Raw genomic sequence first — 57,671 nt, 5'->3', positions numbered from 1 at the left:
ACCAGAAGTATCGTCATCATAAGTAAATGAATTACCCGAAACTGTGGGGTTTGAAATTAAGCCTAATGAATTAAAAGAACCGGTAAGTGTCCATTCTGAATTAGGCCAATTTGCAGCTTGGTTTAATGTTTGAGAAATCCCAAATGAAATTCCCGCAAAAAACATTAAAACAAAAAAGTTAACTGTAATTTTTTTCATAAAATAAAAAATATTTAATTTGTGTTGAATGAATCCTTAAACTTATTAAATTTCCTTCGCTGAAAAAACCAACAGCGCATTTAGTCGTTAATTGTAGGAAAAAAGCCGCTAAACCGTAGATTGAAAAAAAATTAAACATGCTTTTTTAATGACTAACCAGCTTTCAATAGCGTATAATTGGTTGCCGTAAAATAAGCTTGTCGACTACTCTAGGTATTATAATAAATCCAGTGTTGATTTTCGTTTTGGTGTTTCTTGCATCTTAAGTTAAAACCGTAATATTATAAATCCAACGTATCATGAGCAAATTCAAGAGGGCCAGAAATAAAGAAGCATACTTGAACATAATAATGTAAATTTGTGTTTAAAAGGTTTTACAAAAATGTTTATTAAGGAAATTACAAGTACCCAAAACCCGTATATTAAAGAATTGGTCCTTTTAAAAGATAAATCTAGAGCGCGCAAAAAGTCGGGATTGTTTTTAATTGAAGGTACTCGTGAGATTGATTTAGCCCTAAAAGGTGGCTATGATTTGGATACCATTTTATTTTATGCCGAATTATTTTCGGAAGAACAATTACATAAACTAGCAACTGCTGCAATTAAGCGTATAGAAATTTCCAAAGATGTGTATCAAAAATTAGCGCATCGCGATACAACGGAAGGTATTTTGGCTATTGCGAAACCAAAATTACACGCATTAGATTCGGTTATATTACGTACTGAAAACCCCTTAATTTTAATTGCCGAAGCACCCGAAAAACCAGGGAATATTGGTGCCTTATTGCGCACTGCCGACGCGGCAAATGTAGACTTGGTTATTATTGCCAACCCAAAAACAGATTTATACAATCCCAATATTATTCGCTCAAGCGTTGGCTGCGTGTTTACCAACCAAATTGCTACAGGAACGACCACTCAAATTATTCAGTTTTTAAAAGACAAACAAATTCCCATTTACTGCGCAGCCCTACAAGCCTCCGTTGCTTATTACACTCAAGATTATACCAAACCAACCGCTTTGGTTGTTGGTACGGAAGCTACGGGATTAAGTCAGGAATGGCGTGATGCGGCTACGCAAAATATTATAATTCCTATGCAAGGCGAAATAGATTCCATGAACGTATCTGTTGCAGCTGGAATTCTTATTTTTGAAGCGAAACGCCAGCGAAATTTTTTATAACATGCCAATTGTCAGCTTGAGCGCAGTTGAAGACCATAAATTAAATAAATATGTTTTCTGATAACGTTTACATTATTAAATGCTCGGATGATAGCTATTACACTGGGTTTACCAATAATTTGGACAGGCGTATAAATGAGCATATTCACGGAATAAATCAATCTTGTTATACGTTCAAAAGAAGATCTTTAGAAATTCAATTTCAGGAAACGTTCATAGATGTTCTTCAAGCCAAATATTAAAAAAAAATCAAAAGATGGACACACGCCAAAAAAGAAGCATTAATAAATGGTGATTTTGATAAACTTCAAATTCTTTCTGAATGCAGAAATGCCACGCATTATAAATATAATGGTGTTTAAAAACCCCCGAATAAATTGATAGAATACTTTACAGTAATAAACAGGAATCTAGTATTTAGTCTCTATTTTTGCAACTCATTAAAATCACAAAAAAAATCAAACACGAAAATGTTAAAGAACACCTTTGGGATTTAGCTTTTTAAAAATTGGAATTTACCTCTTATGACCGCAACCACCTTATTCTATTTCATAATAGCTATTATTATAATCGATTTTGTAGTCGATAAAATCCTAGATGCCTTAAATGCCAAAAAATACAACGACCCCATTCCTAATGCGTTAAGCGATGTTTACAACGCCGAGGATTACAAAAAATCGCAAGCCTATAAACAGGCCAATTACAAATTTGAGATGTTAAGTTCTACCTTTTCAATTGTTGTAACGCTCGCATTTTTAATTTTTGATGGCTTTGAGTTTATCGATAACCTAGCAAGAGGCTATTCCGAAAATCCGATTATAACCGCCCTTTTGTTTTTTGGTATTATTGTAATTGGAAGCGACATTTTAACCACACCTTTCGCCTACTACCAAACGTTTGTTATTGAAGAAAAATTTGGATTTAATAAAACCACTAAAAGTACTTTTTTACTAGACAAACTGAAAGGGTGGCTTATGCTAATTATTTTAGGAGGTGGTATTTTAGCACTCATTATTTGGTTTTATGAAACAGCGGGGCCTAACTTTTGGTTATATGCCTGGGGCCTAGTAACTGTTTTTACCATTTTTTTAAATATGTTTTACGCCAAACTAATCGTGCCGTTATTTAATAAGCAAACACCGCTAGAAGCTGGTGAACTTCGCGATAAAATTTCGGCTTATGCTAAAACAGTTGGGTTTACTTTAGATAAAATTTTTGTTATTGATGGCTCCAAGCGCAGCACTAAAGCTAATGCATACTTTTCTGGGTTTGGAAGTGAGAAGCGCGTAACCCTTTACGATACGCTTATTACCGATTTAAACGACGATGAAATTGTAGCTGTTTTAGCCCACGAAGTCGGTCATTACAAAAAGAAACATATTATCTTCAATTTGGTAACATCTATTTTGCTTACCGGTATAACCCTTTTTATTTTATCGGTGTTTATATCCAATCCGTTGCTTTCTTTAGCTTTAGGTGTATCGGAACCCAGTTTTCATGCGGGTTTAATTGCTTTTGGCTTGCTTTACAGTCCTATTTCAGAAATTACAGGCTTGCTTATGAATTGGTTTTCACGAAAATTTGAATATCAAGCAGATAATTATGCGAAAACAACCTTTAAAGCCACGCCGTTAATTACCGCGCTTAAAAAATTATCTAAAAATAATTTAAGCAACTTAACACCACATAAAGCCTACGTTTTTGTGCATTATTCGCATCCTACATTACTACAACGCATTACAAATTTAAAAACTTAAGCCGTTTTATTTTGTCGGTTAGCTTTTGGAGGCATCGTGCCAAAAACCCGATCCCAAAAGGTATTGGAAACGCCAAATGCCTTATTGGGGTATTGATAGTGGTGAAGACTATGGTGCAACCACAATTTCTTGAATTTTTTAGGTGGTCGTTTTATGTGCATGGCTCTGTGCACGAAAGAATACAATAAATAACCTACAAAAAAACCTGGAAAAAAACCGAACACTAAATTGGTAATACCTGCCAACCAAAACATAAAATAAAAAAAGGCAAATAATAAACTAGCTAAAATGAGCCCAGGAACTGGGGGCATTAGTAAACGCTGTTCGTCTTTAGGAAAATGATGATGCGCCCCATGCATAATAAAATGAAACCGTTGCGACCACTTTGCTTCGGTTACCCAATGAAAAACATACCTATGCAATATATATTCGGCAAACGTCCAAAAAAACAAGCCACCTAAAAACAAGGCACCAAAATATACCAAAGGTAGCGCCCTAACAAATAAAGCCACATACACCAAACCCATTATTACCAAACCATATACTACAATATTAGCAACGGGACTGGTTTTTGTTAAACGTTCTAAAAATGAATTTGAAAAAATTTGAGCCTGTCCTTCTTTAAAATTAGTACCAACCTCGGGTTTCATAGCTTACATTTTAGTTGTTAGTTATTTAAACAGTAAGGTATTAAAATTTCATTTAAAAGTAAAATTAAGCTTGAAATTCATTTATTTATTAGCGATATTTAGCAAAAATTGACAGATGAGAGATTTAAAATTGATATGGGATTTTAGAGGGCCAGACGCCTTGAAAATAGCTGAACATCATGAAATTCATTTAAAAGAATATATCCAAAACCATAAATTAGATTTAAATATTACTGGATATCAAGCCGAAAACGATATGCATGCCATTGCCTATTTGGTGGTTCCAGAAAATGAGATGAAACCCATTCGCGATGCACTTAAACCACATCGAGGTCAAGTATATACACCTGAACCATGATTATAACTGCCATTATTTTAAGTATAGTTGCCTACTTAATTAAATCCTTAAAACTATATGATTTAATTGCCGGTTATAACACCATGTCTGATGATAAAAAAGCGCAGTATAACATTGAAAAAATAGCTGTATTATACGCCAATACCATGTATGCCATGGCTATAATTATTGTGCTGGGTTACGCGGGCGCTAAAATATGTAACAACATGCAAATTGGTTCTTACACCACCTTAATTGCCGTAGGTGTGGGTGTTCCTTATATGCTTATTCGCGCCAATTCTAAAGATTATAAAAACAAATAAGTACCTAGCTTTATAAAAAGCTGTTTATAGGTGAGTTATTGCAATGCACACCCCAACTAATTATAACTATTAAGAAAGATTGTCTTTGTTAAAATTCAATGTTTTAGAAAACTAAATAAAGCGGCGCATTATAAAAAGATGCTCAATGTTGGCGGAAAAAGCTGTTTTTTAACCATTTACTTGCACAGTAAACCAACAAATCAAGGTTAACGCGAATAATTAGGCGATTCTTTAGTAATGGTAACATCGTGCGGGTGACTTTCATTAATTCCAGAAGCGGTAATTTTTACAAAACGACCAGACTCTTTTAAGGTTTCGACGTTTTTAGCGCCACAATATCCCATACCTGCACGCAAACCTCCTACAAATTGGTGAATGCTTTCATGTAATTCGCCTTTATATGGAACGCGACCAACAATACCTTCTGGCACTAATTTTTTAATATCGTCTTCAACATCCTGGAAATACCGATCTTTACTACCTTGCTTCATGGCTTCCACAGAACCCATACCGCGGTACGACTTAAATTTTCGGCCTTCATAGATAATAGTTTCGCCAGGCGATTCTTTAGTTCCGGCCAATAAAGACCCAAGCATTACCGAGTCGGCTCCTGCAGCCAATGCTTTCGGAATATCCCCAGTATACCGAATACCGCCATCGGCAATTACCGGAACACCGGAACCTTTAATGGCTGCTGCCACTTCTAAAACAGCAGAAAACTGCGGAAAACCAACTCCTGCAACCACACGTGTGGTACAAATTGAGCCGGGTCCTATTCCAACCTTAACGGCATCCGCACCTGCTTCCACTAAATATTTAGCTGCTTCGGCAGTCGCAATGTTACCAACCACCACATCTAACTCTGGAAATTTAGATTTAACTTCTTTTAAAATAGTTACCACGCCTTTGGTATGGCCGTGGGCCGTATCGATAATTATGGCATCTACACCAGCAGCTACCAAGGCTTCCGCACGCTCTAGAGCATCGCCAGTAACACCTATAGCGGCTGCAACGCGCAAACGCCCAAAAGAATCTTTATTTGCGTTTGGTTTTTGTGTTAGTTTGGTAATATCGCGAAATGTAATTAAGCCTATTAGCTTATTATTTTCATCAACAACTGGTAATTTTTCAATTTTATTTTCTTGCAAAATACCTTCGGCATCCTGCAATGAAGTGCCTCTACCTGCAGTAACTAAATTCTCCGAGGTCATAACTTCAACAATTGGTCGGGCATTATTTTTTTCAAAACGCAAATCCCGATTCGTAACAATACCTTTTAAAAAACCGTCGGCATCAATAATAGGAATACCACCAATACTGTATTCGGCCATATTTTGTTTGGCATCGCCAACAACAGCGGTTAAGGGTAATGTAACCGGATCGATTATCATACCGCTTTCAGCACGTTTTACTTTGCGCACCTTAAAGGCTTGCGCCTCAATGGTCATGTTTTTGTGTAATACACCAATGCCACCTTCCTGCGCCATAGCTATAGCCATTTTGCTCTCCGTTACGGTATCCATAGCAGCGGATACAATGGGAACATTTAAGGTTATATTTTTAGAAAATTTAGATTGAATGCTAACTTCGCGTGGTAAAACTTCAGAGAATGCTGGAACTAATAAAACGTCGTCGTATGTTAATCCTTCGCCTAAAATTTTGTTGGTGTGTGCTATCATGATGCAATTACGGTTATAATTGCGTGCAAATATACAATTTATATAAAGAAATTGGTTTTAAGTTATTAATAAATTATGCATTGTAACCAAATTAGCTTGAAAAAAAACAAAAGGATAAGTCGTTTGTAAAGACTAATATATCACTTACTACCTAGCGTATATTAGTTTAAAGCGGGCTTTTTTAGGTTTTCTAGATAGTGTAAAAGGGCCGGTTGCCAAACCCAAACTTGCCCTTTTATGTTTGTTTTTTTTTTACTTGAAATTAAATTTTAATTTGCAAGGTTGTATACCAGTTTCTGGGTGCCGATGGAATTATTCCTGGTCCTGGATAGCCAGTAGCTCTACGCGTAAAATAGGCATTATCCGTCAGGTTGTTTACACCCGCCTCTAGCTTAAAACGCTTGTAATTGTAAGACACCGAAACATCTAAAATATGGTAGCTAGGTATTTCGCCTATAACCCCACCAATATTCGACTCAACGGAATTTGTAGCATCGGTAAACTGATTGGATAAATGCGAATATTGCACACTCGCTAATATGTTTTTATAACCAAATTTTAAGCCTGTTTTAAAGTTAAGTTCGGGTACAAATTCTACTTTATTACCTTTAATACCAACTTTGTTGGAGGCTGTGTACTCCGAGTTTATAAGCGATGTATTTATAAAATAATTTAAACTGTATTTAGCGTTTAAACCAATAATATCTTTCACATTTATATCAAACAATGACTCTACGCCGTACATAATGGCATCACCTACATTGGTACGCAAACTTATTATACGCGAACCTGGCAGTACTTCTTGTACAAACCCAATACGATTTTTATAAACCAAACTAAATACGTTTGCATCGTAGGAAATAATGCCTTTAAAATTACCGCGCAAGCCTAAATCGGCTGTAAAGCCTTCCTCATCGGTTATATTGGGATCGATTGCAAATGCTGGATTAAAAATACTAATATCCGCAAAGGTTACAGAGCGGTAATTTTGTGATATATTTCCGTAAAATTCTAGCGCGCTATTCGCTTTATAACTTAAACCCACTCCGAGTAAAACAAACGACCTCTCAAAATTTTGTTTTTCAAAAACTGTTTCATTAAAAATAGGGTTTCCGGCACCATCCAGTCTTATTTCCTTAAAAAAACCATCGCTTTCTGTTTTTATATACTCAAATCGGAATCCAGGTGTCACAGAAAATTTATTCGAAACATAAAAGATATTTTCACCAAAAACAGCCATATTTAAATTAGGCAGTTGGTAATCGGATTGGTTTGGATAGTTTGGAAATGCATTGGTGTAAAAATTAAAATCCGCACCCGCGCCAGCACTTCCAGGCCCTTGTGTTTGTGTATTATTAGCGTTGTAATACTTGGCACCAACTAAAAAAGTTGCCTCTTTATTAAGCAGCTTATAGGTGTTTAGATAACGGGTTTCAAATCCGAAATTTTTAAAATCCCCTTTTATTAAATCGCGCTCATTTCCTGGGTCTATTTGGTCCACGCGGTTGGTTCTGAAACCCAAAGCATATCGGGATGCTTGCAAACCAAAAACACTAAACGTAAAATCGCTTGTTTCTGAAAACTTATGAGTTAATTTTGCATTGTACAAAAGCCAATTTACTTGAAACCAATTGCGCTCCCGGTTACTTTGGTAGGGGTTGCTATAAAACATGGCATCGGTTAAGCCTCCCGCTTGCTGTGCCAAATAACGCATGTAAGTAAACTCGGTAGTTACCGAAGTATTTTCAGAAAATTTATAGCCTATATGAGCATAAACATTTTTGGATTCAAATTGCGAATTTGGTCTGAAACCGTCGCCTTGTTTGTAGTTAAAATAACCGTAATAACTCCAGTTGTTTTTAGTGCCACTTACACTGGTAAAATTGGTATACAAACCATAACTACCAACGGTATTACGGGTAATAAGTTCCAGTGGCTTGTTGGGGTTGGGCTGTTTCATTTTAAAATTAACCAACCCACCAAATTGGGTTCCAAATTCTAACGAGGCTGCACCTCTAATTACTTGTACTGATTCCAAGCCTTCGGATGCGGGTGTGTAATAGCTTTCTGGATATCCTAAAACATCAGCACTAATATCGTAGCCATTTTGGCGCGTGTTAAAATTAGAGGTCCGATTAGGATCTAAACCACGACCTCCAATATTTAATTGCAGACCAGCGTCGTCGTTTTGATAAATATTTAAACCCACCACCTGACTGTAAATTTGACGCGCATTGTTACTAGCTAAATTGGCCATGCTTTGGTCCACTAAAACCACTTCCGTTTTCTTACCGGCGTAAATTGCGGTACCTTCCACATCTTTTAATCTGGATAGCGCAAACACTTGACTTTTACGGGCAAACAATTCCACTTCGGATAATGACACGCTTAAAGGTGTTAGCTGCACCTGTAGCGTTTGGCTAGTACTAACTTGTACCGGTATTTCTAACACATCAAACTCGTAAGAGAAAAACACAACGGTTAGGTTTTCTTTTACTGTAGAAAACTGGTAATAACCCGATGCATTTGTTTTAGCTAGTAGCCCCGAATCCTTGTCATATACCTCTACATTTTCAATAGGTGTATTGGTTTCGGCGTGGGTTACAATGCCCGATACGGTTTGCTGCGCCCATGAGGAAACTCCTACAAACAGCACTGCTAATAAACTAATTACTTTAAAGTCCTTTAATTTCATCGTTGAAAGGTAATATCCAGAATTTATGCTGGAATGATTCTTTTATTTGATATAAATCTACTGTCGGATTAATAAATGGCTGACTACGCCTACCGTTTAGTGCCACGTAACTTTCGGCAAAAACCTGTACATTTTCGTGCCCCTGTTGGGAAAAATGATTGCCTAAATAATGCGCGTATTCTAAAATAAAATCCGGTTGAAAACTCATTTGCTTTTCCTGAAAAGATGTTAGAAAATCTGAATTATCGACAACAAAAGCAGCTCCTGTTTCAGCATTTTTAATAGTAAATGTGGTGTAACCCATTTTTTCTATAAGCATAACACGCCAAGAAAATCGGAAACCTTCTTCGGTCCAAAACAATTCGCCTGGGTAGGCTAGATATCGAAAAGGTATAACCAGTTGCAACACAAAAAAAAGTACTAGAAAAGGCAAAAACACCTTTTTATTTTGAAATTGGTACTCTGTTATTTCGCGTAAATTATGCACCGGTTTTAAGGTCCATTTTTTACGAACCCAAAGTATAAGCGTTTTTATACCTGCTAGTATTTTTTTATGAAAATCGGCTTCAAAAAAGATTAGTGTAGAAACAATCATTATAAACGGAAACATGCCTATTGGGAACAACACCCTTGTAAAAACATGGAAAAAAACAACCAAGGCAAAGGCCAACAACCGGGTGCGTTTGTACAGCAGTAAAAACGGAATAAACAAATCGTATAACATACCACTCCAGCTCATGGCAAAATGAAACCATTCTTGTTGCATGAGGTTTTCGCCAATAAAGGGTAAATCGTATTTTGAGGGCAACCAAATTTTTAAGGGCATGGCTCTAAATAGCCAATCGCTATTAATTTTTGCCAGTCCGGCATAAAAATAAACAATACCTAGAAGCAGTTTTATACTATCTATGGTCCAGTTTGGTACTTTTTGGTAGCTAATTTTTTTCAGATACCCATCTACCGAAAAATGAGCATGGGCTGGTAAAAAAATCATTAAAAAACTTAATAAACTTATAAAATAATAATGGTTTAAATAAGTTGTTTTATCCATTAATTCAATATAGGTAAAGCTTAAAAAAAAGGTAATTATAGCTATCCGGTATTTAAACCCTAATGCCACACAAAACGCAGCTATACCGCAAATAATAAAAAGAACATAGGTATAAACTCCCAATGGTTTTACCCATTCGAAACCATAAAACGAAAAGTGCATTTTTGGAAGAATGTATAACTTTTCAATCCAGCCATTGGCCCAAAACCGAATGATACTAAAAAGCATCATGATACCAAAAAGCATTCGGAAAACCGCTAAAGGGGCAGCACTTGTTTGTTTAGATACGTATGTTTGTAGGTTGAATTTCATAACAAAAAAAGATTCTTCAAACCTCTAAAAAGTTGAAGAATCTTTAATTACTTTATTATTAACTTATTAGTCGCCATCTGCATCTACGTAATCCACACTAATATTCATAGCCTGAATCATGTCTACCTTTAATAACACCACCACTTTCTGTAATTCGTTATAGGCATCTGTCATTTTAGCGTTATTGCTTGTAACTTGTTCTGTAAAATTAGCTTGCAATCCGTTTATTTCTTGACGCGCTACTTCAATTTGATTGTTTATTAAACTAACCAAATCTTCACCATTTTTTACAGAGTTTAAGTACTGTAAATACTGCCTAAAACTGGCGTTGGTAGCGCTGCTATTGTAGGCTTTACCGTTGAAGAAATCCTGAACCGCATTTAAAGCTTCCAATGCTAATTCTTTAGAGGCATCACCTTTGTAGAAGGCTTCTGTTTTATTTGGAAGCGGCGTGGTTGAAAATACGCCCGCAGGAATACCAATTTTATTAGCTCGTAAGCCTTTTTCGTAATAGAAAATAAAATCGTTAGTCAGTTTGTTTGTAGCACTAGTAGCGGTATTGGCTGTACTGTTTACAAATTGGTCTCTGTAAACCGTGGTCCAATTAGTTAAAACAGTTGTGGTAAGTGTTTTCATTTGGTTTACCACATCCGATAAGTAGGTTTGGTATTTACCGGCATTACCATTTGTTGCGTACATATCTAAAATACTGGCATCGGTACTGCCCAAGCCAAATAGCAGATAATCCAAAGCAGGGAATCCAACCGCATCTTGGTTATTAGGATGCGACAAATCGTAATTTCCGCTGGCTACATTTGCTTCAATTTCTGAAACAGAGGTCGGATAAATATTCATTTTAGAATAGTAATTTAATGCTTCTGCTTGACCAATATTAAACATTTCGGCGTACTGCCATACTTTATATGCAGACAACCAGGCTGCGCGTAAGTTTTCCAACGCTGCTTGATTTGGAGAAGCAATAAAAGCATCTTTTGCCCCGGTTAAGGTTGTTAATTTAGCATCTAAATCCTGAAAAACTGGAATAATAATATTATCCGCCCAGTTAGTTAGCATGGCTTGTCTATCAAAACTATCTGCTACACCCCCTGAATTGGAGGTTAAATCGTCGTTAGAACTACAGGCCACTATTAGGGCGACCATTGCAAATACTGAAATTATTTTCTTAATCATGATTCTATTTTTTTACTACTATATACGCACACAAACAGACCCCTTTAGTAAGGCGCCTGTTTGTATGCAAATATGGACTAACTCGTTATTAAATTCATTGTTAACTTGCGGCGTTTGCTACAGAAAAGTTAAAACGTGCTGCTATTTCATCGGAAATCATATCTAATGTTTCGGCAGTTACATCCCAGAAGCCGTTACCAGCTAGTAATTCATTTATATACCCCATTACTTCTTCGTGTGTAAAGTATGGTTCATTGGTATTAGGCTTTCTAGTAAATTGTAGGCTGTAAATAAATCCAAACCCTTCAGAAAGTTGGTGAAATGCAGATCCCATATCGCCAGCAGCAATTTTATCTTTACCAGCTTGTAAGTAGTATACACCGCGAATGGCAATGACTTTAGACACCTTTTCTCTTATTATTTGAGCTTGTTGGTCACGTACATCGTAGTTATTGGCTACAATGGCCGCACGACCAAGTTTAAACGCCTTGTAAATATCATCTGCAATACCAGCAAAATCGCTATCATTATCTACGCGACTTAAATATTTATTTAAGAAGCCATCGGCACCTAAAACTGGTACACTAGGATTGTCCTCTGCGCCGTATAAATAGCCATATGCTTCATCCCATTTGTGCTCCATGGTAGTATACGTTTTTCCTTCTTCCAGCACTTTATTAGTGTTGTTAGCAGTATTGGATCCAGCATCAAGCACACTTGTACTTAAATAATTATTTAAAATTTGATCGGCCATTAAACCACCTATTAATCCTTTAGCAACCGCTTGGTTTAATTCCAAACCTTTGGCATCTACATAACGCACCGAGCTATTGTTTAATTCCTGAATACTTCCAGGCACACCAGCTGTGGCAGGCTGATTCCAGTTAGGATACACCTCGCTCACTTGGTTGGCAATCCAGGTATCGAAATCTGTTTTTATGGCGTTAGCTACTGTTACGTTAGCCGAAAAGAAATCTGTTGAAGCAGCTACTTTGCTTCTAATATTTTTGTTGGAGGCATTTAAATCAGGATCCGAAAAATCTGCTTCACCCTCAACATGGGCAAACATAGCGTCTAATTCGGCTTCTGTTTTGGCATTATCCTTTAAGGCTGAAGCCAATTCGTTAGCCATTAAAATTCGTGTTGTTTGTCCGCTAAAACTAACCGTAGAAGCTCCATTTCTTTCAAAGGTGTAAGTAACAGGTGCTACAACACCATTATCCACAACAGGCGTGTTGTTATCGTCGTCGCTAGAACAAGAGGTAAGAATCATTGCAGTAAGGCCTGCAGCCATAAAAAGTTTTTTCATTTTTATTTAGACTTATTATAAATAATGTTTTAATTCTTGTGCAAAAATAAATACTGAAAGTGACTCTGACAAGATTATTTAGATTAAATTTAAATAAAAATTAACGTTTACAATTAACTCGTTGAAAAACAGTTTTGTAGACATTTTAATGATAAATACTAAAAATTTTGGTTGCTTCATTATAGGCACTCTCAAAACTTAAAGCGTTTAAACCTGATAGTTTTTGAGTTGTAAAATATGACAGTAGTTTTTCGGTAGGCATGTTTCCAGTTAATTCATCTTTTGCCATAGGACAGCCACCAAACCCTTGTATAGCGCCATCAAAACGCAAACAACCGGCTTTGTATGCGGCATCTACTTTTTCAAACCAGGTTGTTGGTGTGGTATGCAAATGCGCACCAAATTCAATTTGCGGATATTTTGGTATCAGATTACTAAATAAATAGTTAATGTTCTCTGGATTAGAAGTTCCCACGGTATCGCTTAAGGATAAAATTTTAACCCCCATATTACTTAAGGTTTCGGTCCAATGGCCCACAATATCCACATTCCACGGATCGCCATAAGGGTTACCAAATCCCATAGATATATACACAACAACCTCTTTATTAGCCTTGTTGGCAATTTCTAAAATTTCTTGTAAGGTAATTACCGATTGCGCAATGGTTTTATGCGTATTCCGCATTTGAAAATTTTCGGAAATAGAAAACGGATAGCCCAAGTAAGCTATTTCAGGATGTTTAGCTGCTGCTTCTGCCCCACGTGTATTGGCTATAATGGCTAGCAATTTGCTTGTGGTTTTACTTAAGTCCAACTGGGCTAAAACTTCGGCCGTATCTACCATTTGCGGAATTGCTTTTGGCGATACAAAGCTACCAAAATCAATGGTATCAAATCCTACGCGTAAAAGCGATTGAATGTACTGTACCTTTTGCTTGGTAGGAATAAATGCCTTAATACCTTGCATAGCATCTCGCGGGCATTCTATTATTTTTACTGGTGTGTTCATGGCATCCAAAGATACTAAACTAATATATTTACAAAAACCTTTTTCCTAAACTAAAGCATTATAATAATGGCAATTCCAATAAACACAAATATTTGAAGCCACTTTAAATACCATCCTATTTTATTATTTGTAGTTAGATAATTTGAAATGAAACCCGCTAATATGGCAATTGCCGAAAAAATGACTAACGAAACCGCCATGAATATAAAACCTAACACATAAAACTGCCATACGTTATTAAGCGTATTGCTAAACAAAAAGCCAGGAAAAAAAGCCAAAAAAAACATGCTGACTTTGGGGTTTAATACATTCATAATAAAGCCTTGCTTAAACAACTGTGCTACCGATTTTTTAGGAACTGCTGTTCCCGTAACCGTTAAACTACCTGAACTTTTAAAAACCTGATAAGCTAAAAACAACAAGTATCCCGCACCAAACAGTTTGATTATAAAATATAAAGTCTCGCTATTTTTTATCACTGCCGAAACTCCGAAAGCCAATAAAGAAGTATGAATAATACACCCCGAAATTAAACCAAAAACAGTTGCTAATCCGTATTTTTTACCGTGTGTAACGCTTTGCATCAACACATATATATTATCTGGACCTGGCGATATAGCTAAAGCCGCTGTTGCCAATATAAAGGATATGAGGATATCGAATTCCAAAAAACTAACGCTTTAACAGCGCGTTATTAATGTTTTTAACCAATTTTGGACCTTCGTAAACAAAACCGGTGTACACTTGAACTAAATCGGCTCCCGCCTCTATTTTTTCTAGGGCATCGGCAGCCGAGTGAATACCGCCTACGCCTATTATAGGAAAGGCTTTCTGGCTATGTTGTGCCAAATATTTTATGACCGCTGTCGATTTGTCTTTAATTGGTTGTCCACTTAATCCGCCATTGCCAATTTCAGCAAGGCGCTCGGGGGCTGTTTTCAAGCCACTTCGATCTACAGAGGTATTACTTGCTATAACGCCATCTAGTTTGGTTTCAATAATGAGTTCAATAATTTCATCCAACTGCTGCGTATTTAAATCGGGTGCTATTTTTAGCAATATAGGCCGTTGCTTTTTATAGCTATTATTTGCTTTTTGCACAGCCTGAATGAGTTCAACTAGATAATCTTTGTCGTTAAGCTTGGCATGACTGCCTACATTTGGGCAGCTTACATTTAACACAAAATAATCTACGTATGGGTGTAGTGCATTAAAACAGGTTAAATAATCTGCGGTGTAATCGGCTGGTTTTGTTTGTGTATTTTTACCAATATTTCCACCAATAATTACGCGACCTTTATTGGTTTTCAATTGGGTAATGGCTGCCTCTAAACCAGCATTGTTAAAACCCATGCGGTTAATAATGCCTTCGTCTGCCTGCAATCGGAACAGGCGTTTTTTAGGATTCCCTGCTTGCCCTTTGGGTGTTACGGTGCCAATTTCAATAAAACCAAAACCAAAATTTGCCAACTCATTAAACAATACAGCATTTTTATCGAAACCAGCCGCTAAACCCACGGGATTCCTAAAGGTTAATCCAAAAAGTTTTCGCTCTAATTTTGGATTATTTACAACATACAGGCTTCTAAAAATAGCTGCCATACCAGGTATTTTAGAAGCTATTTTTATTAATGAGAAAGTGGCATAATGGACCTTTTCAGGATCGAAAAGAAAAAATATTGGTCTTAAAAAAAGCTTGTACATGAGTAATTATTTGCACAAAAGTAATTCTAAATAAAAAAATGCGCAATTCAAATGCTATAAATATCATTAATCGTAAATTTGCCTTTAATAATATTAACCTGATACTATTATAAAAATGATTTCAAAAGAACATATTATAAAACGATTTGTAAGTTATGTAACCGTAGATACCGAATCTGATGCCAGCTCGCATACCACACCTAGCACAGCCAAACAATGGGATTTAGCAAATGCCTTGGTTGAAGAGCTTAAAGCTATTGGCATGCAACATGTTACTATAGATGAGCACGCCTATATTATGGCAACGCTGCCTAGTAATGTGGATCATGAAGTGCCTACAATTGGTTTTATATCGCACTTTGACACCTCGCCTGATTTTACTGGTGCCAACGTGAAGCCGCAAATTCATGAAAATTACGATGGAAAAGATATTGTTTTAAATAAAGAAGCTGGTATTGTATTATCGCCGGATTATTTTGAAGACTTACTACTTTACAAAGGTCAGACGCTAATTACCACAGATGGTACCACACTTTTAGGCGCGGATGATAAAGCAGGTATTACAGAAATTGTTTCGGCAATGGAATACCTAATAAAACATCCAGAAATAAAACATGGCGAGATTCGTGTGGGCTTTACTCCTGACGAAGAAATTGGAAGAGGCGCACATAAATTTGATGTTGAAAAATTTGGCGCCGAATGGGCCTATACTATGGATGGTAGCCAAGTAGGCGAATTGGAATACGAAAATTTTAATGCTGCTGGAGCGGTTGTAACCATACAAGGCACCATTGTACATCCGGGATATGCTAAAGGTAAAATGGTAAACTCCATGTATATTGCAACAGAATACATTAATTCTCTACCCCGACTTGAAACACCAGAGCATACGGAAGGTTACGAAGGTTTTTTCCATTTACACAGCATGAATGGTGAAGTAGATAAAACCACCTTGGAATATATTATTAGGGACCACGATAAACAACATTTTGAGGCTCGTAAAGAAGTTATGCAAAAATTGGCAAACGACTTAAACGCGCAGTATGGCGATACAGTAGTGTCTATTACTATCCAGGATCAGTACTTCAATATGAAAGAAAAAGTAGAACCTGTAATGCACATTGTAGATATAGCCGAGGAAGCTATGTTAGATTTAGGCATTAAGCCCCTCATAAAACCTATACGTGGTGGCACAGACGGATCGCAGTTGAGCTATATGGGACTTCCTTGCCCTAATATTTTTGCAGGTGGGCATAATTTTCACGGACGTTACGAGTATGTTCCTGTAGAAAGCATTATTAAAGCCACAGAAGTTATTTGCAAAATTGCCGAGCTAACTGCTAGCAAGTACAAAAACAATTAAGCAAAGGCAGGTAATAAAACTGCCACCTAAACCGAAAAAAAAAAGCCACTCAAATACATATTTGAGTGGCTTTTTTAATGATTATAAATTTCTATTTGCTATTCGAGTCGTTTAGTTTTTTGCTCATTTCCATAGAAATGGCAGAGCGATCGAATTTTAGTTTGCCTGCAAGGGTTTCAATTACGCAGCTAGAGTCTTTGTCGTTAAGCTCTACTATTTTACCGTGCATACCACTTTTAGTAATAATACGGTCGCCACGCTTTAATTCTGCAGCAAACTTTTTTTCTGCTTTTGCGCGTTTCATCTGTGGTGCAATCATGAAAAAATACACGACTACAAACATTAAGATAAACGGCAAAAATGTGCTTAAGCTTTCTCCCATCTAATTAAATTAATCGTGGTTGTGGCCTTCATGACCGGGTTGTGTGCTGTATTTTCTTGGAGCGGCATTTTGAATAGCGCCTGCTGGCATAGCAGCTTGACCAGATACAGCTGATGCTGAAGCTCTTGCTGGAGCATTAGGATCTGGCTTTACAAAAGCAGATACCTTCACGGTTTCTCTTCCTTTTTCGGTATTTGCAGTAACGGTAACTGTTTTTGTTACTTTATTTGCACCGGTACCATCAAAAATTACAGTAAACTGTCCTGTTTCGCCTGGTGCCAATGGCTCTCTACTCCAATCGCTTGGAACTGTACAGCCACAGGTACTTTTTATATCGGTAATTACTAAAGGTGCTGAACCTGTATTTTCGTATTTAAATACCGTTTGAACTTTGGATTTTGCTTCAATTTCACCAAAATCGTGTTCTGTTTTATCGAAAGTTAACACAGGAAAGTTAGCTGCTTGTGCATCTCTGCTAGCTGCTTCTGCTACATTACTTTCCTCAATTTTTTTTGTTGCGTCTTCTTTACAAGAAGTAAAGGCAATAAGGCAAAACGCGCTTAATCCTAAAAGTACTTTTTTCATAATAATAATTATTTTTTGTTCGGGCAGTAAATGTAAGGAATATTTCTTATTGCATCAAGCCCCTCCCTACTTTATTTAAACTATTAGAGGCCTGATATTCCTTCACTAATTTATCTAAAATACCGTTAATGAACACACTACTTTTTGGTGTGGAATACGCTTTGGCTATTTCTAGATATTCGTTAATAGTAACTTTTACCGGTATGGATGGAAAATACAGAAGCTCGCAAATAGCCATTTGTAGTAAAACGGTGTCGATACTTGCAATACGATCGGTATCCCAATTTTTTGTTTTGGATGCAATAATAGCATTTAGCTCTGTTTGCTTTAAAATAGTTTTTTTTAAGAGTGCGGTAGCATAGTCTCTGTCATCTTCATCTTTAAATAATTCTGGTAGAAAAAATGTATCTGGGGCTTCCGCTTTTACCTTTCGCAAACGTTTTAGTATGGCGGTATTAACCACAGGCAAATCGTCTGTCCAAGTTAAACTTTGGTCTTCTAAATAGTCGTATAACTTGTCGTTTGGCGCTATTACTTCTTTAAACAAGGTAACAATAAACGCTTTGTCTTCGGCAAATGTTGAGGTTCTGGTTTGCATGTAGTCCTGATAGAGTTTAGAAGCCAATGTAGCTTTAAAAATTACATCTACATATTCGCCATCTAGCTCCCAGTTTTTAACCTTATAATCTTCAAAAGCATCATTTAATTTAATGTTTCGTTTTAAGGCTAAAAGTACTTGATTATTGCTAAATTTTTTATTGGGATTTTTATCATCCGAAGTAGCTAACTGTTTATTTTGTGTTTTACGCAGATAATCCTCGGCGCGTTCCTGCAACTTAATAAGCAGGGAAAGTTGCAACAGGTACAGGTTATACATATTTTCGATACTACCCAAAAGGAATTTTTGGTCTGCACTAAAATTACCGCCTTCGCCTCCTGTATAGGCATAAAGGGTTTGCATTACTTTTATGCGAATATGTCTTCTATTTAGCATACTTACAAAGAACTTTTAATTTAAAGGGGCGAAAGTAAACCTTTCGCCCCAAAAAAATATAATTATTTAGAAAAAATTACTTCGAATTTTCTTTTTTTCTAGCTTCTATTCTAGCTTCAGCCATACGCATGGCGGCCTGGTTTGTTGTTATATTGTCCGTTTTGGCGTTATTTAATATTTCCAAGGTTGTATTGTAAATATTTTCAGTTTTACGCATAATTTCTTTACGGTCGTAGCCTTCTAACTCGGCGTAAACATTAATAATACCACCCGCATTTATTAAAAAATCTGGTGCGTATACAATGCCGCGCTCTTGTAAAATAGGGCCGTGTTTTGCTTCTAAAGCCAATTGGTTATTTGCTGCACCAGCAATAATTTGTGCTTTAATTTTGTAAATGGTTTCGTCGTTTATGGTTGCACCCAAAGCACACGGGGCATAAATATCCATTGTTTCGGCATAAATATCGTTTCCACTATATATGGTAGCGCCATATTTTGCGCTAACCGCTTCCAAACGTTCTTGGCTAATATCCGTTATGGTTACGTTGGCGCCTTCGTCTACTAAATGCTCCACTAAAGCTTCACCTACATTTCCAATTCCTTGAACAAACACCGACTTACCTTCTAAAACATCGCTACCATACTTGTATTTTGCGGCTGCTTTCATACCCATAAACACGCCATAAGCGGTTATAGGCGATGGATTTCCGGCACCTCCTAAAGATTCGGATATACCTGTAACATATGGTGTAACTTCGCGAACAGTGTCCATATCGGCGGTAGTCATCCCAACATCTTCAGCTGTAATATACTTACCACTTAAACTATGCACAAACGCGCCAAACTTACGCATTAATTCCGGTGTCTTTTGGGTTTTTGCATTGCCAATAATTACGGCTTTACCACCACCTAGGTTTAGGCCTGTAATGGCAGACTTATAGGTCATACCTCTAGACAGTCTTAATACATCGTTTAAAGCTTCCCATTCATTTTTGTAATCCCACATTCTAGTACCACCTAAAGCTGGACCTAAAACGGTATTATGAATTCCAATAATTGCTTTTAAACCTGTATCTTTGTCGTTGCAAAAAACAACTTGTTCATGATTATCAAATGACATTTGTCCGAAAACTGGATCTACCTTGTGTAAGTCATTCGAGTTTATAACGTCTGTTACCATATTAGTTATAATTTAAAGTTATTGCGTTTTGTACTATTTGTAAAAACAACGTGCAAAATTAAGTGATTATTAATGTTTAAACAACATAAATAATATGAATTTAAGAATTTGTAAAAACTTTGGCCAATACTAGCTAGTTAATGAAAGAATTAAAAACGTTAAATAAGTACTTTAAAAAGTATAAATGGAAAATAATTATTGGTATTGTAATTACCATTGTTTCCAAAATTTTCTTGCTTTTTACGCCCGAGCTTATTGGTGCATCTATAGATGTTGTAGATAGCTACCGCAAAGGTACTATTACCGAAATTGATGTGGTTAAACAAAAGTTACTACTAAATATTGCACTCATTATTGGTGCTGCCATTATAACGGGTATTTTAACGTTTTTTATGCGACAAACCATTATAAACGTGTCGCGCTATATTGAATTCGACCTAAAAAATGACATTTACCAGCAGTACCAAAGACTCTCTTTAAATTTTTATAAGAAAAATAGAACCGGCGATTTAATGAATCGTATTAGCGAGGATGTAAATAGTGTGCGTATGTATGCCGGGCCTGCCATTATGTATAGTATAAACACCATAACGTTGTTTATTATTGCTATATCATCTATGTACCAGCAAGCGCCTTTACTTACGCTATACACGGTTATACCACTACCTATTTTATCTATTATTATTTACAAGCTAAGTAAGGTAATTCATAAACGCAGTACGGTAGTGCAACAGTATTTATCGCGCCTATCATCGTTTACTCAAGAAAATTTCTCGGGTATTGCCATTATAAAGTCTTACGGCTTGGAATCACAAACGGCGCAAGAGTTTGATACACTGGCAACGCAAAGTCGCGAAAAACAACTGGATTTAGTTCGGGTAAATGCCTTTTTTTACCCTATGATGATTTTACTTATTGGTTTAAGCAACCTAATTGTAATTTATATTGGCGGTCTTCAGTACATTGCTGGCGAAATTAGTTTGGGTGTTATAAGCAAGTTCATTATTTACGTTAATATGCTAACTTGGCCAGTAGCTACCGTGGGTTGGGTAACCTCTATTGTGCAAACCGCTGCGGCATCGCAAAAGCGCATAAACGAATTTTTACAAGTAACTCCAGAAATAGAGAACACCGCTAGTGAACCTTCTAAAATTTCTGGTAACATAAGCTTTAAAAAGGTTTCTTTTACTTACGATGACACAAATATACAGGCCTTAAAAAACGTTTCGTTTGAAATAAAAAAAGGTGAAACACTTGCTATAATTGGCAAAACGGGATCTGGTAAATCTACTATTTTAGATTTAATTGGCAGGTTATACGACGTCCAAAACGGACAAATTTTAATAGACAATAACCCTATAAACACCTTAAATTTGTCAAGCCTACGCGATGCCATTGGCTATGTTCCGCAGGACGCCTTTTTGTTTTCAGACACCATAAACAACAACATAAAATTTGGCAAAGAAGAGGCTACCGAAGCGCAAGTAATACAAGCTGCTAAATATGCCGAAGTTCATGAAAACATCATTAATTTTAACAAAGGCTACCACACCATGTTAGGCGAACGGGGCATTACCCTTTCCGGAGGTCAAAAACAGCGCGTATCTATAGCGAGAGCTATTATAAAAAATCCGCAAATACTATTATTTGACGATTGTCTATCTGCCGTAGATACCGAAACCGAAGAGAAAATTTTGAACAACTTAAAAATTATTACCGAAGGCAAAACAACAATTATTGTAAGCCACCGGATTTCTGCAGCCAAAAATGCCGATAAAATTATGATTTTAGAGGGCGGTAGCATCCAACAAATGGGAACACACGATACATTAATAAATACCGACGGTTACTACAAAAATTTGTATTTAAAACAATTAAGTGAATCTGAACAAGCCTAAATTACGCATAAAAAACACTGGAAATAACCGTTATAATGCGCAGCATAACTAAATACACTAATTGTTGCAAAGCCAACCCAAAAGAAAACTCATAATTTGTTGCTTACTATCTGTTTTTTTTAGATTTTTGAAAAACCTATTACGTACCTTTTTTATAATTTATTAAGAACTATGGATAACAATGGCATGATGGAGAAAGAAGAAATTTTTTCTAAAGTATTAAGAGCCGGTAGACGTACCTATTTTTTTGATGTAAGATCCACAAAAGCAGGCGATTATTACCTGACTATTACCGAAAGCAAAAAGTTTACTAATGACGATGGCTCTTTCCATTATAAAAAACACAAAATTTATCTGTACAAAGAAGATTTCTCGGAATTTAGTAGCATTTTAAACGAAATGACAGATTTCATTATTAACGAAAAAGGCGATGAAGTTATTAGTGAACGACATCAAAAAGATTTCAAAAAAGAATTTACAGATGCTCCGGATAGTGTACAAAGTGGAACTGAGTCGAAATCTGCCGAACGTTTTACAGATATAGATTTCGACGATATTTAAGAAGCACATAAAAACCATAAAAGCTACCTCATTTTTGAAGTAGCTTTTTTTTATAGTTTAATAGCCAACATACTGGCTATAATAACAGCTACCAAGTACATTACAGCAATACCACCGCTAAAAGTTAGCATTAAAAAAATAGCTACCAAAGCAAGCCAAATTGGCACCAAACCAATAGCTATTGCAAAGCGAAAAGTGGCTTTAAATGCGGCATCCTTTATACGCGGACTCACTAATAATTTCCATATCATATAAGGCCCTAAAAGTAACAGAATCATTAAAAATTTAAACAGCCTTTTTAATAACAACGGACTTTTGGCTTGGTATGGAAAGTGGCACTTTTCAAAGTTAGACGCCATACAACTATTTACGGCACTCGGATATAAAAAATTAGCTCCCAATGCCTGTAACTTCGTGGCTGTTTGCTGGTATTGCGCTGCTGGAATATGGGTTGTAAGTCGGCTTAACGCATGCCAAACATCTGTTTTTAAAAGCTTTGTAGCATTAGTAATATTTTCAGCAGTATACGCTTGGGCTTTTATAGCTGTACCAAAATTAATAAATACCGAATTAGCACAATCTGTGGCCTGTTCATAATTTAATCCAATGGGTACTATTTTTAAATTACAATTAGGATTGTGTTTTAAGGTTTCCCAAACAACGCGCGTAAACCCTTTACTTACTGGTCTTACGGTTCTATTAATATGATGATTGCCTTCTGGAAAAATAACCACTGTATCACCTCTTCCTAAAATTTTACTACACTCAAAAAATACCTGCTTGTTATTTGTTATGGTTGTCCAGCCATCGCGCACCCTATAAACGGGTAACATATTTAAACTGCTTAATATAGCCCGTATCATGGGTTTCTGAAAAACACTTGCTCGCGTTAAGAAATAAGAAAATCTTCCCGAATGTACCGCTATTAAAAGCGCATCCATAAGCGCATTGTTGTGATTAGCTACAAACAAAATAGCCTCGTTAGATGACAGTGGCGTTTTAAACGCAACACGAACGCGTTTGTAGTAAAAAAACAGGCCTAGCTTTATGTAGGCTCTAACACTATATAGCCAAACTTTTTTCAAGATTGCTGTGTTTTTAAAACAGATTTAGCAGACCAAAAATAAGCCAACAATAATCCAGAAACAATGTGCCAAACGCCCCAAAAAGCAGCCATAAGTGCCATACCTCCTAATCCGTTAAAAAAAGTAAAAATAAGTAGTAAGCCAATTCCTGAATTTTGTATACCCGTTTCAATGCTTATGGTTTTCGTGTTTTTAACAGACAGTTTAAAACCTTTGGCTACCAAGAATCCTAATGCCAAAGCTAAAATATTATGTGTAATACCTAGTAGTAGCACGTACTGAATAAATTCTGAAAAAGACTGTAAATTATTCAGCAAAGCAATTATTACAATACCTATAAAAACCACTACAGACACTGTTTTAACCACGCTGCAAGGGTTATAGCCACATTAGGAAATTGGCTGCGCACAAACATTCCTAACACCAAGGGTATACCCAAAATAAGCATTATTACACTAATAATATCTGCCGGTTGCAACGAAACCTGTTCTAGCAAGGCCGCTGTTGGCGGGTATTGTCCCGCATAAAACTCGAAGTTTAGCGGCGTCATTACAATGGCCAAAACAGAGGATATTGCTGTAAGACTTACAGAAAGTGCGGTATTTCCTTGCGCCAAATGGGTTATAAAGTTTGAAATATTGCCACCCGGACATGCCGCAACCATAATCATACCCAGTGCTATACTGGGCTGCGGATTGCTAACTAAAACAAATAAATAGGTTAAAAAAGGTAATAATATAAACTGCGAAAGAACACCAACAAAAACCAACTTGGGTTTTTTAATTATTTGTTTAAAATCGTTGGTGGTTATTCCTAAAGCTACACCAAACATAACAATGGCTAGAGCAGTATTTAAAACCCATAAATTATTAGAATCGAAATGAATTTGAATCCTGTCTAGTTCCTGCATATAAAAAAACCTATCCTAAAAATTACGCTGTAAGATGCTACAAAAATTTAAAATAGCCAATGATATCTGTATAAAATTAGTTAGCTTTTTCCAACTCGGAAAGCAGCAGATTTTTCAGGTTGTGCGGAAGGACATGATATAAAACTTCTCAAAAACCACAAAACCAATTGTAAAACTTACAATTATTGTTTACCTTGATTTTTAAAAACAACATGGCACAAACACCTTCTAATATGCTACCTTTAGGCACGGTAGCTCCTAACTTTAGTTTAACAGATAGCCTAACGGGAAAAACCATTAGTCTTCAGGAAGCAAAAGGTACCCGTGCTACCGTAATCATGTTTATTTGCAATCACTGTCCGTTTGTAAAACACGTAAATGCAGAACTTGTTAAATTAGCTAAAGACTATCAGGCAGCAGGTGTTAATTTTATAGCCATATCTAGTAATGATGTGGAACATTATCCCCAAGATGCACCAGATAAAATGAAGCAAACAGCTATTGTGGAAGGGTACACATTTCCGTACTTGTATGACGACACTCAAACTGTAGCAAAAGCCTATCAAGCTGCTTGCACACCAGATTTTTATGTGTTTAATAGTAAATTGCAATTAAGCTACCGCGGCCAGTTGGACAATTCGCGCCCGGGAAACGACATACCTGTTACAGGTTCCGATATCCGACATGCTTTAAACTGCCTTATTGAAAATAAAGAAAACCTAACCGAACAAAAACCCAGTATTGGCTGCAATATAAAATGGAAACAAAGCAGGCCATAATAAAAAAAGCTACCTCATGGTAGCTTTTTAAATATTTCGTAATTGTAGTACCGTTTATTTAGTGGCTACCAATTCTACATCAAAAATTAGTGTAGCATCTGCTGGAATAATACCACCAGCGCCGCGAGAGCCGTAACCTAAATGACTAGGAATAACCAATCGTGCTTTATCGCCAACCTGCAATAAGCAAATTCCTTCGTCCCATCCTGCAATAACTTGCCCTACGCCAACTTGGAATTCTAATGGTTCCTTGCGCTTATAGGAGGAATCGAAAACAGTTCCGTCTGCCAGTTGTCCTTTGTAATGAACCGACACCGTTTGGCCTTTTTTGGCTTGAGCACCTGTACCTTTTTGCAATATTTTATAGCGCAATCCACTTGCTGTTTTATCAAAACCAGCGGCTAATTTATCCAATTCGGCTTCGCTTGCTGCTTTTTCTTCTGCTAGTCTTTTTTCGCGCGCACCTTCAAAGGTTCTAAAAGCTTCAACAGCGTTAAAGTTTTCTGCTTCAGCACCTACACGAATAATTTCTAACGTATCTAATGTATCGCCTTGTGCTATTGCGTCCACAACCTCTTGCCCTTCTGTTACTTTACCAAAAACAGTATGATTGCCGTCCAACCAAGGCGTTTCTACATGTGTTATAAAAAACTGACTGCCATTGGTGCCTGGTCCAGCATTGGCCATAGATAAAATTCCTGGTCCGTCGTGTTTTAAATCGGGGTGAAACTCATCATCAAATTTGTAGCCAGGATTCCCGGTGCCCGTGCCTAATGGACAACCACCTTGAATCATGAAATCTGGAATTACTCGGTGAAACTTAAGACCATCGTAATATGGTGTGCCTTGTTTTTTTACTGAATTTTCAAGATTGCCTTCCGCTAGTGCTACGAAGTTTCCAACTGTTCCTGGTGTTTTTTTGTATTCTAAAGCAACTAAAATATTGCCTTTATTGGTGTGAAATTTTGCGTATAATCCGTCTTGCATGATATCTTTTTTAAAAATAAGTGGCAAATATATAAAATTGGAACGAAAGTATGCTTTTTTGCTAACAGCTTAAGGCCGGCTGACGCTTTACATACGGTTCGTTATTATTTGCCACTTATAGAAACACCTAACATAAGAAGTAATTGAATACTTTTTAAAAGCCATACATAGGCTTTGTAACCTTTTAGGGTTTCGGTCAAGCTATATTTTAATTAGCCACTTCACTAATAAATTTTATGCGATACAAACGCAATTCCTCGTCGTCGTATTCTCCATCAAACTCATCAATAGCAACATCTATTTTGTCGGTTTCAGATTCCATGAAATAATCGTGAATCTCCTCTTGCTGGTCTTCATCCAAAATATCCTGAATCCAGTAATCTATATTTAGTTTGGTACCCGAATAAACAATAGCTTCCATGGCTTTTATAAATTCGGACATAGACATGCCTTTGGCAGAGGCGATATCGTCTAGCGGCAGTTTTCTATCAATATTTTGAATGATGTAAAGTTTTAAGGAAGAATTTGTTCCCGTAGATTTTACCACTAAATCGTCTGGGCGTACAATGTCGTTTTCCGATACGTAGGTAGCTATAAGCTCTACAAAATCTTTACCATATTTTTTGGCTTTTCCGTCGCCAACTCCGTGTACGTAGCTTAACTCTTCTAAATTAATAGGATATTTTAAAGCCATATCTTCCAGAGAAGGATCTTGAAAAATAACAAACGGTGGTACACCCAAACGTTTGGCATTGCGTTTCCGTAAATCTTTAAGCATGCGCATAAGGGTAGCATCGGCTACAGCGCCACCACCTTTTGCAGCAGTAACAATAGCGTCGTCTGCCTCCTCGCTAAAGGAATGATCCTCGGTCATCATAAAGGATTTAGGGTTTGCTAAAAAATCTAATCCCGCCGGTTTTAACTTAATTACGCCATAGGTTTCAATATCCTTTTTTAAGAAACCAGCCACCAATGCTTGACGTGTTAAAGCCATCCAATATTTAGCGTCTTTTCCAGAACCCGCTCCAAAAAACGGTTGTTCGTGTGTTTTATGCGATACAATAAGTGCGTTAGGCTTACCAATTAGAACGTTAACCAAATCTTTAGATTTATATTTTTCATTGGTTTTAGACACTGTTTCTAACAATGTTAGGACGCTATCTTTAGCTTCATGCTGTTTTTTGGGGTGCCGCATATTATCGTCCATATCGGCGCCTTCGCCAGTTTCGGAATCAAACGATTCACCAAAATAATGAAGTATAAATTTACGCCGGGAGATGGATGTTTCGGCAAAAGCAACCACTTCTTGCAACAGTGCATGCCCAATTTCCTGTTCTGCTACGGGCTTGCCAGACATAAATTTTTCTAGTTTCTCAATATCTTTGTAGGAATAAAATGCCAAGCAATGACCTTCACCACCGTCCCTGCCAGCTCGTCCAGTTTCCTGATAGTAACTCTCCAAACTTTTAGGAATATCGTGATGAATTACAAAGCGAACATCGGGCTTATCGATACCCATACCAAACGCAATGGTAGCAACCACCACATCTACATCTTCCATTAAAAACATGTCCTGATGTTTTACCCGTGTTTTTGCGTCTAATCCAGCATGATACGGCACAGCCTTAATACCATTTACTTGCAGTGTTTGTGCTAATTCCTCTACACGCTTGCGACTTAAACAATAAATAATGCCAGATTTGCCTTCGTTTTTTTTGACAAATCGGATAATATCAGAATCAACATTTTTGGTTTTAGGCCTAACTTCGTAGTATAAATTAGGTCTGTTGAAGGACGCTTTAAAGGTTTTAGCGTTTGGAATATTTAGGTTTTTAAGAATATCTTCCTGTACTTTGGGGGTGGCAGTTGCGGTTAATCCAATAATTGGAATGTTATCGCCTATACGTTCTATTATGCGTTTTAGGTTTCTGTACTCGGGTCGGAAATCATGGCCCCACTCGCTAATGCAATGTGCTTCGTCCACGGCCATAAAGGATATTTTTACACTGCGCAAAAATTCAACATTTTCATCTTTAGTAAGCGACTCTGGAGCCACATAAAGCAGCTTGGTAATACCAGATTTAATATCGTTTTTTACCTGTTTAACTTCAGTTTTATTTAAAGATGAATTTAAAACATGGGCTACCCCGTTTTGTTCTGAAACACTTCTGATAGCGTCTACCTGATTTTTCATTAGCGCTATTAATGGCGATACCACAATTGCTGTACCCTCTTGCATTAGTGCTGGTAGTTGGTAGCACAACGACTTGCCACCTCCTGTGGGCATGATAACAAAGGTATCATTACCGGATAAAATGCTTTTAATTACTGGTTCCTGCAGGCCTTTAAAAACCTCAAATCCAAAATAGGATTTTAAGGCGTCGTGCAGGGCTTTTTCATTTACAGACATGTATTAAATTTATATGTTATTTTCCCTCATTTTTAAACACACTGTATATAAATTGCTATTAATTAAATACGGGTGCATTTACAGAACTCTAATAATTATTTTGTTAGCTTTGTAGCATTCAAAACAGACCTTTTAATTATTTAGATTGCATAACTTTAAAGATAATAAATTCTTTAAAAGCATCAACCCAAAAAAATAATAAATTTTGAAAACCAACAATACAATCTTAAATACTGCTATTCAGACCATTAACCTAGAGAGTCAGGCTATAGCCAATTTAGCTTCTTTACTTAACGCCGACTTTTCTGACGCTGTTTCCTGCATATTTGAGTCCAAGGGCCGCGTAATTATTACAGGTATTGGGAAAAGTGCTATTATAGCAACCAAGATAGTAGCTACTTTAAATTCAACCGGAACACCAGCTGTTTTTATGCATGCAGCAGATGCTATTCATGGCGATTTAGGACTAATTCTAGAGGACGATGTGGTAATTTGTATTTCTAAAAGTGGTAATACGCCCGAAATAAAGGTATTGGTACCGTTTATAAAACGAGCTAAAAACCATATGATTGCCATAACTGGTAATCCCGATTCGTTTTTAGCTAAAAATGCCGACTTTGTGCTGAATACGTTTGTAGAAAAAGAAGCTTGCCCAAACAATTTGGCTCCAACCACAAGTACTACAGCGCAACTAGTTATGGGTGATGCGCTAGCTGTTTGTTTGCTTAAATTACGTGGTTTTACTAGCAGCGATTTTGCCAAATACCACCCTGGTGGTGCTTTAGGAAAAAAACTGTATTTGCGGGTTAGCGATATTAGCGACGCCAACCAAAAACCACAAATTACCTCCGATACCAATATTAAAAATGTGATTATTGAAATATCTGAAAAAATGTTGGGTGTTACTGCGGTTGTAGACAACCAAAAAATAGTGGGTATTATTACCGATGGCGATTTAAGACGCATGCTAACAAAAAGCAATGATTTTAGTCACCTAACAGCCAAAGATATCATGAGCCCCAACCCGAAACGTGTAGATGCTAATGCCATGGCAGTTCATGCTAAAGAGCTTATGGAAACCAATGGTATATCACAATTATTAGTTGAAAAAAACGGTGCTTATGCTGGCATTGTTCACATACACGATTTAATTAAAGAAGGTATTTTGTAATGGCTAAAAAGAACATTAACGACATGTCCTTCTTGGACCATCTAGAGGACCTTCGTTGGCATTTAATTAGAGCTACTTTAGGAATTCTTGTGGCCGGTTCGGTTGCTTTTATTTTTTCAGATTTTATTTTCGACCGCATTATTTTTGGACCAAAGCGCATGGATTTCCCTACTTACCAATGGTTATGCCAAATGTCGCAACTTATAGGCGTAGAAACAACCTTTTGTTTGGACGAGTTTCCATTTCGCATTCAAAACCGTACCATGGCTGGCCAATTTTCGGCACACATCTGGACTTCTATTTACTCGGGTTTTATATTGGCCTTCCCTTACGTAATTTACCAACTGTGGCGCTTTATAAGTCCTGGGTTACAGCCAAACGAACGTAAATACTCGCGTGGTTTTATTGTAGTGTCATCGGTACTATTTTTTATTGGTGTTTTATTTGGTTACTACATTGTAACCCCGTTATCTATAAACTTTCTAGGTACCTATACCGTAAGTAGCCAAATTTCAAACGAAATTGATTTGAGTTCGTATATAGCCTTGGTCCGATCCTCTTCATTGGCCTCTGGTTTGGTTTTCGAATTACCCATAATTATTTACTTTTTAACCAAAATTGGTTTGGTTACACCGCAAATTCTTAAAAAGTATAGGAAATTTGCGTTGGTAATTGTTTTAATAATTTCGGCTATTATTACCCCACCAGATATTGCAAGTCAGGTAATTGTTGCCATTCCTATTCTAATTTTGTACCAAATAAGTATCTACATATCTAAAATTGTGGTAAGAAATCAGGAGCGGCAGGCAAAAAAAGATTTAAAAAGAAGAGCCTAAATGTTACAAAAAAACGGTAACAAATAGCCGTTAAACTTAAATTAAAGTAAGTGCTATAATAACGGTAATACTACTATTTTACTATTTTAGCAGCAAGAGCAGAGCATATGAAATTAAGAGCAGAACATTTAATGAAATCTTACAACGGCCGAAAGGTTGTTAAAGATGTGTCGTTAGAAGTAAACCAAGGTGAAATTGTAGGACTTTTAGGCCCTAATGGCGCCGGAAAAACGACTTCTTTTTATATGATTGTAGGTCTTATAAAACCCAATGGTGGCAATATATTTTTAGACCAAACCAATATTACCAACTTCCCCATGTACAAAAGGGCGCAAAATGGTATTGGCTATTTAGCACAGGAGGCTTCTGTGTTTCGAAAATTGAGTATTGAGGACAACATTTTAAGCGTGTTACAACTTACCAAATTAAGTAAGAAAGAACAGCTTCACAAAATGGAATCCCTAATTGATGAATTTAGTTTAGGTCACATCCGAAAAAACCGAGGCGATTTATTGTCTGGTGGCGAAAGGCGCCGAACCGAAATTGCACGTGCCCTAGCCACCGATCCAAATTTTATTCTGTTAGACGAACCCTTTGCGGGTGTGGATCCTGTGGCCGTTGAAGACATTCAACGTATTGTGGCGCAGCTCACGAAAAAAAATATTGGCATCCTAATTACCGACCATAATGTTCAAGAAACACTGGCCATTACAGACAGGACATACCTAATGTTTGAAGGTAGCATTTTAAAAGCAGGAGAACCCGAAGAATTAGCCAACGACGAAATGGTTAGAAAAGTGTATTTGGGACAAAATTTTGAATTGCGTAGAAAGAAAATTAGAGACTAAAGCCAACCCCTAAAAATATTAAAAAAAATTACCACAGACGCTCTTTTAGCACTGTAAACAGCTAATTTATTTACAACAAGATAATTGCTGGATTATACTAAAACCTACGGGCTAGTATGATACTAGTTACCAATTTTCTCTATCAACCAAGCGCTTACATTCCATAACATTACAGCTACCAAACCAACAATCAACCCCACTACAAATTCCTTAACAAGTGCTGGCCAAGCAACCATTACGGCATGTAATTCTGGAATATTATGGACAAAAATACCACCAGAAACCAATAACAAAGCTAGCGTTCCGATAACGGATAAGGCTTTTATAACATAAGGTAAGGCTGTTACCAATGCGCCACCTATTTTAAAACGAAAACCACGCCCTGCACTTGTTTTAACTAGTTTTAATCCAAAATCGTCCATCCTTACAATAACCGCCACCACGCCATAAACCCCCACCGTAGCAATAATAGCCACCACAGATACAACCATAATTTGAACTAACAATACCTCATTTAAAACCGTACCTAGTGCAATAATTACAATTTCCACAGATAAGATAAAATCTGTTACAATAGCCGATTTAATTTTGGCTTGCTCCTGCTCCACAACTTCTGTATTAGAAATGTGCTGTGTTTTTTTCGTCTGTTTTTGGTGTTTTTTAGTGTGCGGCCATAGGTAGGCATATACCTTCTCTGCGCCTTCGTAAGCTAAATAAATACCACCCAAAACCAAAATAATAGTAATAACTTTGGGTAAAAACGCACTTAATAAAAAGGCTATGGGTAAAATTATAAGTTTATTTAAAAACGACCCTTTTGTAATGGCCCACAATACTGGCAATTCTCTGGACGCTGTAAAACCTGAAGCTTTTTCGGCGTTTACAGCTAAATCATCGCCTAAAATACCAGCCGTTTTTTTAGTAGTAACTTTACTTAAAACCGCCACATCGTCCATTAACGCAGCAACATCATCCAACAGAGCAAAAAAACCAGAGGCCATAAAATATTATAAAATTAGGTATGGATATTTTTGGCCGTTAAAAGCGACATAAATACGTATAGTAATATAATTGCAGGAATTGCTGCAAATTGCAGTACCACAAGCAAAACAACTGTAAGTATTAAGAACAAATAGCGGGTTATATTCGACTTAAAATCCCATGTCTTAAACTTTAAAGCAAATAATTTAATAGGCGCGTTTAGCGTGTAAGTGCTTAACAATGTCATGATAATTAAAAACCAAGGATTTAAAATAATAGCATTTAAACTATCATTATCTTGAAAGCTCATAATAAGTGGTAGGGACAACACAAATATGGCATTTGCAGGAGTAGGAAGTCCTTTAAAATAACTTTGTTGCTCATCGTCAATATTAAATTTAGCCAATCTGTATGCAGACGATAGGGTAATTAAAAACCCGAGATAAGCCAATGGGGCGTAATGCAAGCCATCTATAACAGTTTGCGCGTTCCAGTCTGCTACACTTGTAAATTCTGCGCCAGCAGTACCTGTTGCCATGTGTATTAGTTTAAACATAACTATACCGGGTACTAAACCACTTGTAACCATATCTGCCAACGAGTCTAGTTGCAAGCCTAAATCCCCTTGCACGTTGAGTTTACGCGCAAAAAAACCGTCAAAAAAATCAAAAAATATACCTAAAAAAACAAAAATTGCTGCTGTAACAAACTGGTTATTTACCGCTAAAATAACCGCCACAGAGCCACTTAATAAATTAAGTAGCGTTATAAAATTTGGTATGTGTTGCTTCATAAAAAATAATTTGTTTCCTAAATATAACTTCCCGTAAATAAAATTTTCAGGTTTGGCCAACCTTCCAATCCTAGTTTTGCGACTCACGTAAAAACCTATTGTGCCTTCACAAACCTCACGCTTACCTGCTTTACCCGTTACCAGATTGGCCGTAAGGTGAACACCTAATCCTTCAAAAAAAAAGTAGGGGTACCACTGGTACAAACAGTTAACATAAACATGTTTCCGTAATCATAATTTATGGTAAAAATAGCAAACAAATTACGGCTAAAACAAGAAAACAGGCAATATCTCGTTCAATTTGAAGTTTAATATATTGAAAAATTGTAGCATCTTTGCAAAAAAGAATTGTATTTGAAAGCATTATTAACCACAACCTTGGTTTTTTTGGTAGCTGCCTCCGTTGTTAGTCAGACTGTCCGAAAATACTCAAACGAATTCATGAATATTGGTGTAGACGCCGCTGCCATGGGTATGAGCAATGCTGTGGTGGCACATTCGGCCGATGTTAATTCTGGTTATTGGAATCCTGCTGGACTTGTTCATGTAGCGGACAAACAGCTCGCGCTTATGCATTCCAGCTATTTTGCCAATATTGCTAACTACGATTATCTTGCATTTGCTATGCCTCTGGATGAACGTTCGGCTATAGGCGTTTCGGTTATTAGGTTTGCTGTAGACGATATTTTAAACACTACCCAATTAATAGATGAAGAAGGAAACATTAACTACGACCGAATTAGCCTGTTCTCTACGGCCGATTACGGTGTTACCTTCTCTTATGCTAGAAACCTACCTTTAGACGGCTTAAACTATGGCGTAAGTGCTAAAGTAATTAGACGCATTATTGGTGATTTTGCCTCCTCGTGGGGCTTTGGTTTGGATGCTGCCATACAGTTTGAAACCAAAAATAATTGGAAATTTGGTATTATGGCCCGCGATATCACCACCACCTTTAATGCCTGGGCTATAGATGAAGAAAAATTTGCCGAAATACAAAATGCCATTGAGGGTGAAAATCAAGAGTTACCCGAAACCACCGAAATTACCATCCCTAAATTACAGGTAGGGGTATCTAAAAAATTTATTTTCCGTTACGATTATTCCTTGTTAGCTGCTGTAGATTTACATGTGCGCTTCGAGCAAAATAACGATATTATTTCAACCTCATTTGCCAGCGTTACGCCATCTGTAGGGTTTGAGTTTGGGTATTTAGATATGGTGTTTTTGAGAACTGGTGTCGGAAATTTTCAAAATGAATTACAAATAGATAATACCGAGCGGGTGTCCTTTCAACCCAGTTTAGGAGTAGGTTTTAAATACAAAGGCATTCAGGTAGATTACGCCTTTACCGATATTGGCGACCAATCTGTGGCCCTATACTCCAACGTGTTTTCTTTAAAATTAGATTTTAGCATTTTTAGATAATAGTCTTTTATGAAAAATAGTTTGTTATTAGTAATTGCCATGCTGTGTTTACACACCATGTGGGGTCAAACATTATCCAAACAAGCTGAAATAAGCGTATTAACCATTGGGCCGGGTCCGGCGCTAAACGATGCCTTTGGCCATAATGCCTTTCGCATTAAAGATAGGGCAAACGATTTAGATGTTACTTTCGATTACGGGCGCTTTCCTTTTAATGAGCCTGGCTTTTACCTTAATTTTGCCCTAGGAAAACTAAACTACTCTATTGGAAAAAGTAATTTTAAAGAAGTTAAAGAATTTTATACTTGGCAAAACAGACGTATAGAAGAACAGGTTTTAAATTTAACGCCACAACAAAAACAAACGCTATTTAATTACCTGCTGAACAATAATAAACCACAAAATAGAGCGTACCAATACGACTTTTTTTACGATAATTGTGCTACCAAAATGCGCGATGTTCTCAAAATAGTTTTAAAAGATTCGCTCATATTTAACACACCCAGCACTTTAAAGCCGCATACCTTCCGAAGTCTTATTAGAGAAAAAGTGCCAACCAACACCTGGGGCAGTTTAGGAATAGATATTGCATTAGGCTCTTTAATAGACCAAGCCATTGTACCAGAAAACTACATGTTTTTACCGGAGTATATTCATACTTTTTTTAGTAATGCCAAAGTGGGGAGTAAAGCGTTAGTGGTAAGCAAGGAAACCTTATACACACCTAAACCACAAGCCAAATCTTCCGGTTTTTTGTGGAGTCCCTATGCAGTTTTTGGTTTTATAAGTATCGTTATATTATGGCTTACTTACGCCGATTTTAAAAACCAAAAACGCCAAAAAACCTTGGATATACTATTGCTAACAACCACAACTTTTGTTGGTATTTTGGTGTTATTTTTATGGTTTGGAACGGACCACCAAGCAACAGCCTACAACTACAATTTATTATGGGCATTCCCGTTAAATGGTCTACTAGCCTGGCAATTGGTTCGTAACAGGCCCAAAGCTTGGGTTATACCGTTTCTAAAATTTTTAGTTATTATGTTGGTGCTTATGGTTTTTCATTGGGTAGTTGGTGTACAAAACTTCGCCTATGCCCTACTCCCTTTAGTAATAGCTTTGGCAGTAAGGTATGTATATCTTATTCAGTTTTTCTCCAAAATAAATTTAAAAGTTAAAGACTAAAGTAACACACTCGTTTGACGCTTTTTATTGGCCGCGGAAATACACCATGGTGCCAATGGTTTTTATTAAGATGTTTATATCCAAAAAGAAACTTCTGTGTTTAATATAGTACAGATCGTATTGTAATTTTAAAAGACTCGCTTCTATGGTGCCACCGTAGCGCACCTTAACTTGTGCCCACCCTGTTAAGCCTGGTTTTATAATATGTCGTGTTTCGTAGAAGGGTATAACCAAAGCCAATTCCTTAACAAATGTGGGGCGCTCTGGACGCGGACCAATTAAACTCATATCTCCTTTTAAGATATTTAAAAATTGGGGTACCTCATCCAACCGCGAGCGTCGTAAAAACTTTCCAAATGGTGTAATTCTAGCATCATTTTTAACAGCCCAAACAGCCCGGTCTGTCTCTGCATTTTTAACCATTGTTCTAAACTTTATAATCCGAAAAATTTTCCCATTTTTACCAATTCGTTCTTGGCTGTAAAACAAGGAACCTTTGTTGGCAATACTATTTCCAAGAAATATAAACGGTATTAATGCCATACCAAACAACAGTCCAATACTAGCGAGAACCACATCGAAAAATCGGTGAAAAAACAAGTATAATTTATTGCTATTACTGCGACTAAATGGAAAGTATTTATAAAAATCTTTACCAACAAATTGGACAGGAACTCTGTGGGTAATATCTTCAAATACCTGTGTGTACTCTTTAATTGGAAAGCCTCGCTCCAACAACCCCATTAAATCGTAGTAAATTTGAGCAGAGATGGATTCGGCATTATAGCTAGCTACTACAATTTCGGATACGGCTTTGTCCACAATTACGCGGTGTAAAGCGCCACCTGGATAAATAGGTATACCGGCAATTGTTTCAGTAGTTTTTGGTGTGTCTTCACAATTAATAAAACCTACAATATGATAATTGGGATCGGCATCCTTAAAATTTTTAATTACCGCCTCAATAGTTGCTAACTCGCCAATTATAAGCACTTTTTTATAAAATCGTGGTGCACAAATTACGTATATAAAAAGTAGTCGCTATAAAAATAGTGGTACTAAAATAGCTAGGAAGAAGTAAACAATTTGCAAGCGGTTATTTGGTAATATTGGTGTTAGGAAAGGGGTTAATAAATAAAATAACACCACCACAGTAACCGTTAAAACAATGTTCCCTAAAACTTTATCTACGCGGCTTGCTTTATTTAAATCATACAGTTCAAAAATAGTCCCAAAAACAGCAAGATAAACCATAAGGACAAACACCCAAATCCAATGTTGGGATGCTATATAAAAGTAATTAAACTGGAACCAACTACCAACAAAATAGAGGCTACCAAGAACCACAAGCATGTCCGTTAATCGCAACAGAAAAATCCGTTCAGACATGTTAAAATGAATGGCATTTTTGGGCATAAAAGCACTAAATAAAAAAAATTACTAATTGTAGGTAAAGTTAGTGTAGGGAAATTATTGAAATAAAATATAGTGAGGGGGGAATAATAATGGGCTTTCAATAACTTACCATTGGTAAAAAAACTAAAAAAACCCATCAAAAGCAAGTATTAAGCTCTTTTTTTAGAAATTTCAGAAAACAGTGTAACCCAACTATGTTTAACTATCTTCCAGTCTAAATTGGTTACCATTTGTCTTGCCTTAACAGCTAGTGTGTTAGCTTGCTGGGGGTGTTCCTTTAAGAACATAACGGCATTTTTAATAGCCACCGGATTATTTGCTGGCACCAATAAACCGGTGCTGTTATTAGTAATTAAATGAGGCATACCACCAACAGAAGTAGATATTACTGGAAGTCCCAATGCCATAGCCTCTAGAACACTAACGGGCATATTATCGAAATTAGCGGTATTAAGGAATATGTTGTAGTCTGACGATAGCCGTATCCAATCAGGTTTGGATAATTTTCCCATAAAAGAAACCTCAACCTGCATATCTTGGGCCAGTTGTTTGCAGGCCTGCAAACTCCCGTCTTGGGTATCTGGGCCCACCATGCAAAGGTGACATGGAAGCCCTGTGTCTTTCAGTAACTTTAATGATTTAATAGCTAATTGCGGATTATAAATAGACGAAAACGAACGTACCCATAATAGGTTAATGGTGGCATAGTTCCTTTTTTTAAATGGATAATTATCTATATTTAAACTATTAGGAATGTAAACAACAGGTGCCAGCTGTGATTGGTTAAAAGCAGCCTCCAAATACTTTGATGGCGACACCAATTGGTGCGCATGCTTAAATAATAAACCACTTAATCGGGGCGTGTCCCTTAAGCGCGCGGGCAACTTACCACCATGCAAAATAGGTACGTAAGGCATGTTTAGCATGCGGCACAATTGACTAATAATTACGGCATATAAAAAATTTGTGGTGCTGTAGGTATCAATTAAAACCACGTCGGTTGATTTAGCATGCTTAAACACGTGACAAACCATATCTGTTAAACGTGCCCATTTATTTACTTTTGACGAGGCACAATTTACCTTAAAACCTTCCGCAGCTAAAAGTGGTCCTAAAACGGAAATAGCCGAAACATTAGTCGTTTGTGTTTTTAAGTTGTTTCCTATGTAAAGGACGTTTATCATGTGTTAAGTGTAATAAGGCTAGTCCGTAAATAAATGCTGGCATAGCGGTGCGCATAGACATATGGTTAATAGTAAGAAACCAAAAAACCAGAAAGGCATAAAAATAATAATTTCCTTTATTTTTTAATCGGATGCTAAACGGTTTTAAAATTAATATTACCAAAATAATAATTCCCAACAAACCATGTTCGGCAAGTGTTCGGCTTAACTCGCTATGCGAGGTGGTTGTTTCGCCAACTTCCTCTATGCGTTGGTCTTTAGATCGGCTAGCACCTATACCCAGGAAAGGGCTTGATTTAAACCCCTCTAATTCGTCTAAAAAGAGTTCCGCCCGGCCTGTTGTAAGGTTCTGTTTTTCCCGGCCTAAATGATCTTTATTGGCATAACGTAAATTTACCAATCCGTCGGTTTGATTAATACTTACAAACCAAGTAAGTGCCAAACTAAAACAGAATAAACCAAAAATTCCTAGCACCTCGTTTTTCTTTTTGGCGGGTGCTTTTCTAAAGAAGTAAAAAAGAAATACTAAAATAGCAATAACCGCTGCAATAACGCCACCGCGACTTAAAGTTGTAACAGCCCTAAAGGAAATAAGTGCCAAAATAGTGGCATTAATTAACTTTAAAACTAGGGTAGGCGATTTTGTAAATAACCGAACCGCCATTACAAACATACCCAAACCCAATGCTGCCGCCACTTGGTTGGCTCCCCAACCACCAGCAGCAGCCCTGTTGGAGGCCGCACTAGTTAAAACATCTTTTAAATTGGGTGTGTACAAATAAATATAAGCCGTGTGCGCTATTATGGGCAGCACCATAAATAAGAGTATTTGCGACATTTGCTGATAGCTAATGCGTTTGCCGTAACAAAAAAGTGCTGCCAATCCTAAACATATAGGCCCACTTAAAACAAAAACAATATTAGTTCTAAAATTAGCCTCAAAGCGCAAGGTTATTGAGGCCACAAAAATAGCAGGAATTAACAGCAATAAGTAAATAAAGTAAGGGTAAGCCCGTCCTGAAAGTCCTTTGTAAAAGATACCAATTAAAATAAATACAATAACCATGTATTTACCCATTTCGTAGGAAATAGCGCCTTTGGTAGTTCTAAAAAACACCTCTGCTCCAACAAAGTACGCGCATGCTTTTAATACTTCAAAAGTTCTTGATTTATCCGAAGCATTAACTACTTGATACAAAAAATAAAACACAGCCACAAAAAAATACGGCTTGGCTATACTTTCATTCAAGTAAATACTAATTCCTAATAAGGCATGAAAGCCAATGGCACTAATGTAGGTAGAATTGGATTTCAAGGTGTGTTGGTATTCAAACTAAATTTTTAAACTGCAAGGTACTATAAAATTGATAATTTGTAAGGCTACCGAAATAAACCCGCTTAATACACTTATAAAAGCACCGATAACGACAGGAAAAACCAGATTTATGCATTATAATATTTCCTGTTGTATACGGCGGTTATAATAGGCGTAACTAAATTTGTAAATATCTTGTCGCGCACAAATACGTATACGTTTATAATTTTGGGCATTTAATGTCATAAATTGATGCAAACTTGCCGTTACACCTGGAACATCCAGATTACGAATTAAAAATCCGTTTTTATTGTTTTCAATATAATGACCAATAGCCGATACATTGGAAACAATGGGAATACAACCAAAATTCATAGCTTCGGCAATAACCTTTGGAAACCCTTCGGAGGCCGATGGTAATATAATGGCATGACACTGCCTATAAATATCATGAACGGCATTTCTTTCCAAAAAACCATGAAAAACTACGGGCAATGCCCATTTTACCGCAAATTGTTTATAGACTTCTAAACCAGCTCCGGTACCTACAACATGAATTGCTGCTATTTTATTACGCATTGTATCGTTTAAACCCCGCACCGTTTCCAGAAGTAAGTTTAAACCTTTAGCAGCCTCTAAACGCCCTACAAAACAAAAATGAAGTAAGTCTGAATTTGATTTTTCAACGGCAGTTACAGCGCCTTTTTTTATATCTGCTTCCGTTAAGCATGGATTCTCAAAAGGTATGCAATGCTTTGGTTCATTTTGCCAATAGCCATTCATGGTTACACGACGCGATTGCTGTTTTAACAACCATTTTTGAAACCGGTAAGACCATGGTGCCTGTGTTTGTTTCCAATTCCCTGCATATTTAAACCAACCTTTTTTGGACGACCCCCAGATTAAATAAGGAATTACAAACACGCCTATACCTGTTGGTGCTCGAAATTGAAAACAATCTGTTTGCCTAACCGAATTGTTTACTAGCGCCAGTATTTTTGGCAGCTGTTTAAGAATGGTTAATTTATCACGGAATTTTGGGCCACCAACAGCAGGTAATGCTACAAAAGTTACACGATTTGAAATATACGGAATGGCACCAATTGGTGGTGGCGTATGATGCAACATTGCCACATGAATAATACTATCGAAAACAGCTAACAAACTATTAATTTCGGTTACGGTAGCGCTTAATCCAACTACCATACCGTCTGCTGTTAGGTAATGCTCTGTGTGCGATATAATGGTTAAACTTTTCAAGATATTAATGCTACATATTTTTTAATAATTTGCTGCCAATCGTGTTGTTCTGCCCAATGGCGCGCTTGCTGTTTAAATGCTGCCTCCTTGCTTAAAATTTGAGCTACTGCCACACAAAATTCTTGACCATGATTACTGCTTACTAAAAACCCAGAATAACCATTGCTTATAGCATCTTCTATACCACAGTTTCGGGAGCCAATAGCTGGAATCCCCATAGCATTGGCTTCAAGTATTGCAATACCAAAACCTTCAATATCTCCAGAGGTGCTTTCTACACTTAACATAGCAAAAATATTTGTGGCTCCTAAAACATGTTTCAAATTAGTATGGGTTAAAGCGCCGTGAAATTTAACGTGATTTGCTACCCCCAAATTAGCAGCTAACTCCTGAAGTTGAGGTGCTTCTGTTGGTATGCCTACGCAATGATATTGAGCGTTTGGATACTGTTTTAATAGTTCGGGTAGTATTTTAATAATTTGCTTTTGCCCTTTTCGTTCACTTACCCTACCAACCGTTGTAATTATAGGAAACCCATGTAAGCTATTGGTTGCTTCCTTGGTTTGTGGCCATGCGTTTAAATCGATACCATTTGGAATTACCGTTACTTCCTTTTCCAAATGCGCTACTAATTGCCGTGTATACCGGGAAACTGCTGTAATTTTATTAAACTGTTTAAGTGCCAAATTGATGGATTTTCGCAGCATAAGCGACTTAAAGTTAACCTCTGTACCATGCAAAACTGCTAAAGTTTGCCGTTTATACAATAAAGAGCAAGCGGCAACCGCCCACAAAGAAAACTTACCGGTAGCTATAATGGTATCGGCTTTTTTAAAACCGGAAAGCGTTTTCACCACCCGATTAAAATACATTAAAAACCGAAACCTTTTTATAGCAATTCGCGTCACGGCGAAAGGCAATGCGGCATCAAACGCTATTTCGGAAGCATTTTCACTATCGCGCTGATCGGCAACTACGGTAACATTAAAATCTTTTTTAGTTAAATAAAGCGCCAAATAATAAGCATGATTACCTATACCACCCGGTTGTGGCGGGAATTCGGAAGTTACTAAAAGTATGCGTTTTTTATTCAATTTTAGGTGTTTTTGCTCTTTACTTTTAACTTTAAAACAGCTCCTTCCCTCAAATGAAAGAAGGTGATTTTTGCTTCAGCAAAAATCGGAAGATTTCACAAAAAAAAAGGCGCAGCAACTATAAAAAAGCCAAAACTCCATATTACCTTACCTTAATAGCAACTTTCCGCTCTTTGCTTTTCAAACGAGACTATCAATCTTGGCGCCTTCGATTAACTTCGTACTCGCTAGTCTCCAAGATTTAATAACTTGAATAAATACAAGTGGTAATAATAATATGGAAATAAAAACTCCGAGTAACATCATGCCTTTATTTTTTTTGTATTTGTAGGGTATTATAGAAAAGGGAACTGTCCTTATTACGGCTAGTATAGCAAATTTATCACCAAAATACTTCCGAAAAAAATACAGTACACTTGGCAATGGCCGGGGAGCAAACCATTTTTTAGTTCGAAACGCATCCCAACTTCCCATTTCGCGTAAGCCGCCAGAATCGACTTTTAAATGCAGGCGTTTGGCTTGCGGGTTAGAGACGTTTAAAAACCCTTGTAAATAAGATCTTAAGCCATATTCTCCATCACCCATACGTTGCCTTTCAAATTGGCGGTCAAACAAACCAATCTTATAAAACACCGTCTTTTTTATAAGTACATTCCCGGTATCTAATTGATCGCTAACTCTAAAAAAGCTATAATTAGCAGGAATCTCCGCGCCTACCTTGGAAATAGAAACCCCTGAAGACAGGTCAGCATTAAAATAATCCAGGCACTTTATATGCGCTGAAATCCATTTAGCATCTACGCGACTATCATCATCAAAGAACAACAAATAATCTCCTGCTGCTTTCTTAACAGCCGTATTGCGTGCCAACCATAAGGCTTTTTGGTCTTGACGAATTACTTGAATATCTAAATTATAACCTTCATAAAACGCTTGCTGAAAAGGTTCGGATTGATCTACCACCAATACTTCAAAATTCGTATAGTCTTGTGCTTCCAAATCTTTTAACACATCTTTTAAAAACACATAACGGTTTAAAGTAGGAATAATAACAGACACCTTGGGCTGCCTGGCAAGCAGGTCACTTTCAAAACCAGCATAAGCGGTATGTACAAGTGGAGTTTCTAAATAGCAACTAGATGCGGTGTGCCTGCTGCCATAAAAAGCCCGCCATTCTTTAAACGGATTTTTTAAACTGGCAAATCGAAATAAAAGCACATACACCACCCAAGCCAGATGAAAGTACTTGCGTATGAAACGATAGTTATCCGCCAAAGGCAAGGCTTCAAAATGCTGGTAAGTAGCCGCATCGCCTATATAGCCTTTTTGTATAGCCTGCCAGGACAGATCATAAGTCTGTGACAAAGCACTTTTAAAACTAGTATCGGGTTCTAATTGATTTGTAATAGCACTTGGTAACTGGTCAACCACAGGAAACACAAAAGCCCCATCACGCTTTTTTAAAGCAAAATAATGGGTGGGTTGTAAGTATTTTAGGAGGTGGAATGGCATAGTTATTTACTTATTCAGTAAGTATGATATTTTTTAAACGGCTATAAATTGTATGTTTGTCAAAATTGTTGTAATACAACTTCTTAAAATAATCTGAAGGTAAACCTTTATTCTCAAAATAAGGATTTAATTTCTCAATAAGCGAGTCTTTTGAATACGGATTAAATGTAATCTGTTGTAGCGCTTCCGTAGGTTCCATAAATGTAAGCGCTCCAAATTTGGACGACACAAGAACGGGCGTCCCCAAAGATATAGCCTCTATAAACACCAGTCCAAAAGCTTCCGCCAAACTTGGTAATATGATTAAATCCATTTCCTTATAAAAGCTAATCATTGCGGTTGCCGATAAATGACCACGAAAAACAATATGACTGTCAATCCCCAATTCCGCTGCTTGTGTTTCTAATCGTGTTTGATTAGAACCCGTACCTGCAATATGCAACTGGTAATGGCTTTTATCAAAATAAGCCAATGCATCTAAAACAATGCCTTGATTCTTATGGCCTACCAGGCGACCCGGACAACCTATTTTAAGAAGATTAACCGAATTAAACGGTTTTGGCTTGGCCCTACCTTTTCCCGCTATTGGAGACCAAAATGGCACGGTTTTAATTTTATGGACGGGCACATGAAATGCAGATTGCAATTCCAATTTAGTATGATGCGAGTTAGCTATAACAATGTCTGCTAACTTTAAAAACAGACGCTTTACAAAAATTTTAGTTGTAGTAGCGCCAGTCTGCGCATTTAAGGAGTGAAACCAAATAATGTTATTCCTAACGCCAAATAATTTCCCAAAAAGCAATGCTGGATTAACATAACTGAAATTCGATAAAACGACATCGGGTTTTACCGTTTTTATAATTTTAAGAACTTCATAATAATTTCTAAAATAGCCCCCTTTTTGCGCTACGGTTAAGTGTACATTATTTTTACTTTCTGTATAGGCTTCAGATTTGAGCGAAAAATTATGAACCTCATGACGGTCATCTGCCAAACGCACGGATACCTCCTCAAAAAATTGAGATAAATAACCTTGGTTTCGCGAATAAAAAAGTAAAATAATCATTTATAGTATTTATAATCCTTTTTATAATTCCAATATAGAGATCTCAAATCTCGGTATAGCTTATATTTTGGTAATTTACGTTTCTTATTATTTCTAGCATGCGGGAAGGCGTCTTCAGGAATCGTTTCTATATTTAAAAAAGTGCAAAGCGTGGTATAGTCAAAATTTACACCCATTTCCATGACTAAAAAATTAGGTTTGTTTTTAAAGAACGCTAAAATCTCCGTGTTCATTTTTTCATAAACCTCTAAATACCGGGACTCATAGCCATCCGCACAGGGTACCTGATAAATTTTTTGGTGCAATGGAATCCGAATACTCGCAAAATAAGTAACAACACATGAAGATGCTCCTATTATAATTTTATTTCCCAAAATTAAAGGCCCTATAACCGCGGCGTTTGCACCCAATGTGCAATCATCACCTATTTTAAAAGAACCGCTTTCACACTTTTTCTTTATTCCAATAACATTACCGCCAGTAAGCGTTAAATTCTTTCCAATGATACTCTGACCAGAAATAACACAGCCTAAAGAAGCATGTAACACCAGTAAACCGCCTTTAATGTCAGCCTTGTAATGTATATCTACGTTGGAATAAGCCTGAATCAAATTTAAAAAAGGAAGTAAAACAATTCGAAAAAATCGGTAGGATTCTCCCAACAGCAAATAAAAACCCCTTTCGGTTCTATATAATAATACACCCCAGAAATTTCTATTCATCCAAATAAAGAGCAAGCGATATCTTTGTTTTCCAACAATTCTGTTTACATCTTGGCTAAAAAATTTAAATTGAGACATCTTTACTATATTTATTAAAAAAAGCTCCGATACGAAAATAATCTTTCCAAAGAAATCTATTTGATATACATAAAGTTTGCATCTTCTCCTGATTTAAAGTCTTATGAAAATCTAGCACTTTTTCAGCAATATCCGAAATTTCCTTTTTTTCCACCCATACAACATGCTTTTTCCAGTCAATTTTGTCGGATAATGGTAATAGTCCATCTGTATGCACATAAACAGGAATACGACCCATAGCCAAGGTTTCGTAGAGTCTTACAGAAAAATTACCTGCACCTCTAGTGCAAAGCACATAATCAGAATCCTTTATATTTTTATAGAACTCTGCGGTAGTTTGCTCTCGGGTCGCTTTTGTTTCTGCACCAGCCCGGTATTTATTTCTTAAAATAAAATTGTCGGCAATCCTATCATCTGCTATTAGTGGTTTCAAACATTGGTATCTAAAATAAGGCGCAGCCAGTATGGCTTCAGGGATTGGTTTATATAGTTTACTAACGTAGCCAAGGTTTTTTAAAGCAATTTTACAACGTGTTTTAAGGGCGTCCCATTTATTCGGGCTCGCTAAACCGCAAAAACCAACACGTGGGCGCTCTGAATAATCGCGTGCTTCAAGTGCATCGGTATTATAAATAGCTTTTAATGGGTCTGAAATAAATACAGGCATACCTTGATGCCAAGCTGGTAAGTTCCTGCGATATCCACTAGTTCTAAAAACAATGGTATTTTGCAAGACAGGAATGGGAAGCCCAACATCGCCTAACAGAACCAGCCAAACTTGCTTATTCAATTTAGCACCAGAAGTTATGAGCTCCAAAGCGAGATGTTGTTTGTTTTCATTTACATAATAATTCCAAGACATGGGTAAAACAACCACCTCTGCATCGGCTAAATTATCCACAAAGTTATAATCCGTTTCACTAACACTATACATCGCTTGGCGTTGAGCATCTGTAAAGTCAGCTCCCTTTATAAATGCTTTAAGCAATGGAAAAACCTGACCGCGCTGGGAGGCATCGTAATGTTGTTTGGGGTAGTATAGTTTCATAGGATTGATTTCTATTTTTTAATATAGAATTCATTAAATGCTTGCTTTTGTGCCTCCAAGCTAAAATGTGTCTGCACACGTGCTATGGCCTGGTCTGCTAGCTTTTGTTTTTCTGCGCTTGGCAAGCTCATAAAAGCTGTAATACGTTCTGCCATGGCTGCTGTATCATAAGGTACAATCAACCAACCTGTTTCTAGTTCTTTTATGTTTTCTGGTATGCCGCCAACATTAAAAGCAACACAGGGAACACCTAATGCCTGTGCTTCCAAAATAGCATTACAAAACCCTTCATTTAAACTAGTTTGCACATATAAATTGGCAGTAGCTACAATATTTAAAGTTTTGGAATGGGACTGCTTTCCGTTAAAAATAAGCTGCTGTTCCAAGTCACTTTGATGGATGTGAAACACGTAGCGCTCCATTTCATCGGCTGTTCCGGAGCCAATAACATGCCATTCAAAGGCAACACCTGCCGTTTTTAAATGAGTAGCGGTTTCTATTAAATAATCCATCCCTTTTATCCAATTATACCGTGAAATAGTGACTATTTTAAATAGGTTTTCAGAAGTATTAATATTTTTTGAAGGTAAAGTCGCTAAATTCACAGCAGGTGTAATAATAGCATAAGGAATTTTTGCTGACAGCCCCAACGCATATCCTTTTGCTAAAAGATATTTAGAGATGGATTGCACTTTGTCCACATGCTGCCATAACAAGTTGTAACAATCTGGATGCTTTAAGGGGTACACATTTAGGTCGTATCCCCTAAAGCTCACCGCCATTTTTGCGCCTATTGCTTTGGCAACTAGTTCTCGACCTATAGCTAGAGTGGCAAATCCAAAATGCAACCAATCGCCTTTAAATTTTAATAACTGGGCATTTAAATAGACTTTTTCAATGATACGTTTCGTTGAGCTACCTGCTTGTTTTTCCAAAACATAAAACCTAGTCACCCGATTTAAATAAGGCAATAGCTGAACCCCTACAATAAGCATATTGAGTAATTGCTGCGGTAAAAAGGCATAAAGCTTTGGACTGGTTTTATGGGTGCATGCTTTGTAGGACGTTACACAGGGACCTGTAAACAAAGTCACCGTATGTCCGTTTTCTTTCAGTCCTTTTATTTTAGAATTAAAAAAAGTTTCCGAATAGCTAGGCGGTTGTGAAAGTACGAGTCCTATTTTTTTCATAGCTGCTGGGTTGTTCTCATATTTTTATTTAGCGATTTAGCCATAAGGTTTTCATACAAAGTCTCTCGCGAACCGATAAACCTTTCAAAATTATATTGCTCTAAAACTTTTTTTCGCATAGCGCTGCCTATTTGCTGGCGCTCCAAGGGTTCCATGCGGTTAAAGTCTATAAGTAGTTGGCAAAGCGCACTGGTATCGCCAGCCTCAAAAATCTGATTTTCAAAACCTTTTAGAATATCTGTTATACCTGCTACACGAGATCCCAATACAGGAATTCCCATAGCCATTGCTTCTACAGGAGCCATAGGCATACCTTCACCTTTTTCTTTCGTAGGGATTACAAAAATATCTGTAACAGACAAATAATCCTGTACCTGCGACTGCTTTCCAGTAAAAATAATTTGCGAATGGGCTTTTGCATATTTAACTTTCAAAGTTTTTGCATAATCCGACTGGTCACTACCCACTAAAAGTAACTTTATATTTGGTAATTGCGTTTTAAGCACTGCTTCCATTAATATTTCAATATCTTTTACGGGAACCATATTAACAACAGAAATAACCACAAAATCCTGTTCACCAATATTATAAGCTTGTTGTATTGCTTTATTTTTAGCTTGTGGACTGTAAGTGTGCGTATCCAAGCCCAATGGTAAATAAATAGCCTTTACTTTAGGCATGGGGGTAAAAAACGCCGTCATCATGGTTTCATTGATGGCAATGACTTGACTGCTTAATACCGATTTCCAATGCCAAGCTTTATTCCCCCAGCCCATGGCTTTTTTAGTATAAACAAATTTAATGCCGGCTAATTTAGCAGCTAAAGCTTCTGAAAAATCAGAGCTCCAATGCCATGAATGTATAATATCCCATTGATGCTTTTTAAAAAAGCGAACAACTTTTAGTAAGCGAAACGGAAAGGACCAAAACGGCTTATAAGGCGTTTCATAAGGAAAGACATGAATAGGAGCACCTAGCTTTTCCACCTCTTTAAAAAACGCACCTTTTGTATGCATGACTAAAATTTCTGGGGAAAACCTTGTTTTATCTAAACCTTGTACCAAATCGCGAACAACCTTCCCACTGCCTGCAGTATCAAAATTAGGAATACTATATAGAATACGGGTTTTTTTAGACATCTGTTTTTAGTGTGATTCAAAATCACGTTTTAAATTCTCCTTATAAGTTGTTATTTTTGAACCTTCTTTTTTCTGATACCACACCGCCAAAGTCAACAACATACTCACCGCGTGCGAATAAAATACCGGATCGTCATGTTTAAACTTATCATACATATTAGTTACCACATCCATACCTACAAAGTCTAAAAAAGACGGCTCATTCAAATAACGCTTTAAATGCGTCTCATTTTTGGTGCCTAAAAACTGTAACTCCCAATTGCGCTGAATGTATTTCTTGCCGAGTAAGGCCTCTATTTCCCGCTTCAATTTAGTCCGTATACGATAAGGTAAATTGTTAGGCGACTTGTTATTCTGGTAGGTATATAAATTATAAGGCATTTGTCCTTGCCACGGAATACGGGCTGCTTTGGGGTTTCTATTTTTTATATAGGCTATTTGCAACTGCCTATCGGCTAAATAGGCTTCGGGTACTTCGCAAATAAACTTACACATTTTATCATCGTAATACGGTACATTCACCGGATGCGCGGCTTCAAAAAAGCTTAAACTGACTGAGGTCCATCGTGGCGCCCAATACAAACTTTTAAAAGCCCGTATTTTCGCCCCAGTATCGGCAATAGGTATTTGATGTAATAGCTCTTGAATACGGGATTTTAAATAAGCTTCAAAATCCCCTTCCAAATCCCAAGATTGCCACAAAGCACTAGCTAACGCTAGTCCACTTTTTTTAATTACTTTTTTATAAATCAGGCCCAGTTCCGATAGGTGTGCATCTTGCTTGGCAATACCCCGATCAAAAAAAACATCGCCCCAATGCCCTAACGAAAACTCGCCAGGAATTTGTTTAAGATTTTCTAAAACGGCCATTTGCCGCGGATGAGTAAACTCGGAGTAGCATTTATTTATGTCGGCCGCACCATCCAAAACATCCCATAAGTACCCGGTCGGAATTTGTAAAGCTGTGAAAGGAAAAGCACAGGCTTTTGCTATATGTTCGCTTATTTTATGTTCTTTAAAACCACCAACAAACGAATACGAATAACTATGCACATCGGCGCCCATATGTTTAAGCGCTACCGCCTGGCTCCGACTATCCAAGCCACCAGACAGCGGTAATATTACGGGGTTGCTACCTGTTTGTTCTTGGACTATGGTTTCAAACAAATCGGTAAACTCGTCCAAAGCCGTCTGAAAGGATATATCTCGTGGTTTATGGAACCATTTAAAATTGACGGTCTGTTCTTTTATTTGTCCATCGGCATCCAAAACATACTTCGTACCGGGCTGCAAAACCTGTTCATCAGTGTAAAAGGTATCCGCTTCCAAAAAGAAGCCTGTAGCCGCAAAAATACAGATGGCTTTTCTGTCAATCGCCCTTTCCATACCAGTGCGTTTCGCAAAGGATTGCTTTAGGGGAATAATGGGTGTTTCTATTATTTTCAAAATAGAGTTATGGCAAGTATATTGATTTAATTAGATTGCTTTACAGCTACTAACCTCGAAAATAATAAGATTTTGTCATAAATCAACCTTTTTTACAACTGTTTTAAAAAACTAGTTTCTAACTAGAGTAATAAGCAAATTACCATCTATACTTAAAAGCCAAACAAAGTTAGCTTACCGGTTGCTAAAAGAGGGATAAATAAACCCGCGTCAGGATAGCTAATGGACGGATTTTGTTCATGATTACCTAATTAATAATTTCCTGCAACTACCAACTTTTCACTATCTTTCCAATCGATATTTGAAACAAACCAGCACGTGTCTAAAAAACTCAAAATAGCCATTTACTCTGGGCAAATCCCAAGTACTACTTTTATTGAAAGTCTCATAAAAGCCGTGGCTAAAACACATCAGGTCATTCTGTTTGGTAGTCAAACTAAAGCCGTTAATTACAATAGTACTAATATTATAATACACAAAACCCCAAAGGGCAACGGCTTAAAACTTTTATATAACACATGGCGTAGTTTAAAACTGGTGGTTAGGCGACCAAGAGACCTCTGGCATCTATTAAAAGACGTTAACAAACATCCATCCGCCTACAAGAAATGGCAGGCTTATTCCAGACTACTCCCCATGGTGCTATACAAACCCGATATAATTCATATCCAATGGGCCAAGAGTTTGGAAGAATTTATGCTGTTAAAAATCCAGTATAACATTCCCATTATTTTAAGCTTACGTGGGGCACATATTAACTATTCGCCAATTGCCTCCAGAGCATTAGCCAAGAGCTACCGTAAAAACTTTCCGCAGGTAACAGCCTTTCACGCAGTATCCGATGCCATAGGTATTGAAGCCCAAAAATATGGTGCTCCACCTGATAGAATAACCGTTATTCACTCCCTAGTGCCTCAGGTATTTTTAGACGCCTACCAACCTATTCAGCAAAGAATAAGCAAACCGTTTAAAATAATATCCGTAGGCAGACCGCATTGGATTAAAGGCTACCCCGATGCTATTTATGCCATTGCAGCATTAAAAAAACAAGGCTTTGCGGTAACCTATCAAATTATAGGGATGGATACTCCCGATGAGGAATTACTATTTTTAATTGCAGAACTCGGTCTACAAAAGCAGGTTACATTGCGGGGCAACGTGCAACAAGCAGAACTCATAAAAATCATGCAAGATCAAGATGCTCTGTTATTAAGCAGTTTGGAAGAAGGAATTGCCAATGTGGTATTGGAAGCTATGGCGATTGGTTTACCGGTAATTTCTACCAACTGCGGTGGCATGAGCGAGGTGGTAATCCCGAACAAAACGGGGTTTCTAGTGCCAGTCCGAGACCCCGAAGCAATGGCACAAGCCATTTTAGAGTTATATGCCTTACCCATAAGCAACTTACAACAACAAATCCAACGGGCTCATAATTTGATAAAAACAAAATTTAATACGGAAACGAATATGGCGACGTTTTTGACATTTTATGAAAATATATATAAAAAATAATAGCTGTCATATGCCTCGATACGTAGTTGTTTCTTGAAAAATTATTGATACCTAATTAAAAACTCTTTGAAACTTTCTTATATCTTAATTTTCTTTTCAGATATAAAAGAATATTTTCAGGACTATAACGATATGATATAATCCCAACCCTAGGAATATACAATCGCTTGTAATGTTTTTTATTTATTTTAGTTGCAAATTTTTCCATTTTCTCAAATGATTGAAAATGTGGTACAATTACACCTTTTTTATACCCCAAACGTTCATGTATTATTTTAACTTTATTGTATAAAATCAACATAGTTTTAAATCCATGAGTATTATACAATTGAGGCAAAATAGAATACTTGATACTATCAAAATTTTTTAGCATTGCTTCTCTTAAACCTGGCATGTCATTAATAATTCCATATTCCTGGCATATATTAAACCAATCTATAAAAAGCGTCTGCGTTGATTTGTTTTTCCTATACACAATTACACCACTGTTAAATTCAGGAAATATCTCTCGATATTTAAAATCAAACGGCTCTGTTGTATGCAAATTCTCTTCACTTGTGGTGGCGATATCAACAAAATCCAATAGATCAAACAATTCAGAAATTTCATCAGTTATAAAGGTGTCTGAATCTAAAAAAATTGTTTTTTCAAATGGGCTTTTGTTAAGTCCTAAAACTTTAGATAAATACGTGTATTTTTCAATTTCATTGTTAATTATAATGATATCGAAAAAATTATTTAATTCACTAGTAAAAACGTTTTGAGGACAAATAAGACAACTTTCTTCCTTGTTGTATTTTTTTAATGAAGTAACAGATGTTATGGCTTCATTTACAAATTTCGGTCTATTAGCCACATATAAATATCCTTTTTCTTTCATTTTTTAAATTTACTTGTTGGAGCATTAAAAATTCTTGTTTTTTATAATCCAATAATATTTAATTAAAATAGCGTTCCATGAAACGCCTTTACCAAATCAGCTACTCGTTTCCAATCATACTGCAATGCATGCGCTCTAGTTTTAATAGCAATATCTTGTAATAATTGCTCATACCTTAACCAATAAACGGTAGCATCAATTAAATAGTTGGCATCTTTTGGGGGTGCTAGAATGGCACCAGACCCCTCTAAATATGCGCTATTTCCACCAACATCGGTTGTAACTATTGGTAAACCGCTAGCCATAGCTTCCAAAATAGAATTACAAGCTGTTCCATCTATCATAGGTAAAAATAATACATGAGCCTGCTGGTATTTTAAGCTTAAGGCTTGATCGTCTAGTCCACTAAAAAACTGAATATAAGGTTGTGGTTTTATTTGTTTTATATAGGGTTTATGCATAACCACTTCCACCTTCAAATCGGGTACTTGTTGGGCTATAACAGGAATACAGCTGTTAAATAAATCAAAATTTCGTAAATGTTGCCCAACAAACAAAAGGGTTGGAACAGGATTTTTCCAAGTTTTGGGTTTAAAAAACTGCGTATCTACGCCATGCGGTATATAAGTTACCTCTTTAATTTTAAGGCGATCTTGAATGTAATCCACTTGATTTATTCCAACAGCTACAGCGCCATCTAGGTGCTTTATGTATTTGGAACTTTTAAAATGATTCTCTAATACTTTAGGTGGTTTGTGGAAACTACCACAGAAAGCCGTTTTATTAAATCGTGTGCCTTGTTGCACCGTAAACCGAACATCACGCTCGGCATTTAAATAATGTACCACTTGCTGTTCGTTTTTGGATTTTTTTAAAACCTGTAATAGTTCCAACTCTTTAAATACACTACTGGAATTATAAAGTCCCGCTTCCTGATTTACAAAACGACCAAGTACTTTTGCGACTTTATAAGGTAATTTGGCTTGCCCTAACACAACAGTTGCAGGTTGATAAAAGTCGATAAGGCGGCTATAGCCCGAATTAACAGCGTGGTGTGAGGAGCGGTGATGTATAAATATGGGTTTCAAACTAAAACAATGGTTTAGAAAGCATTAGTTCCAATATACGCTTAACATTTTTAACGGGATGAACATGGGTCTCGAAATAAGCACGCGCTTTTTTAGAAAGCATATCAGCTAATACATCATCTTCTAAAACTAATGTAATAGCAGCTAATAACTCCTCATCCGTTTCGAAATATAATAATTCCTGGCCATGTACTAAAGGTACCGGTAAATCGGTAGTCAGTTTTTCGGCTATAATGACTTTACCTTGCGACAGGTATTCGGCCATTTTCCAAGCCGTCGAATTTGCCAAGCCTCTTGTATATATAACAATTTTAGCCTGTTTTAAAGCATTTAAATATAACTCGGGTTCTGCTGGCACATCTGAAATAGCATCGTAATATTTCTCCATGGCAATCGGCGACTTAATAAAACCGCCTTGGAACTGGTAGGGAAAAGCTTGCCGTAATAATTTTATAATATGGTAGCGCTGTTGGTGTATTTGTAAAACGTCTATATCATTTTCATTCGTAAAGCAGCGCGTTTGGAAGAAAACAGTGGCATTACTTGGTTTTGTATAATCTTCAAAACGTTCTAAATTTCGAGCGGTTAAAATAAAATTCCAATGCTTTAATTGCGCTTTATAGGTATGTACCAACCGTTTAAACAGCAAACGATCTGGCTTTATGTTTAATTTTAAATTACTTAAAATTAAACCTTTATAAAACGTAGACATACTTTGAGTTTTAAATTTAGACCGTACACCAAAACACAAACCCAATTTATACAATTTACTTTGAAAAGCCTTTGGCAATTTGTTTACATATTTAGTTTCATAGCTGCGCTTGAAAACAAAGTCACAGTGATTAAAAGCGTATTCTGAAAATTGATTGGCATGATCATAAAGGTCGCATGCAAATGAAATACGCGCGCCTGAAGCGTGAATTATTAACTCATAGAAAGAAACTTTAGGGTTTGCCTGATGGGTTCTGATTACTTCATCATCACCTACCACTAGACGGCCTCTTCGTCCAGTTATGCTTAAAACTATTTTTGTATTTAGGACCTTTAGCTTTTCTAATTCAAACAGCCCTGTTTGGATATTAGAAGCATGGTTTAATTCCTGTGGCGTGTATAGTACAATAGTATAAGCTGGTTTCATATTATTTTAAAGCACTATTTACGGATTCTTCCATAGTTATACAGGTTACTTCTAAACTCCATTGATTCAAAACACTTTGCCTAGCATTCTTACCCAGTGTCCGCCATGCAAATTCATCCTTAACTAGTGCTGCTGTTAGGACACTAAATTCAGATTTGGAACAAAGCAAACCATTGACACCATTTTGGACTAATTCATCGGGACCTCCAGCACCTGCCATTGCAATAATGGGTGTGCCACAAGCCATGGCTTCAACCATGACCATCCCGAAGGATTCGTGTGCACTGGGTAGTAACAAAAGACTAGCTTTTTGGTAATAAGGCACCAAATCAGTTTGTTTAACAGTTCCTTCAAAAGTAAGATGCGGTTCTAAGTTCAAATCTTTAGCCAAAACTTGTAATTCGTCATAATAACACCCGTCACTTATTGGTCCTATAATTTTAAGGTGCACCGGTTTTTGCTGCTGTTTTATTAAATAAGCAAGCGTTTTCAAGCAAAGTTCTATTTGTTTTAAACGCGAAATACGCCCCACATATAGCAGTTCTATGGTTTCTAGTGTTTTTTCAATAGGCACAAAAATTGTAGTATCTACGCCCAATGGCATAACACGAATATCAAGATTTTTAAAAATAGCTTGCTGCGCTAATTGTTGTTTTTGAACAGCCGTATGCACCAGCACGTGGTGGGCATTTTTATAATAATAGCTTGCTTTCAAACTATTAGCAACATGCATACCCCCTATCAAAGCTATATAGGGTTTTTGTTTTTTAACTAAAAGTTGAGCAAGCTTAAAACAATACGGACTACCATGACCGGACATATTAATTATAGTAACATCGGCAGGACATATTATAGTACTCAAATAATGAAAAAGCGAGTACTGCTTGCGCCAACCATGTCTTTTTTTAAAAATTGGTTTGGTTACACTCCAAAAGCGTTTTTTTATTCCCAAGCAGTTTTTAGTGTAGGTAAAAAGCCGCCCTGTAAAATAGTCTATGCTTACAGCAAATCCCTGTTTTTGTAGTGCCCGTAAAGCTTGTTCATGCGGTTTACTGTGCGAAAAATAAAGATCCTGCTCATGTAAACCAATGGCTTGGGCTGAAAAAGGATGGAGTAACGCTATTTTTTTCACGCTAATTGGATTGGATTAATAATGGTTTCTTTTTTGTGCTTTTTTAACTTACGAATAAGTTTCTTTTTTATTTCTGATAGTTTTTTATTCCTATCTAGAATTTATAGTTTTGAAATTCTAAATTATTGAGTAAAAGGCTGTCATACAATCTTAAGTCTATCGTATTGTTCATCTCTAGTCTTATTTTTTGCTCATTTTTAAAATAGGAAAAACCAAGATAATCGGAACGCTTGTTCCTTTGTTTTTTTTGCGCAAGCTCTGCTATCAACTTAACGTTTAAGGCTTCTTTATAATAATTTAAGGATTTTATGTATTGATTAACATCAGCAATAAAATCAAAATCCAATAATAATCTTTTAGTTAAATTAAATCATCACTACCACTTATTTTTCCAAACATAAAATTATAATAGAACTCATTATCTAAAAAATGATTAATAGAATGTGTCCAACCTCTGTCTTTCATTTGATTAAGTTGAGACATATAGCGTTCTAATGGTTCTCTTAAAAATGTGTTTTTTTAGCCGGTTTATAAAAATCTAAATTTAGTTGCACGCTGTAACCTTTTATATCAGAAGGTTGATAGCGCATTATTTTTCATATTGTAAAGCGTTCAAGTCATTTCGTTTTTCATAGCGCCCAAATTTATTTTTCGCAATTTAAAAATATATAGGGTAGGTATGAGATAACGTATGATTAAATGAAATACCCGCCTATTTTTCTATATGTGTAAATAAAAACATTAATCTAATTTAAGTTTACGTTTAACCCGTTTCATCAAGCTTTTAAATTTATTTTTATTGTGGCGCCTCTTTTCTCTAACCCGATACCCATTAAAAACATTATTTAAGCTATTAAACCTTATAATCAAACTAGAATGAGGTTTATAATGCATGCGGGTATAACTAATGTAAAAAGGCTTCATAGCACCCAAATAATCTATTTCCGAATGTGATAGGGTTCGTTTCCAGTTAATAAAATGCAAATACATAATTTCTTCTTGACTTTTTGTGTTTAGCATTTGTCCATCTCGCCATAGCCATCTATCTAAATAATACTCCTGATGGGAATCCATGCCATTTTCTTGATTACACAGAACACGAGACCAATATACACGTAAATTTAACGCTTTAAAAGCAGGGTCGTATTTTATAAAGTTAGACAAGACAATCTCATCTGTCCATTGAAATTCTGGTATTTCAAAGCGTCCTTTATAATTGGGTAATTGTTTATAAAGCGTGTTAATTAGTTTAGTGTTGCGGAATATATTGAAATGACCCGATATGTTTTCCTTTCTACTAGAAATAATATCGTAATCCTTTAACATACCATCCGTAATAAATTTTCGGATATCGCCCCAAATAATATCCATATCGCAAAAGCCCCAGAAATCGTATTCCTTTATTTCGTCTGCAAATATGTCGGCATAAGCAGGTTTCAAATCGCACAACTTACGCGGACTCAAGGGTACTTGTGTATCCACAACAGTATTAATGTGTTTATTTAATACTGCTAATGTGGTTGGTAAAAAACGGATGTTTTCCGGGTGTTTTTCAGGTATATCACAATCCGTAGGGCATAACCAATTTACGCTAGGATTGGCGGCTACGGAAACTAAATAAGCATCAAACCAAATAGGCCATTTCCCAAAATAGGGTATTATTAATAGGAT

Annotated in this window: 55 protein-coding genes (2 of these 55 cut by a window edge); 15 read left to right on the top strand and 40 right to left on the bottom strand. The window is 36.6% G+C overall.

The features are described from left to right. On the bottom strand, positions 1 to 198 hold part of the coding region annotated (locus ACFSQP_RS01330; protein ID WP_376891226.1) for a fibronectin type III domain-containing protein (this coding region is incomplete at its 3' end). 821 nt of the annotated region lie to the left of the window's left edge; 198 of 1,019 annotated nt are visible. Positions 199 to 586: 388 nt separating this feature from the next. On the opposite strand from ACFSQP_RS01330, the gene ACFSQP_RS01325 reads away from it, so the two are divergent. From ACFSQP_RS01325 to ACFSQP_RS01315, 3 genes are all read left to right on the top strand, one after another. Continuing rightward, positions 587 to 1,381 (top strand): TrmH family RNA methyltransferase, encoded by a 795-nt coding sequence (locus ACFSQP_RS01325; RefSeq protein ID WP_376892106.1) that lies wholly within the window; start codon positions 587 to 589, stop codon positions 1,379 to 1,381. A gap of 50 nt (positions 1,382 to 1,431) precedes the next feature. After that, complete coding sequence (locus ACFSQP_RS01320) at positions 1,432 to 1,623, top strand: GIY-YIG nuclease family protein (protein ID WP_376891224.1); 192 nt, start codon at positions 1,432 to 1,434, stop codon at positions 1,621 to 1,623. Between the two features lie 282 nt (positions 1,624 to 1,905). Further along, positions 1,906 to 3,138, top strand: coding sequence for a M48 family metallopeptidase (locus ACFSQP_RS01315; RefSeq protein WP_376891222.1), 1,233 nt, complete (start codon positions 1,906 to 1,908; stop codon positions 3,136 to 3,138). On the opposite strand, the gene ACFSQP_RS01310 is transcribed toward ACFSQP_RS01315, so the two are convergent. After that, the gene (locus ACFSQP_RS01310; RefSeq protein WP_376891220.1) at positions 3,135 to 3,788 is read right to left on the bottom strand and encodes a sterol desaturase family protein; all 654 of its coding nucleotides are present in this window, start codon (positions 3,786 to 3,788) and stop codon (positions 3,135 to 3,137) included. The two genes, ACFSQP_RS01315 and ACFSQP_RS01310, sit on opposite strands and share 4 nt — an antisense overlap. 115 nt (positions 3,789 to 3,903) lie before the next feature. Between ACFSQP_RS01310 and ACFSQP_RS01305 the strand changes: the two genes are divergently transcribed. Next, positions 3,904 to 4,146, top strand: coding sequence for a hypothetical protein (locus ACFSQP_RS01305; RefSeq protein WP_376891219.1), 243 nt, complete (start codon positions 3,904 to 3,906; stop codon positions 4,144 to 4,146). Next, positions 4,143 to 4,448, top strand: a complete 306-nt coding sequence (locus tag ACFSQP_RS01300) for a DUF3784 domain-containing protein (RefSeq protein WP_376891218.1) — start codon at positions 4,143 to 4,145, stop codon at positions 4,446 to 4,448. Before ACFSQP_RS01305 ends, ACFSQP_RS01300 begins: the two co-directional genes overlap by 4 nt. A 206-nt stretch (positions 4,449 to 4,654) precedes the next feature. Here the strand turns inward: ACFSQP_RS01300 and guaB are convergent, their stop codons facing one another. The 8 genes from guaB to ACFSQP_RS01260 form a co-directional block, all read right to left on the bottom strand. Beyond that, a complete protein-coding gene (guaB, locus tag ACFSQP_RS01295; RefSeq protein ID WP_376891217.1) occupies positions 4,655 to 6,127 on the bottom strand; it encodes an IMP dehydrogenase in 1,473 nt (490 codons plus the stop codon). A gap of 262 nt (positions 6,128 to 6,389) precedes the next feature. After that, positions 6,390 to 8,822 carry a TonB-dependent receptor domain-containing protein gene (locus ACFSQP_RS01290; RefSeq protein WP_376891216.1) on the bottom strand — a complete coding sequence of 811 codons (2,433 nt, stop codon included), beginning with the start codon at positions 8,820 to 8,822 and terminating at the stop codon, positions 6,390 to 6,392. Further along, entirely contained in the window at positions 8,803 to 10,185 is a 1,383-nt protein-coding gene (locus tag ACFSQP_RS01285) for an HTTM domain-containing protein (protein ID WP_376891215.1), read from the bottom strand. Before ACFSQP_RS01285 ends, ACFSQP_RS01290 begins: the two co-directional genes overlap by 20 nt. Before the next feature lie 66 nt (positions 10,186 to 10,251). Beyond that, positions 10,252 to 11,376 (bottom strand): imelysin family protein, encoded by a 1,125-nt coding sequence (locus ACFSQP_RS01280; protein ID WP_376891213.1) that lies wholly within the window; start codon positions 11,374 to 11,376, stop codon positions 10,252 to 10,254. Between the two features lie 100 nt (positions 11,377 to 11,476). Further along, the gene (locus ACFSQP_RS01275) at positions 11,477 to 12,685 is read right to left on the bottom strand and encodes a DUF4856 domain-containing protein (protein ID WP_376891211.1); all 1,209 of its coding nucleotides are present in this window, start codon (positions 12,683 to 12,685) and stop codon (positions 11,477 to 11,479) included. Between the two features lie 145 nt (positions 12,686 to 12,830). Continuing rightward, complete coding sequence (locus ACFSQP_RS01270; RefSeq protein WP_376891210.1) at positions 12,831 to 13,694, bottom strand: hydroxymethylglutaryl-CoA lyase; 864 nt, start codon at positions 13,692 to 13,694, stop codon at positions 12,831 to 12,833. A gap of 50 nt (positions 13,695 to 13,744) precedes the next feature. After that, positions 13,745 to 14,362 carry a LysE family translocator gene (locus ACFSQP_RS01265; protein ID WP_376891209.1) on the bottom strand — a complete coding sequence of 206 codons (618 nt, stop codon included), beginning with the start codon at positions 14,360 to 14,362 and terminating at the stop codon, positions 13,745 to 13,747. Between the two features lie 4 nt (positions 14,363 to 14,366). After that, positions 14,367 to 15,398, bottom strand: coding sequence for a quinone-dependent dihydroorotate dehydrogenase (locus ACFSQP_RS01260; RefSeq protein WP_376891208.1), 1,032 nt, complete (start codon positions 15,396 to 15,398; stop codon positions 14,367 to 14,369). A 115-nt stretch (positions 15,399 to 15,513) separates the two neighbouring features. On the opposite strand from ACFSQP_RS01260, the gene pepT reads away from it, so the two are divergent. Beyond that, a complete protein-coding gene (gene pepT / locus ACFSQP_RS01255; protein ID WP_376891207.1) occupies positions 15,514 to 16,761 on the top strand; it encodes a peptidase T in 1,248 nt (415 codons plus the stop codon). 91 nt (positions 16,762 to 16,852) lie between these two features. Here the strand turns inward: pepT and yajC are convergent, their stop codons facing one another. From yajC to ACFSQP_RS01235, 4 genes are all read right to left on the bottom strand, one after another. Further along, on the bottom strand, positions 16,853 to 17,143 hold the full coding sequence (gene yajC, locus ACFSQP_RS01250; RefSeq protein WP_376891206.1) for a preprotein translocase subunit YajC: 291 nt from the start codon (positions 17,141 to 17,143) through the stop codon (positions 16,853 to 16,855). Between the two features lie 9 nt (positions 17,144 to 17,152). After that, the gene (locus ACFSQP_RS01245) at positions 17,153 to 17,728 is read right to left on the bottom strand and encodes a DUF1573 domain-containing protein (protein ID WP_376891205.1); all 576 of its coding nucleotides are present in this window, start codon (positions 17,726 to 17,728) and stop codon (positions 17,153 to 17,155) included. 46 nt (positions 17,729 to 17,774) lie between these two features. Further along, complete coding sequence (gene nusB / locus ACFSQP_RS01240) at positions 17,775 to 18,722, bottom strand: transcription antitermination factor NusB (protein WP_376891204.1); 948 nt, start codon at positions 18,720 to 18,722, stop codon at positions 17,775 to 17,777. A gap of 76 nt (positions 18,723 to 18,798) precedes the next feature. Further along, on the bottom strand, positions 18,799 to 19,902 hold the full coding sequence (locus ACFSQP_RS01235) for a Glu/Leu/Phe/Val family dehydrogenase (protein WP_376891203.1): 1,104 nt from the start codon (positions 19,900 to 19,902) through the stop codon (positions 18,799 to 18,801). A gap of 140 nt (positions 19,903 to 20,042) precedes the next feature. Between ACFSQP_RS01235 and ACFSQP_RS01230 the strand changes: the two genes are divergently transcribed. Both ACFSQP_RS01230 and ACFSQP_RS01225 read left to right on the top strand, forming a co-directional pair. Continuing rightward, complete coding sequence (locus ACFSQP_RS01230; protein WP_376891202.1) at positions 20,043 to 21,800, top strand: ABC transporter ATP-binding protein; 1,758 nt, start codon at positions 20,043 to 20,045, stop codon at positions 21,798 to 21,800. Positions 21,801 to 21,971: 171 nt separating this feature from the next. Further along, positions 21,972 to 22,361 carry a PUR family DNA/RNA-binding protein gene (locus ACFSQP_RS01225; RefSeq protein ID WP_376891201.1) on the top strand — a complete coding sequence of 130 codons (390 nt, stop codon included), beginning with the start codon at positions 21,972 to 21,974 and terminating at the stop codon, positions 22,359 to 22,361. Positions 22,362 to 22,411: 50 nt separating this feature from the next. On the opposite strand, the gene ACFSQP_RS01220 is transcribed toward ACFSQP_RS01225, so the two are convergent. Genes ACFSQP_RS01220 through ACFSQP_RS01210 form a run of 3 tightly spaced genes read right to left on the bottom strand, consistent with a single transcriptional unit; the run spans position 22,412 to position 24,356 of the window. Further along, a complete protein-coding gene (locus ACFSQP_RS01220) occupies positions 22,412 to 23,446 on the bottom strand; it encodes a 1-acyl-sn-glycerol-3-phosphate acyltransferase (protein WP_376891200.1) in 1,035 nt (344 codons plus the stop codon). Continuing rightward, on the bottom strand, positions 23,443 to 23,802 hold the full coding sequence (locus tag ACFSQP_RS01215; protein WP_376891198.1) for a hypothetical protein: 360 nt from the start codon (positions 23,800 to 23,802) through the stop codon (positions 23,443 to 23,445). Before ACFSQP_RS01215 ends, ACFSQP_RS01220 begins: the two co-directional genes overlap by 4 nt. Beyond that, on the bottom strand, positions 23,793 to 24,356 hold the full coding sequence (locus tag ACFSQP_RS01210; RefSeq protein ID WP_376891196.1) for a bile acid:sodium symporter family protein: 564 nt from the start codon (positions 24,354 to 24,356) through the stop codon (positions 23,793 to 23,795). Before ACFSQP_RS01210 ends, ACFSQP_RS01215 begins: the two co-directional genes overlap by 10 nt. A 212-nt stretch (positions 24,357 to 24,568) precedes the next feature. Between ACFSQP_RS01210 and ACFSQP_RS01205 the strand changes: the two genes are divergently transcribed. Next, the gene (locus ACFSQP_RS01205; protein WP_376891194.1) at positions 24,569 to 25,135 is read left to right on the top strand and encodes a thioredoxin family protein; all 567 of its coding nucleotides are present in this window, start codon (positions 24,569 to 24,571) and stop codon (positions 25,133 to 25,135) included. Positions 25,136 to 25,189: 54 nt separating this feature from the next. Here the strand turns inward: ACFSQP_RS01205 and ACFSQP_RS01200 are convergent, their stop codons facing one another. Beyond that, on the bottom strand, positions 25,190 to 26,122 hold the full coding sequence (locus tag ACFSQP_RS01200) for a peptidylprolyl isomerase (RefSeq protein WP_376891192.1): 933 nt from the start codon (positions 26,120 to 26,122) through the stop codon (positions 25,190 to 25,192). Positions 26,123 to 26,330: 208 nt separating this feature from the next. After that, the gene (locus tag ACFSQP_RS01195) at positions 26,331 to 28,532 is read right to left on the bottom strand and encodes a RecQ family ATP-dependent DNA helicase (RefSeq protein ID WP_376891190.1); all 2,202 of its coding nucleotides are present in this window, start codon (positions 28,530 to 28,532) and stop codon (positions 26,331 to 26,333) included. A 205-nt stretch (positions 28,533 to 28,737) separates the two neighbouring features. Here ACFSQP_RS01195 and ACFSQP_RS01190 point away from each other — a divergent pair, with 205 nt between their 5' ends. From ACFSQP_RS01190 to lptB, 3 genes are all read left to right on the top strand, one after another. Continuing rightward, entirely contained in the window at positions 28,738 to 29,703 is a 966-nt protein-coding gene (locus ACFSQP_RS01190; protein WP_376891188.1) for a KpsF/GutQ family sugar-phosphate isomerase, read from the top strand. Next, positions 29,703 to 30,539 carry a twin-arginine translocase subunit TatC gene (gene tatC, locus ACFSQP_RS01185; RefSeq protein ID WP_376891186.1) on the top strand — a complete coding sequence of 279 codons (837 nt, stop codon included), beginning with the start codon at positions 29,703 to 29,705 and terminating at the stop codon, positions 30,537 to 30,539. Before ACFSQP_RS01190 ends, tatC begins: the two co-directional genes overlap by 1 nt. A gap of 107 nt (positions 30,540 to 30,646) precedes the next feature. Beyond that, a complete protein-coding gene (gene lptB, locus ACFSQP_RS01180; protein ID WP_376891184.1) occupies positions 30,647 to 31,387 on the top strand; it encodes an LPS export ABC transporter ATP-binding protein in 741 nt (246 codons plus the stop codon). Positions 31,388 to 31,509: 122 nt separating this feature from the next. On the opposite strand, the gene ACFSQP_RS01175 is transcribed toward lptB, so the two are convergent. Both ACFSQP_RS01175 and ACFSQP_RS01170 read right to left on the bottom strand, forming a co-directional pair. Further along, a complete protein-coding gene (locus tag ACFSQP_RS01175; protein WP_376891182.1) occupies positions 31,510 to 32,388 on the bottom strand; it encodes a DUF808 domain-containing protein in 879 nt (292 codons plus the stop codon). A 14-nt stretch (positions 32,389 to 32,402) separates the two neighbouring features. Further along, a complete protein-coding gene (locus tag ACFSQP_RS01170; RefSeq protein ID WP_376891180.1) occupies positions 32,403 to 33,161 on the bottom strand; it encodes a CDP-alcohol phosphatidyltransferase family protein in 759 nt (252 codons plus the stop codon). Between the two features lie 354 nt (positions 33,162 to 33,515). Here ACFSQP_RS01170 and ACFSQP_RS01165 point away from each other — a divergent pair, with 354 nt between their 5' ends. Together ACFSQP_RS01165 and ACFSQP_RS01160 are read left to right on the top strand one after the other, a co-directional pair. Beyond that, positions 33,516 to 34,589, top strand: a complete 1,074-nt coding sequence (locus ACFSQP_RS01165) for a putative type IX sorting system protein PorV2 (protein ID WP_376891178.1) — start codon at positions 33,516 to 33,518, stop codon at positions 34,587 to 34,589. 9 nt (positions 34,590 to 34,598) lie between these two features. Then, on the top strand, positions 34,599 to 35,777 hold the full coding sequence (locus tag ACFSQP_RS01160; RefSeq protein WP_376891176.1) for a lipoprotein N-acyltransferase Lnb domain-containing protein: 1,179 nt from the start codon (positions 34,599 to 34,601) through the stop codon (positions 35,775 to 35,777). A 24-nt stretch (positions 35,778 to 35,801) separates the two neighbouring features. On the opposite strand, the gene ACFSQP_RS01155 is transcribed toward ACFSQP_RS01160, so the two are convergent. From ACFSQP_RS01155 to ACFSQP_RS01095, 13 genes are all read right to left on the bottom strand, one after another. Then, complete coding sequence (locus ACFSQP_RS01155) at positions 35,802 to 36,770, bottom strand: sugar transferase (RefSeq protein ID WP_376891174.1); 969 nt, start codon at positions 36,768 to 36,770, stop codon at positions 35,802 to 35,804. A gap of 48 nt (positions 36,771 to 36,818) precedes the next feature. Beyond that, positions 36,819 to 37,166 carry a hypothetical protein gene (locus ACFSQP_RS01150; protein ID WP_376891172.1) on the bottom strand — a complete coding sequence of 116 codons (348 nt, stop codon included), beginning with the start codon at positions 37,164 to 37,166 and terminating at the stop codon, positions 36,819 to 36,821. Between the two features lie 176 nt (positions 37,167 to 37,342). Continuing rightward, a complete protein-coding gene (locus ACFSQP_RS01145) occupies positions 37,343 to 38,377 on the bottom strand; it encodes a glycosyltransferase family 4 protein (protein WP_376891171.1) in 1,035 nt (344 codons plus the stop codon). Then, positions 38,328 to 39,692, bottom strand: a complete 1,365-nt coding sequence (locus tag ACFSQP_RS01140) for an O-antigen ligase family protein (RefSeq protein ID WP_376891169.1) — start codon at positions 39,690 to 39,692, stop codon at positions 38,328 to 38,330. The genes ACFSQP_RS01145 and ACFSQP_RS01140 overlap by 50 nt, the downstream gene beginning before the upstream one ends. 135 nt (positions 39,693 to 39,827) lie before the next feature. Next, entirely contained in the window at positions 39,828 to 40,952 is a 1,125-nt protein-coding gene (locus tag ACFSQP_RS01135; protein ID WP_376891168.1) for a glycosyltransferase, read from the bottom strand. Continuing rightward, on the bottom strand, positions 40,949 to 42,046 hold the full coding sequence (locus ACFSQP_RS01130) for a glycosyltransferase family 4 protein (RefSeq protein ID WP_376891166.1): 1,098 nt from the start codon (positions 42,044 to 42,046) through the stop codon (positions 40,949 to 40,951). The genes ACFSQP_RS01135 and ACFSQP_RS01130 overlap by 4 nt, the downstream gene beginning before the upstream one ends. A gap of 180 nt (positions 42,047 to 42,226) precedes the next feature. Continuing rightward, positions 42,227 to 43,558: a glycosyltransferase family 2 protein gene (locus tag ACFSQP_RS01125; protein ID WP_376891164.1), complete on the bottom strand. Its 1,332-nt coding sequence runs from the start codon at positions 43,556 to 43,558 to the stop codon at positions 42,227 to 42,229. A 10-nt stretch (positions 43,559 to 43,568) separates the two neighbouring features. Beyond that, positions 43,569 to 44,627 carry a glycosyltransferase family 4 protein gene (locus ACFSQP_RS01120; protein WP_376891162.1) on the bottom strand — a complete coding sequence of 353 codons (1,059 nt, stop codon included), beginning with the start codon at positions 44,625 to 44,627 and terminating at the stop codon, positions 43,569 to 43,571. Beyond that, positions 44,624 to 45,427 carry a sulfotransferase gene (locus ACFSQP_RS01115; protein WP_376891160.1) on the bottom strand — a complete coding sequence of 268 codons (804 nt, stop codon included), beginning with the start codon at positions 45,425 to 45,427 and terminating at the stop codon, positions 44,624 to 44,626. The genes ACFSQP_RS01120 and ACFSQP_RS01115 overlap by 4 nt, the downstream gene beginning before the upstream one ends. Further along, positions 45,414 to 46,475, bottom strand: coding sequence for an exostosin domain-containing protein (locus ACFSQP_RS01110; RefSeq protein WP_376891158.1), 1,062 nt, complete (start codon positions 46,473 to 46,475; stop codon positions 45,414 to 45,416). The genes ACFSQP_RS01115 and ACFSQP_RS01110 overlap by 14 nt, the downstream gene beginning before the upstream one ends. An 11-nt stretch (positions 46,476 to 46,486) precedes the next feature. Continuing rightward, complete coding sequence (locus ACFSQP_RS01105) at positions 46,487 to 47,665, bottom strand: glycosyltransferase family 4 protein (RefSeq protein ID WP_376891156.1); 1,179 nt, start codon at positions 47,663 to 47,665, stop codon at positions 46,487 to 46,489. After that, positions 47,662 to 48,804, bottom strand: a complete 1,143-nt coding sequence (locus ACFSQP_RS01100) for a glycosyltransferase (protein ID WP_376891155.1) — start codon at positions 48,802 to 48,804, stop codon at positions 47,662 to 47,664. Before ACFSQP_RS01100 ends, ACFSQP_RS01105 begins: the two co-directional genes overlap by 4 nt. 6 nt (positions 48,805 to 48,810) lie before the next feature. Then, positions 48,811 to 50,190, bottom strand: a complete 1,380-nt coding sequence (locus ACFSQP_RS01095) for an asparagine synthase-related protein (protein ID WP_376891153.1) — start codon at positions 50,188 to 50,190, stop codon at positions 48,811 to 48,813. Positions 50,191 to 50,568: 378 nt separating this feature from the next. Between ACFSQP_RS01095 and ACFSQP_RS01090 the strand changes: the two genes are divergently transcribed. After that, the gene (locus ACFSQP_RS01090) at positions 50,569 to 51,762 is read left to right on the top strand and encodes a glycosyltransferase family 4 protein (RefSeq protein WP_376891152.1); all 1,194 of its coding nucleotides are present in this window, start codon (positions 50,569 to 50,571) and stop codon (positions 51,760 to 51,762) included. Between the two features lie 55 nt (positions 51,763 to 51,817). Here the strand turns inward: ACFSQP_RS01090 and ACFSQP_RS01085 are convergent, their stop codons facing one another. The 6 genes from ACFSQP_RS01085 to ACFSQP_RS01060 all read right to left on the bottom strand — a co-directional run. Continuing rightward, on the bottom strand, positions 51,818 to 52,642 hold the full coding sequence (locus ACFSQP_RS01085; protein WP_376891151.1) for a hypothetical protein: 825 nt from the start codon (positions 52,640 to 52,642) through the stop codon (positions 51,818 to 51,820). 62 nt (positions 52,643 to 52,704) lie between these two features. Beyond that, the gene (locus ACFSQP_RS01080) at positions 52,705 to 53,730 is read right to left on the bottom strand and encodes a glycosyltransferase family 4 protein (protein ID WP_376891150.1); all 1,026 of its coding nucleotides are present in this window, start codon (positions 53,728 to 53,730) and stop codon (positions 52,705 to 52,707) included. Between the two features lies 1 nt (position 53,731). Then, positions 53,732 to 54,868: a glycosyltransferase gene (locus ACFSQP_RS01075; protein ID WP_376891149.1), complete on the bottom strand. Its 1,137-nt coding sequence runs from the start codon at positions 54,866 to 54,868 to the stop codon at positions 53,732 to 53,734. A gap of 1 nt (position 54,869) precedes the next feature. Next, the gene (locus ACFSQP_RS01070) at positions 54,870 to 56,000 is read right to left on the bottom strand and encodes a glycosyltransferase family 4 protein (protein WP_376891147.1); all 1,131 of its coding nucleotides are present in this window, start codon (positions 55,998 to 56,000) and stop codon (positions 54,870 to 54,872) included. Between the two features lie 94 nt (positions 56,001 to 56,094). Further along, a complete protein-coding gene (locus ACFSQP_RS01065; protein WP_376891146.1) occupies positions 56,095 to 56,346 on the bottom strand; it encodes a hypothetical protein in 252 nt (83 codons plus the stop codon). Positions 56,347 to 56,741: 395 nt separating this feature from the next. Next, a protein-coding gene (locus tag ACFSQP_RS01060; protein WP_376891144.1) for a DUF6625 family protein crosses the window boundary here: on the bottom strand, positions 56,742 to 57,671 show its 3' portion. Its footprint extends 9 nt past the window's final position; the window shows 930 of its 939 coding nt (coding positions 10-939); the start codon falls outside the window, past its right edge — the gene reads right to left on this strand; its stop codon occupies positions 56,742 to 56,744.

The organism is Bizionia sediminis, assembly GCF_042684585.1.
In the GTDB taxonomy this organism is placed as follows: domain Bacteria; phylum Bacteroidota; class Bacteroidia; order Flavobacteriales; family Flavobacteriaceae; genus Algorimicrobium; species Algorimicrobium sediminis.
This window is presented reverse-complemented; position numbering and strand designations above follow the sequence as displayed.

Coding starts and splice junctions, on each gene's coding strand:
- ACFSQP_RS01320 (WP_376891224.1), top strand. CDS start 1,432: ATGTTTTCTGATAACGTTTACATTATTAAATGCTCGGATGATAGCTAT.
- ACFSQP_RS01315 (WP_376891222.1), top strand. CDS start 1,906: ATGACCGCAACCACCTTATTCTATTTCATAATAGCTATTATTATAATC.
- ACFSQP_RS01310 (WP_376891220.1), bottom strand. CDS start 3,788: ATGAAACCCGAGGTTGGTACTAATTTTAAAGAAGGACAGGCTCAAATT.
- ACFSQP_RS01305 (WP_376891219.1), top strand. CDS start 3,904: ATGAGAGATTTAAAATTGATATGGGATTTTAGAGGGCCAGACGCCTTG.
- ACFSQP_RS01300 (WP_376891218.1), top strand. CDS start 4,143: ATGATTATAACTGCCATTATTTTAAGTATAGTTGCCTACTTAATTAAA.
- guaB (WP_376891217.1), bottom strand. CDS start 6,127: ATGATAGCACACACCAACAAAATTTTAGGCGAAGGATTAACATACGAC.
- ACFSQP_RS01290 (WP_376891216.1), bottom strand. CDS start 8,822: ATGAAATTAAAGGACTTTAAAGTAATTAGTTTATTAGCAGTGCTGTTT.
- ACFSQP_RS01285 (WP_376891215.1), bottom strand. CDS start 10,185: ATGAAATTCAACCTACAAACATACGTATCTAAACAAACAAGTGCTGCC.
- ACFSQP_RS01280 (WP_376891213.1), bottom strand. CDS start 11,376: ATGATTAAGAAAATAATTTCAGTATTTGCAATGGTCGCCCTAATAGTG.
- ACFSQP_RS01275 (WP_376891211.1), bottom strand. CDS start 12,685: ATGAAAAAACTTTTTATGGCTGCAGGCCTTACTGCAATGATTCTTACC.
- ACFSQP_RS01270 (WP_376891210.1), bottom strand. CDS start 13,694: ATGAACACACCAGTAAAAATAATAGAATGCCCGCGAGATGCTATGCAA.
- ACFSQP_RS01260 (WP_376891208.1), bottom strand. CDS start 15,398: ATGTACAAGCTTTTTTTAAGACCAATATTTTTTCTTTTCGATCCTGAA.
- pepT (WP_376891207.1), top strand. CDS start 15,514: ATGATTTCAAAAGAACATATTATAAAACGATTTGTAAGTTATGTAACC.
- yajC (WP_376891206.1), bottom strand. CDS start 17,143: ATGGGAGAAAGCTTAAGCACATTTTTGCCGTTTATCTTAATGTTTGTA.
- ACFSQP_RS01245 (WP_376891205.1), bottom strand. CDS start 17,728: ATGAAAAAAGTACTTTTAGGATTAAGCGCGTTTTGCCTTATTGCCTTT.
- nusB (WP_376891204.1), bottom strand. CDS start 18,722: ATGCTAAATAGAAGACATATTCGCATAAAAGTAATGCAAACCCTTTAT.
- ACFSQP_RS01235 (WP_376891203.1), bottom strand. CDS start 19,902: ATGGTAACAGACGTTATAAACTCGAATGACTTACACAAGGTAGATCCA.
- ACFSQP_RS01230 (WP_376891202.1), top strand. CDS start 20,043: ATGAAAGAATTAAAAACGTTAAATAAGTACTTTAAAAAGTATAAATGG.
- ACFSQP_RS01225 (WP_376891201.1), top strand. CDS start 21,972: ATGGATAACAATGGCATGATGGAGAAAGAAGAAATTTTTTCTAAAGTA.
- ACFSQP_RS01210 (WP_376891196.1), bottom strand. CDS start 24,356: ATGCAGGAACTAGACAGGATTCAAATTCATTTCGATTCTAATAATTTA.
- ACFSQP_RS01205 (WP_376891194.1), top strand. CDS start 24,569: ATGGCACAAACACCTTCTAATATGCTACCTTTAGGCACGGTAGCTCCT.
- ACFSQP_RS01200 (WP_376891192.1), bottom strand. CDS start 26,122: ATGCAAGACGGATTATACGCAAAATTTCACACCAATAAAGGCAATATT.
- ACFSQP_RS01195 (WP_376891190.1), bottom strand. CDS start 28,532: ATGTCTGTAAATGAAAAAGCCCTGCACGACGCCTTAAAATCCTATTTT.
- tatC (WP_376891186.1), top strand. CDS start 29,703: ATGGCTAAAAAGAACATTAACGACATGTCCTTCTTGGACCATCTAGAG.
- lptB (WP_376891184.1), top strand. CDS start 30,647: ATGAAATTAAGAGCAGAACATTTAATGAAATCTTACAACGGCCGAAAG.
- ACFSQP_RS01175 (WP_376891182.1), bottom strand. CDS start 32,388: ATGGCCTCTGGTTTTTTTGCTCTGTTGGATGATGTTGCTGCGTTAATG.
- ACFSQP_RS01170 (WP_376891180.1), bottom strand. CDS start 33,161: ATGAAGCAACACATACCAAATTTTATAACGCTACTTAATTTATTAAGT.
- ACFSQP_RS01160 (WP_376891176.1), top strand. CDS start 34,599: ATGAAAAATAGTTTGTTATTAGTAATTGCCATGCTGTGTTTACACACC.
- ACFSQP_RS01150 (WP_376891172.1), bottom strand. CDS start 37,166: ATGTCTGAACGGATTTTTCTGTTGCGATTAACGGACATGCTTGTGGTT.
- ACFSQP_RS01145 (WP_376891171.1), bottom strand. CDS start 38,377: ATGATAAACGTCCTTTACATAGGAAACAACTTAAAAACACAAACGACT.
- ACFSQP_RS01125 (WP_376891164.1), bottom strand. CDS start 43,558: ATGCCATTCCACCTCCTAAAATACTTACAACCCACCCATTATTTTGCT.
- ACFSQP_RS01120 (WP_376891162.1), bottom strand. CDS start 44,627: ATGATTATTTTACTTTTTTATTCGCGAAACCAAGGTTATTTATCTCAA.
- ACFSQP_RS01115 (WP_376891160.1), bottom strand. CDS start 45,427: ATGTCTCAATTTAAATTTTTTAGCCAAGATGTAAACAGAATTGTTGGA.
- ACFSQP_RS01110 (WP_376891158.1), bottom strand. CDS start 46,475: ATGAAACTATACTACCCCAAACAACATTACGATGCCTCCCAGCGCGGT.
- ACFSQP_RS01105 (WP_376891156.1), bottom strand. CDS start 47,665: ATGAAAAAAATAGGACTCGTACTTTCACAACCGCCTAGCTATTCGGAA.
- ACFSQP_RS01100 (WP_376891155.1), bottom strand. CDS start 48,804: ATGTCTAAAAAAACCCGTATTCTATATAGTATTCCTAATTTTGATACT.
- ACFSQP_RS01095 (WP_376891153.1), bottom strand. CDS start 50,190: ATGGAAAGGGCGATTGACAGAAAAGCCATCTGTATTTTTGCGGCTACA.
- ACFSQP_RS01085 (WP_376891151.1), bottom strand. CDS start 52,642: ATGAAAGAAAAAGGATATTTATATGTGGCTAATAGACCGAAATTTGTA.
- ACFSQP_RS01075 (WP_376891149.1), bottom strand. CDS start 54,868: ATGAAACCAGCTTATACTATTGTACTATACACGCCACAGGAATTAAAC.